This is a genomic window from Acinetobacter pittii ATCC 19004 = CIP 70.29 (genome assembly GCF_000369045.1).
In the GTDB taxonomy this organism is placed as follows: Bacteria; Pseudomonadota; Gammaproteobacteria; order Pseudomonadales; family Moraxellaceae; genus Acinetobacter; species Acinetobacter pittii.
In genome coordinates this window covers 346,027-403,697 of record NZ_KB849790.1, presented here as the reverse complement: position 1 = coordinate 403,697, position 57,671 = coordinate 346,027, and the positions used below count along the sequence as shown (strand labels likewise).

The 57,671-nt window shown below is 38.7% G+C and carries 54 protein-coding genes (2 of these 54 only partly in view); 25 read left to right on the top strand and 29 right to left on the bottom strand.

The features are described from left to right. The 5 genes from mdcR to cioA form a co-directional block, all read right to left on the bottom strand. Window positions 1-515, bottom strand: the 5' portion of a protein-coding gene (gene mdcR, locus F928_RS14505; RefSeq protein WP_005076472.1) for a LysR family transcriptional regulator. 403 nt of this gene lie to the left of the window's left edge; only the first 515 of its 918 coding nucleotides appear in the window; its start codon is at window positions 513-515; the stop codon falls past the left edge of the window. Window positions 516-615: 100 nt separating this feature from the next. Continuing rightward, the gene (locus F928_RS14500) at window positions 616-2,034 is read right to left on the bottom strand and encodes an aminotransferase-like domain-containing protein (protein ID WP_005076470.1); all 1,419 of its coding nucleotides are present in this window, start codon (window positions 2,032-2,034) and stop codon (window positions 616-618) included. A 98-nt stretch (window positions 2,035-2,132) separates the two neighbouring features. Then, the gene (locus F928_RS14495) at window positions 2,133-2,267 is read right to left on the bottom strand and encodes a hypothetical protein (protein ID WP_005076466.1); all 135 of its coding nucleotides are present in this window, start codon (window positions 2,265-2,267) and stop codon (window positions 2,133-2,135) included. A gap of 14 nt (window positions 2,268-2,281) precedes the next feature. After that, window positions 2,282-3,289: a cytochrome d ubiquinol oxidase subunit II gene (gene cydB / locus F928_RS14490; RefSeq protein WP_005076463.1), complete on the bottom strand. Its 1,008-nt coding sequence runs from the start codon at window positions 3,287-3,289 to the stop codon at window positions 2,282-2,284. After that, window positions 3,282-4,727, bottom strand: coding sequence for a cytochrome ubiquinol oxidase subunit I (cioA, locus tag F928_RS14485; protein ID WP_005076460.1), 1,446 nt, complete (start codon window positions 4,725-4,727; stop codon window positions 3,282-3,284). Before cioA ends, cydB begins: the two co-directional genes overlap by 8 nt. Window positions 4,728-5,373: 646 nt before the next feature. Between cioA and F928_RS14480 the strand changes: the two genes are divergently transcribed. The 4 genes from F928_RS14480 to yaaU all read left to right on the top strand — a co-directional run bounded on the left by F928_RS14480 (window position 5,374) and on the right by yaaU (window position 10,852). Further along, complete coding sequence (locus tag F928_RS14480) at window positions 5,374-6,192, top strand: hypothetical protein (protein ID WP_005076457.1); 819 nt, start codon at window positions 5,374-5,376, stop codon at window positions 6,190-6,192. 134 nt (window positions 6,193-6,326) lie between these two features. After that, on the top strand, window positions 6,327-7,619 hold the full coding sequence (locus F928_RS14475) for an acyl-CoA dehydrogenase family protein (RefSeq protein ID WP_005076456.1): 1,293 nt from the start codon (window positions 6,327-6,329) through the stop codon (window positions 7,617-7,619). 180 nt (window positions 7,620-7,799) lie between these two features. Then, complete coding sequence (locus F928_RS14470; RefSeq protein WP_004642499.1) at window positions 7,800-9,191, top strand: LLM class flavin-dependent oxidoreductase; 1,392 nt, start codon at window positions 7,800-7,802, stop codon at window positions 9,189-9,191. Between the two features lie 194 nt (window positions 9,192-9,385). Further along, on the top strand, window positions 9,386-10,852 hold the full coding sequence (gene yaaU, locus F928_RS14465) for an MFS transporter (RefSeq protein ID WP_005076454.1): 1,467 nt from the start codon (window positions 9,386-9,388) through the stop codon (window positions 10,850-10,852). Window positions 10,853-10,913: 61 nt separating this feature from the next. Here yaaU and F928_RS14460 read toward each other — a convergent pair whose 3' ends face one another. Beyond that, on the bottom strand, window positions 10,914-12,098 hold the full coding sequence (locus tag F928_RS14460; protein ID WP_005076452.1) for a hypothetical protein: 1,185 nt from the start codon (window positions 12,096-12,098) through the stop codon (window positions 10,914-10,916). Window positions 12,099-12,539: 441 nt separating this feature from the next. Here F928_RS14460 and tauA point away from each other — a divergent pair, with 441 nt between their 5' ends. Genes tauA through tauD form a run of 4 tightly spaced genes read left to right on the top strand, consistent with a single transcriptional unit; the run spans window position 12,540 to window position 16,140 of the window. Continuing rightward, window positions 12,540-13,580 carry a taurine ABC transporter substrate-binding protein gene (tauA, locus tag F928_RS14455; RefSeq protein ID WP_025469678.1) on the top strand — a complete coding sequence of 347 codons (1,041 nt, stop codon included), beginning with the start codon at window positions 12,540-12,542 and terminating at the stop codon, window positions 13,578-13,580. A gap of 9 nt (window positions 13,581-13,589) precedes the next feature. Continuing rightward, on the top strand, window positions 13,590-14,384 hold the full coding sequence (gene tauB, locus F928_RS14450; protein ID WP_000114471.1) for a taurine ABC transporter ATP-binding protein: 795 nt from the start codon (window positions 13,590-13,592) through the stop codon (window positions 14,382-14,384). Continuing rightward, window positions 14,381-15,250 carry a taurine ABC transporter permease TauC gene (tauC, locus tag F928_RS14445; RefSeq protein WP_005076448.1) on the top strand — a complete coding sequence of 290 codons (870 nt, stop codon included), beginning with the start codon at window positions 14,381-14,383 and terminating at the stop codon, window positions 15,248-15,250. Before tauB ends, tauC begins: the two co-directional genes overlap by 4 nt. A gap of 8 nt (window positions 15,251-15,258) precedes the next feature. Then, the gene (gene tauD, locus F928_RS14440) at window positions 15,259-16,140 is read left to right on the top strand and encodes a taurine dioxygenase (RefSeq protein ID WP_005076446.1); all 882 of its coding nucleotides are present in this window, start codon (window positions 15,259-15,261) and stop codon (window positions 16,138-16,140) included. A 70-nt stretch (window positions 16,141-16,210) separates the two neighbouring features. On the opposite strand, the gene hyuR is transcribed toward tauD, so the two are convergent. Then, on the bottom strand, window positions 16,211-16,945 hold the full coding sequence (hyuR, locus tag F928_RS14435) for an aspartate/glutamate racemase family protein (protein WP_025465540.1): 735 nt from the start codon (window positions 16,943-16,945) through the stop codon (window positions 16,211-16,213). Between the two features lie 2 nt (window positions 16,946-16,947). Further along, a complete protein-coding gene (gene pucI, locus F928_RS14430) occupies window positions 16,948-18,417 on the bottom strand; it encodes an NCS1 family nucleobase:cation symporter-1 (RefSeq protein WP_005076441.1) in 1,470 nt (489 codons plus the stop codon). A 399-nt stretch (window positions 18,418-18,816) separates the two neighbouring features. Between pucI and F928_RS14425 the strand changes: the two genes are divergently transcribed. After that, window positions 18,817-19,566, top strand: coding sequence for a GntR family transcriptional regulator (locus F928_RS14425; protein WP_016806129.1), 750 nt, complete (start codon window positions 18,817-18,819; stop codon window positions 19,564-19,566). A gap of 39 nt (window positions 19,567-19,605) precedes the next feature. Here F928_RS14425 and F928_RS14420 read toward each other — a convergent pair whose 3' ends face one another. Continuing rightward, the gene (locus tag F928_RS14420; protein WP_005076433.1) at window positions 19,606-20,496 is read right to left on the bottom strand and encodes a LysR family transcriptional regulator; all 891 of its coding nucleotides are present in this window, start codon (window positions 20,494-20,496) and stop codon (window positions 19,606-19,608) included. A 198-nt stretch (window positions 20,497-20,694) separates the two neighbouring features. Between F928_RS14420 and F928_RS14415 the strand changes: the two genes are divergently transcribed. The 3 genes from F928_RS14415 (at window position 20,695) to F928_RS14405 (ending at window position 23,583) form a co-directional block, all read left to right on the top strand. Further along, window positions 20,695-21,381 (top strand): hydrolase, encoded by a 687-nt coding sequence (locus F928_RS14415; protein ID WP_001043290.1) that lies wholly within the window; start codon window positions 20,695-20,697, stop codon window positions 21,379-21,381. A 109-nt stretch (window positions 21,382-21,490) separates the two neighbouring features. After that, entirely contained in the window at window positions 21,491-23,365 is a 1,875-nt protein-coding gene (gene aepA / locus F928_RS14410; RefSeq protein WP_005076430.1) for an amidohydrolase, read from the top strand. Window positions 23,366-23,421: 56 nt separating this feature from the next. Beyond that, on the top strand, window positions 23,422-23,583 hold the full coding sequence (locus tag F928_RS14405; protein WP_000784879.1) for a DUF1427 family protein: 162 nt from the start codon (window positions 23,422-23,424) through the stop codon (window positions 23,581-23,583). 69 nt (window positions 23,584-23,652) lie between these two features. Here the strand turns inward: F928_RS14405 and arsC are convergent, their stop codons facing one another. Next, on the bottom strand, window positions 23,653-24,081 hold the full coding sequence (gene arsC / locus F928_RS14400; protein ID WP_005076428.1) for an arsenate reductase (glutaredoxin): 429 nt from the start codon (window positions 24,079-24,081) through the stop codon (window positions 23,653-23,655). An 84-nt stretch (window positions 24,082-24,165) separates the two neighbouring features. On the opposite strand from arsC, the gene F928_RS14395 reads away from it, so the two are divergent. Genes F928_RS14395 through arsH form a run of 4 tightly spaced genes read left to right on the top strand, consistent with a single transcriptional unit; the run spans window position 24,166 to window position 26,730 of the window. Further along, entirely contained in the window at window positions 24,166-24,495 is a 330-nt protein-coding gene (locus F928_RS14395; protein WP_005076425.1) for a metalloregulator ArsR/SmtB family transcription factor, read from the top strand. A gap of 4 nt (window positions 24,496-24,499) precedes the next feature. Continuing rightward, a complete protein-coding gene (locus F928_RS14390) occupies window positions 24,500-24,973 on the top strand; it encodes an arsenate reductase ArsC (protein ID WP_005076422.1) in 474 nt (157 codons plus the stop codon). Window positions 24,974-24,983: 10 nt separating this feature from the next. Then, window positions 24,984-26,030, top strand: a complete 1,047-nt coding sequence (gene arsB / locus F928_RS14385) for an ACR3 family arsenite efflux transporter (protein WP_005076420.1) — start codon at window positions 24,984-24,986, stop codon at window positions 26,028-26,030. Further along, complete coding sequence (gene arsH, locus F928_RS14380) at window positions 26,017-26,730, top strand: arsenical resistance protein ArsH (RefSeq protein WP_005076418.1); 714 nt, start codon at window positions 26,017-26,019, stop codon at window positions 26,728-26,730. The genes arsB and arsH overlap by 14 nt, the downstream gene beginning before the upstream one ends. Window positions 26,731-26,770: 40 nt before the next feature. Here arsH and F928_RS14375 read toward each other — a convergent pair whose 3' ends face one another. Then, entirely contained in the window at window positions 26,771-27,688 is a 918-nt protein-coding gene (locus tag F928_RS14375; RefSeq protein WP_005069732.1) for a LysR family transcriptional regulator, read from the bottom strand. Window positions 27,689-27,789: 101 nt separating this feature from the next. Here F928_RS14375 and F928_RS14370 point away from each other — a divergent pair, with 101 nt between their 5' ends. The 3 genes from F928_RS14370 (at window position 27,790) to ahpF (ending at window position 30,612) form a co-directional block, all read left to right on the top strand. After that, a complete protein-coding gene (locus tag F928_RS14370) occupies window positions 27,790-28,350 on the top strand; it encodes a chromate transporter (protein WP_005069729.1) in 561 nt (186 codons plus the stop codon). Beyond that, window positions 28,350-28,871 carry a chromate transporter gene (locus F928_RS14365; RefSeq protein ID WP_000501457.1) on the top strand — a complete coding sequence of 174 codons (522 nt, stop codon included), beginning with the start codon at window positions 28,350-28,352 and terminating at the stop codon, window positions 28,869-28,871. Before F928_RS14370 ends, F928_RS14365 begins: the two co-directional genes overlap by 1 nt. A 175-nt stretch (window positions 28,872-29,046) precedes the next feature. Next, a complete protein-coding gene (gene ahpF, locus F928_RS14360; protein WP_005069727.1) occupies window positions 29,047-30,612 on the top strand; it encodes an alkyl hydroperoxide reductase subunit F in 1,566 nt (521 codons plus the stop codon). Between the two features lie 53 nt (window positions 30,613-30,665). Here the strand turns inward: ahpF and F928_RS14355 are convergent, their stop codons facing one another. The 8 genes from F928_RS14355 to F928_RS14320 form a co-directional block, all read right to left on the bottom strand. Beyond that, on the bottom strand, window positions 30,666-32,672 hold the full coding sequence (locus F928_RS14355; protein ID WP_005802410.1) for an esterase/lipase family protein: 2,007 nt from the start codon (window positions 32,670-32,672) through the stop codon (window positions 30,666-30,668). 115 nt (window positions 32,673-32,787) lie between these two features. Then, window positions 32,788-33,729, bottom strand: coding sequence for an ABUW_2363 family tetratricopeptide repeat lipoprotein (locus F928_RS14350; RefSeq protein WP_002114503.1), 942 nt, complete (start codon window positions 33,727-33,729; stop codon window positions 32,788-32,790). A gap of 105 nt (window positions 33,730-33,834) precedes the next feature. Then, complete coding sequence (gene cysE, locus F928_RS14345) at window positions 33,835-34,647, bottom strand: serine O-acetyltransferase (protein ID WP_002114303.1); 813 nt, start codon at window positions 34,645-34,647, stop codon at window positions 33,835-33,837. After that, entirely contained in the window at window positions 34,640-35,479 is an 840-nt protein-coding gene (gene trmJ / locus F928_RS14340; protein WP_005076414.1) for an RNA methyltransferase, read from the bottom strand. Before trmJ ends, cysE begins: the two co-directional genes overlap by 8 nt. A gap of 14 nt (window positions 35,480-35,493) precedes the next feature. After that, on the bottom strand, window positions 35,494-39,057 hold the full coding sequence (gene dnaE, locus F928_RS14335; RefSeq protein ID WP_005076412.1) for a DNA polymerase III subunit alpha: 3,564 nt from the start codon (window positions 39,055-39,057) through the stop codon (window positions 35,494-35,496). Window positions 39,058-39,254: 197 nt separating this feature from the next. Continuing rightward, window positions 39,255-40,322, bottom strand: a complete 1,068-nt coding sequence (gene aspQ, locus F928_RS14330) for a type II asparaginase (protein WP_005076410.1) — start codon at window positions 40,320-40,322, stop codon at window positions 39,255-39,257. A gap of 669 nt (window positions 40,323-40,991) precedes the next feature. After that, complete coding sequence (locus F928_RS14325; RefSeq protein ID WP_002114420.1) at window positions 40,992-42,299, bottom strand: dicarboxylate/amino acid:cation symporter; 1,308 nt, start codon at window positions 42,297-42,299, stop codon at window positions 40,992-40,994. Between the two features lie 473 nt (window positions 42,300-42,772). Then, a complete protein-coding gene (locus F928_RS14320; protein WP_002114379.1) occupies window positions 42,773-44,203 on the bottom strand; it encodes a pyridoxal phosphate-dependent aminotransferase in 1,431 nt (476 codons plus the stop codon). A gap of 239 nt (window positions 44,204-44,442) precedes the next feature. Between F928_RS14320 and msrB the strand changes: the two genes are divergently transcribed. The 4 genes from msrB to F928_RS14300 all read left to right on the top strand — a co-directional run bounded on the left by msrB (window position 44,443) and on the right by F928_RS14300 (window position 46,886). After that, the gene (msrB, locus tag F928_RS14315) at window positions 44,443-44,862 is read left to right on the top strand and encodes a peptide-methionine (R)-S-oxide reductase MsrB (RefSeq protein ID WP_002114184.1); all 420 of its coding nucleotides are present in this window, start codon (window positions 44,443-44,445) and stop codon (window positions 44,860-44,862) included. Beyond that, window positions 44,859-45,344 (top strand): glutathione peroxidase, encoded by a 486-nt coding sequence (gpo, locus tag F928_RS14310; RefSeq protein WP_002114194.1) that lies wholly within the window; start codon window positions 44,859-44,861, stop codon window positions 45,342-45,344. The genes msrB and gpo overlap by 4 nt, the downstream gene beginning before the upstream one ends. Window positions 45,345-45,352: 8 nt before the next feature. Then, window positions 45,353-46,189, top strand: coding sequence for an AraC family transcriptional regulator (locus F928_RS14305; protein ID WP_005076408.1), 837 nt, complete (start codon window positions 45,353-45,355; stop codon window positions 46,187-46,189). A 64-nt stretch (window positions 46,190-46,253) separates the two neighbouring features. Next, a complete protein-coding gene (locus F928_RS14300) occupies window positions 46,254-46,886 on the top strand; it encodes a LysE family translocator (protein ID WP_005076407.1) in 633 nt (210 codons plus the stop codon). Between the two features lie 53 nt (window positions 46,887-46,939). On the opposite strand, the gene dapC is transcribed toward F928_RS14300, so the two are convergent. The 6 genes from dapC to F928_RS14270 all read right to left on the bottom strand — a co-directional run bounded on the left by dapC (window position 46,940) and on the right by F928_RS14270 (window position 53,733). Next, window positions 46,940-48,109, bottom strand: a complete 1,170-nt coding sequence (gene dapC / locus F928_RS14295) for a succinyldiaminopimelate transaminase (protein ID WP_025469676.1) — start codon at window positions 48,107-48,109, stop codon at window positions 46,940-46,942. A 25-nt stretch (window positions 48,110-48,134) separates the two neighbouring features. Next, entirely contained in the window at window positions 48,135-50,798 is a 2,664-nt protein-coding gene (gene glnD / locus F928_RS14290; RefSeq protein ID WP_002114151.1) for a [protein-PII] uridylyltransferase, read from the bottom strand. A 27-nt stretch (window positions 50,799-50,825) separates the two neighbouring features. Next, window positions 50,826-52,043: a formate-dependent phosphoribosylglycinamide formyltransferase gene (gene purT / locus F928_RS14285; protein WP_005802399.1), complete on the bottom strand. Its 1,218-nt coding sequence runs from the start codon at window positions 52,041-52,043 to the stop codon at window positions 50,826-50,828. Window positions 52,044-52,146: 103 nt separating this feature from the next. Beyond that, a complete protein-coding gene (locus tag F928_RS14280) occupies window positions 52,147-52,536 on the bottom strand; it encodes a tautomerase family protein (protein WP_002114489.1) in 390 nt (129 codons plus the stop codon). Window positions 52,537-52,667: 131 nt separating this feature from the next. Beyond that, window positions 52,668-53,009: an L-valine transporter subunit YgaH gene (ygaH, locus tag F928_RS14275; protein ID WP_001047275.1), complete on the bottom strand. Its 342-nt coding sequence runs from the start codon at window positions 53,007-53,009 to the stop codon at window positions 52,668-52,670. A 1-nt stretch (window position 53,010) separates the two neighbouring features. After that, entirely contained in the window at window positions 53,011-53,733 is a 723-nt protein-coding gene (locus F928_RS14270) for an AzlC family ABC transporter permease (protein ID WP_016806172.1), read from the bottom strand. A 121-nt stretch (window positions 53,734-53,854) separates the two neighbouring features. On the opposite strand from F928_RS14270, the gene F928_RS14265 reads away from it, so the two are divergent. Beyond that, complete coding sequence (locus tag F928_RS14265) at window positions 53,855-54,325, top strand: hypothetical protein (protein WP_025465550.1); 471 nt, start codon at window positions 53,855-53,857, stop codon at window positions 54,323-54,325. 74 nt (window positions 54,326-54,399) lie between these two features. On the opposite strand, the gene F928_RS14260 is transcribed toward F928_RS14265, so the two are convergent. Together F928_RS14260 and ntcA are read right to left on the bottom strand one after the other, a co-directional pair. Next, complete coding sequence (locus F928_RS14260; RefSeq protein WP_005076398.1) at window positions 54,400-54,735, bottom strand: hypothetical protein; 336 nt, start codon at window positions 54,733-54,735, stop codon at window positions 54,400-54,402. 171 nt (window positions 54,736-54,906) lie between these two features. Next, entirely contained in the window at window positions 54,907-55,614 is a 708-nt protein-coding gene (ntcA, locus tag F928_RS14255; protein ID WP_005076396.1) for a Crp/Fnr family transcriptional regulator, read from the bottom strand. A 92-nt stretch (window positions 55,615-55,706) separates the two neighbouring features. Here ntcA and F928_RS14250 point away from each other — a divergent pair, with 92 nt between their 5' ends. Beyond that, complete coding sequence (locus tag F928_RS14250; RefSeq protein ID WP_005076394.1) at window positions 55,707-56,228, top strand: Mpo1 family 2-hydroxy fatty acid dioxygenase; 522 nt, start codon at window positions 55,707-55,709, stop codon at window positions 56,226-56,228. Between the two features lie 43 nt (window positions 56,229-56,271). Here the strand turns inward: F928_RS14250 and ychF are convergent, their stop codons facing one another. Continuing rightward, window positions 56,272-57,363, bottom strand: coding sequence for a redox-regulated ATPase YchF (gene ychF, locus F928_RS14245; protein WP_005076392.1), 1,092 nt, complete (start codon window positions 57,361-57,363; stop codon window positions 56,272-56,274). Window positions 57,364-57,456: 93 nt separating this feature from the next. Beyond that, window positions 57,457-57,671, bottom strand: partial view of a methionine ABC transporter permease gene (gene metI / locus F928_RS14240; protein ID WP_005069679.1) — the 3' portion only. The gene runs 445 nt beyond the window's last position; 215 of the gene's 660 nt are visible here — the last part of the coding sequence; its start codon lies beyond the right edge, outside the window; its stop codon occupies window positions 57,457-57,459.

Sequence of the window (57,671 nt, the reverse complement as noted above, 5' to 3'; positions counted from 1 at the left end):
TCATCTGAAAACATCGGCAAAATTTCAAAGTCATCATCTTGAGTGGTTTCATTTAAAGCCACGATAATGGCATCCAGCTCAGTTGCTTTAAGCTTTTTCACCAAATCCTGATTCGAGCTCAGCAACAGTTGAATATCAAGCTCACTACGTCTGATTTTAAGGCCGCTAATCACATTTGGAATCGTATTTACAGTTAAAGAATAAAGAGAACCTAAATGTAAAACCTTGGCTGCAAAGCCTGCGGCTTCTCTGGTTTTATTTACGGTAATAAAAATGTCTTGTACGATTTTTTGTGCCCGTTCTTCAAAGACATAAGCACTTTTTAAAGGAATGAGGTTACGGCCTTCATTTTTAAAAAGAGGGCAACGTAAAGCACTTTCTAAAGAATGTAAGGCTTTATGAACACTGACATTACTCAACTGCATTTCTATGGCTGTTTTAGACAAATTTCCACAGCGCATAAAAGCTAAAAAAATCTGTATTTTTTTCAGGGTGAGTTCTTCATCAATTTCCATATTAATTCTTTGAACCTGTTTCCCTTAAAACTATAGATTTGAGTTATAAAGTTACCACAAAATAAAGACTATAAAATTGTGCTTAGGTCGAAGCATTTCTTTAGAGACTTGCTTCAACTCTTTGTTGAATGGTTTTGATAACCTGATCTAATGCGCTTTGAATTTTAGTGTTCCATTCAAAAGAGCAATTGATTCTCAAATAATGCTGCTGTGAGGGTAAAACACTAAATAGAGGGCTTGGCGCAACGCCAATATCTTGCTGAATCAACTCTTCATAAACTTGCATACTGTCTAGCGTACTAGGAAGTTTGACCCATAGAAAATAGCCACTTGGGTAGTAATACACTTCGCAAGAGCTAGGCAGATGTTGCTTTATATAGTGATAAAACTGCTTTTTATAACGCTCAAGCGAAAGTCTAAGTGTACGCAAGTGTTTTTCATAATGATGATGAGACAAAAACTCAACCAATGCATTTTGAATGAGTGCATTTACTGAAATGGTACTCATGAGCTGTAAGTGTTGAATATGGTCTGAAAATTTACCGGCATAGACCCAACCAACCCGAAAACCTGCACCTAATGTTTTAGAAAAAGAAGAGCAGTGCAGTACCAGATTTTGTTGGTCAAAATATTTCATCGAAAGTGGTTTTTGGCCGCCATAAAAAAGCTCTTCATAGACATCATCTTCAATCAAATAAATTTGGTGTTCATGAAGCAACTTGGCAATTTTATATTTAATGTCATCACTGACTGTAAAACCAATCGGGTTATGGGCATTCAGCATGAGCCAGCACACTTTGATTGGATAGGTTTGAATGACTTGTTCAAATGCCTCTAGGTCAAAACCATGTTGTGGATGTTCAGGAATGGTAATCACTTTAAGTCCTAAACGCTCGGCGGCTTGCCAAGCCCCATAAAACACAGTTTGCTGTAATAAAATATAATCGCCGGGTTGAGCGACAGCTTGTAGCGAAAGGTTCAGTGCATCTAAACCTCCAGATGTAATGACAATGTCATCCGGGTCTGTCTGTATGCCTTGCATACAGTAGCGTTGAGCAATTAGTTTTCTTAAGGCTAAATTACCGGGAGGCAAACTGGTTGTCTGGTCATAACTTTGTCTTTGACGGGCAAGCTGTCCCATAATTTGAATAAGTTTGGGTGCTGTTAAAAGCTGACTGTCCGGAAAAGCTGAACCAAAAGGTACGACGGACTCATGTTGAATTGACTTAAGATATTTAAAAACTAATGAATTAATTTCAATTTTAGAGTTCAGTGAAACAACTGAATATTGTTCAAGTGGCTTTAGTGCAATTTGCTCGGCAACGAAGTAGCCAGATTTTTCTTTTGAATAGATCAGACCTTGTGATTCAAGCTCCTGATAAGCATTCATGACGGTCATTAAACTAAAACCAGAACGTTGTACCTGATCTCTCAATGACGGTAATTTTTCATGTGCATTTAAAGTGCCGCTCTCAATGAGTTGGCGAATGCTATGAGCGAGTTGTTCTGATTTATACATGTATGAGCTGCACGAAATAACAAAATGAAAGAAGCACTTAATCAATAATAAATGCCGTTTGCAGAATCTACAAACGGCATTTGTTTAGAACAATAGATTTACTTTAAGTAAGGGGCTGCATAAATCAAGATAACTTTAAACAATCCCGCAATCACAGCTAAGGCTAAAAAACCACCGATCCATAGCAGAATAAACCATTGGGTTTGATTGAGTTTAACGGATGACTTTTTCATAAAACCCTCCATACTTAATGATAGCCTTCGTCACCTACACGAACTTTGTCTCTAAATACCCAATAAGACACAATGGTGTAAGCAATAATGATCGGGATTAAAATAAGTGCGCCGACCAAAGCAAACATCTGGCTTGAATGAGGCGCTGCTGCCTGCCAAATGGTGACTGATGGCGGAATAATATAGGGCCATAAACTAATCACAAAACCAGTAAATGCAAGGAAAACGAGGGCCAATGTATATGCAAATGGTTTGAGGTCATGATCCTGCTTTTTACATGCTGATAAAATCAGGCCAACAAACAATAAGACCAAAATCGGTACAGGACTAAAATAGAACAGATTTGGTAAAGAGAACCAGCGATCTGCAATTTCAGGATGCGTCAACGGCGTATATAAACTCACCCCACCAAAAATAATGAGCAGTGCAATAATCAGCTTTGGCATAAGCTCATACATACGTTGCTGCAAACCTTTTTCGGTTTTTAAAATCAGCCATCCACAGCCTAAAGTGGCATACATGGCAACTACGCCAATACCTGTAAAGATCGTAAACGGGGAAAGCCAATCAAAAGACCCACCAGCAAAAATACCATTTTCGGTTTTGATTCCTTGAATATAAGCACCCAAAATAATCCCTTGAAGGAAGCTGGTTAAAACTGAACCCCAAATAAAAGCCAAGTCCCAAAGGTGCTTGGTTCGATGAGCTTTAAAACGGAATTCAAAAGCAACTCCACGGAAAATCAAGGCAATGACCATGAAAATGATAGGCAGGTAGAGTGCTGATAAAACTGTTGAATAAACCAGCGGGAAGGCTGCATACAGACCAGCGCCACCGAGAACCATCCAAGTTTCGTTACCATCCCAAACAGGAGCGACGGTATTCATCATGACGTCACGTTCTTGGCTGTTCTTAATGAAAGGGAACATAATTCCGATTCCTAAGTCAAAACCATCCATGACCACGTAAATTAAAACACCTAAACCAATAATACCGACCCATATTAAAGAAAGATCAATCATGATGTTTCTCCCCAGATTTTTGATTATCGTCAATGTTTTCATCGACAGCACTGAGTGGACGCATTGGTGTTTTAAAGTGTCCAACGCCACCAGTTTCAATATTTGGTGTATCGATAAATACAGGGCCTTTATTAATGAGTTTTAAGGTGTAGTAAATACCGCTACCAAAAACGATGGTATAGACCACCACAAAAATAAAGAGACTAAGTCCAACCTGATCTGCCGAAACGGTATGTGAAAGCCCGTCTTTAGTGCGCATAATCCCGTATACAACCCACGGTTGACGGCCTACTTCGGTAGTAATCCAGCCAGCCAGCATTGCCACATAACCCGCAGGCCCCATCACTACAGCAAATTTATGGAACCAAGACGTTTCATAGAGTTTTCCACGCTTACGTAACCAAAGCGCAATTAAAGACAGAGTGACCATGAGCACACCAAGACCCACCATCACACGGAAGCTCCAGAAAACGATGGTTGAATTTGGACGGTCTTCAGGTGCGAAATCTTTTAAGCCTGTCACTTGGCCATCTAAGCTATGCGTTAAAATTAAACTACCCAAATAAGGAACACCCACTTCGAAGTGGTTACGTTCTTCTTTCATATCTGGAATTGCAAAAAGCAATAATGGCATTGGCTCATTGTGATTGGTTTCCCAGTGTCCTTCCATTGCCGCAAGTTTGGCTGGTTGATGTTCACGGGTGTTTAAACCATGGTTATCACCAATTACTACTTGTAAACATGAAGTCACAAGCACCATCCAGAGACCCATCGAGAACGATTTTTTCACCAATTCATCACGACGGCCTTTTACTAAATGCCATGCAGATGTTCCGACGACCAATAATGATGAAACTAAGAAGGCGGCAGCACCCATGTGGGCAAAGCGGTAAGGGAAGGATGGGTTAAAGACAATTGCAAACCAGTCTTTTGGCACAATAATGCCATTTTCGATGGCAAAGCCTTGAGGTGTCTGCATCCAGCTATTAGAAGATAGAATCCAGAACATGGAAATACATGTTCCGATGGCAACCATAAGTGTTGCGAAGAAATGGGCTCGAGGACCAACACGTCCCCAACCAAATAACATAATGCCTAAGAAACCTGCTTCTAAGAAGAAGGCACTCAAGACTTCATAGGTAAGTAAAGGACCAGTAATACTTCCGGCAACGCGTGAAAATTCACTCCAGTTTGTACCGAACTGGTAACTCATAACCACGCCCGAGACCACACCCATACCGAAGGCAACGGCAAAGATCTTAATCCAGTATTTAAAGAGATCTTTATAAATCGGGTTTTGGGTTCTTAACCATTTCCACTCTAGCACTGCTAAAAAGCAGGCAAGACCGATGGAAGTGGCCGGAAAAATAATATGGAAGGATACTGTAAAAGCAAATTGTATTCGCGCTAATTCTAGAGCGGTTAGACCGAGACTCATAAACTTTCCCCCTGTGAACTAGCTGATGATGATTGAATGAGTTAAATACTTATTTTCAGGCAACAAAGTATTTTGGCTATTAAACTTACTTCTGTGATAGATCTTCTTAGCAAGTAAAATGCCAACAGGGTTAAGCAATATAATTGCTTGATATTCCAAGAGAATAGACTGATTGATTGTTCTCAATCTGTTAACAAAGTTTATGCTTGATGTTGCATTTGTAAAAATGCATGTTGCATTGAAACATTGATGAAATATCTGGCGATATGCAATAGATCGTCTCATGAAAACTACCTACCTTAAGAAGTTTCCTTAATCATGCACTTACTAATTTTGTATATGTAGATACAGAAATTTTTTATAAAACTATAACAGTCTAGAGCAGTCATGAGGTGTGCTATAGTTTTTTTTCAATTATCTGTAGCTATGTATCCATTCTTCAAAAGTCCAAAATAAATGAACAAGATTTACGAATGGCCAAAATCACTCTCCAAAATACAGCGAATGCGACTTTGGGTAATAAGCGCAGAAGAATAGTTTCTTCTCTTTTATTCCTTTGTTGTTTTGCGTGAGGTCTGGTTGTTACGTAGGTTATTAAAGACCTGATTTAAGTGTAGCTCTTCTAAAATAGCTTGGATGTTAAAAAATGTTTATTACTTCTCAACTCAATGTCCTGCATAAAATTATTAAAAATCAGCCTATTCCTGTATCTATATTGGCTCAGTTAGAGCAGACTTACGTTAATTTTGAAGCTACCTTATTAAGAGCGAAAGTACTCAGAGACTTTTCTAAATCTGAAACTGTATATTTAATCCAATCTCATATTGAGCCACAGCAAAGTAGTGTGGCTTATCTATTTTCACCATTTATTTTTGCCAACTTAAACAAGGCTGCTATTTATACAACGCCTGCGACAACGCCTGTGCTTTCTATTCTGAATAAATATTACCAAGCTGAAAAAAAAGCACTATTCAAAGTAGATGATGTTTTAGACAGCTTAAAAATTTATATAGATTTGGAACTTACAGAGCTTAATGAAGTTGAGTTTATTTATTTAAGCCTAATCAAGGCACTGTGCCGAAGTGATCTTTCTACAGTTTTTTTAATTACGAGTTTAGCCATAGATGTCGAGCATTTGAAAGCACTAGAGCAATTTTTAAAGGTCAAAATTTATTGGATTAAAACCAGAAAAGATGATGACTTAAAAAACCTAAATAGCTTAGAAATGCGGAAATTATTATTCAAAAATAAAGATGAAACTTATGTAAAGCTATGCGCGAAATTTGCTCAAATGAATGCAGAGTTGGTAGGGCTGTGTGACACTTTCACAACGTCTCAAATGACACATTTAATTGATGATATGTTTTATTCAGAACATATTTTTGAAAAGTTATCCGTCTATTCAGAATATATACAAACCTTATTACAAAGCCAGCAAAGCATTCGGCAAAAAGAGGCGTCTTAGTCTTTGAGATACGAGCTTTTTATCTTTGTGTTTGGGTTCTTATATAAAGAATGAATACAGTTATAAAAAAATAATCGTTTTCATGTGAAATAAATATTTTATGGTAAAAGCAAAGCAATATTGGTTTTACTTACATGACAAATTTAAATTTTGAGCATCATCTCGGTTCACTAACGCATGCAGCACTTAGTCAGGCCTCAATTATTTCTCGTGTGTGGGGTGAAGGGCCAACTGAGCGTTATGATGAATTGGCAAAAAATTTCAGACCAACTTTTGCCCGCATTAAAGAAGGGGCTTTAATCCGTGAGCAACAGCATATTTTGCCCTATGAACAACTTCAATGGCTCAAAGATGTTGGTTTTACAAGGTTAAGACTTCCTAAAGCTCATGGTGGCTTTGATGCAACCATCCCTGAACTATTTGCATTGCTCATTGAACTTGCCGAGGCCGATTCAAACTTACCGCAAGCTTTGCGTGTGCATTTTGGTTTCACTGAAGATGTCTTGGTAAGTAAAGACAAAGCGTTTCAACAGCGTTGGCTTAGCCGAATTGCAAATGGTGAAACGGTTGGCAGCGCGTGGTCTGAAGGCGGGAAAGAGTCAATTGATCAGTTCGAAACTCATTTGTATCGAGACAGTGAAGGAAAAATTCGCGTTAAAGGGAAAAAATATTACACCACAGGGAGTCTATATGCAGACTGGGTGGACGTTGGTGTAACAGATTTAAAGGGTGAATCTGGCTCGGTCGTTGTTCGCCGTGAAGATGAAGGCGTTGAAATTGTAGATGACTGGAATGGCTTTGGTCAGCAACTCACCGCAAGTGGTACAGCATATTTCCATGACGTATTGGTCGACGAAACTGAAATTTTACCTGATGATGATCGTTTTAAATATTCAGCGGCTTACTATCAACTGGTTCAACTGGCAATCATTACAGGTCTAGGACGTGCTGCAACCTATGATGTTTCACAAGCTGTTGCTAAACGTACCCGAAACTACACGCATGCAAATGCTCAATTTGTAAAACAGGATCCGCAAATTTTACAAGTAGTAGGTCAAATCCGTGGTGCAGCTTACAGTGCAGGGGCGATTATTGAAAAAGTCGCACAAAGCTTACAACGTGCTTACTTGGCTGCATTTCAAAATAATGAGCAGCTTGAAGAAGAACAAAATGCACTTGCCGAGCTTGAAAGTGCACAGTCTCAAACGGTTATTACCGATCTAATTTTAAATGCTTCTACGATTTTATTTGATGCTTTAGGTGCTTCTGCAACAGACAAAGATTTAGGCCTAGATCGATACTGGCGTAATGTACGAACTTTATCTTCACACAACCCGAGAGTATTTAAAAATCGAATTGTCGGAGATTTTAGTGTAAACGGCACATTACCACCATATCAATGGCGAATAGGGAATGTTGCTAAATAATAAATTATAGTTTTAGATATTAAGCTGCTATTTTTAGTGGCTTAATATTATTTATGTTTTTTAGAAATAAATTATAAAAACCTATTAGAATAAAATCATATTTTGTTTGGGGTTTATATTATAAAGAAAACCTAAAAATTGCTTTAGTATAAAAATAAATAAAATGCTGGCGAATATTTTATGACTAAGAAAATTAGTTTTAATGCTTTTGAAATGAATTGTATTGCCCATCAATCTCCTGGATTATGGCGGCATCCTCAAGACCGATCTGTTGAATATAAAGATTTAGAATATTGGACAGATTTAGCACAAATTCTTGAGCGTGGTTTTTTTGACGGTATTTTTATTGCAGATGTGCTTGGTATTTATGATGTTTATCATCAAAGTGCTGAACATGCTTTAACAGGTGCAGTACAAGTTCCAGTCAATGATCCGCTACAGATCGTGCCTGCGATGGCAGCAGTCACCAAGCATTTGGGCTTTGGTGTCACAACTTCGATTTCCTTTGAACATCCTTATCCTTTTGCTAGACGTATTAGCACGCTAGACCATTTAACCAAAGGGCGAGTTGGTTGGAATATCGTGACGTCTTATTTGGAAAGTGGTTCGAAAAACTTGGGCCTAAAAACTCAGGTTAATCATGACAATCGTTATGATATTGCTGATGAATATTTAGAAGTTCTTTACAAACTTTGGGAAGGGTCTTGGGAAGAAGGTTCGGTACTTCGTGATCGTGAAAGCGGTATCTTTGCTGACCATAAAAAAGTGCATCCAATTCAGCACGAAGGTAAATATTTTACTGTACCGGGTATCCATATTTGTGAACCATCACCGCAAAGAACACCAGTACTTTACCAAGCAGGTGCTTCTTCACGCGGGCAGAAGTTTGCTAGTCAAAATGCCGAGTGCGTATTCATAGCGGCGCCGTCTAAAATTGCCACTAAAAAAGTGGTACAGGGCATTCGCCAGAAATTGGCTCAGGAAGGCCGTGACCCGTACTCAGTTAAAATTTATGCACTTTTGTCTATTGTCACTGATGAAACCGATGCAAAAGCACAGGCTAAGTTTAAAGAATATCAAAGCTATGGAAGCTATGATGGGGCATTAACATTATTGTCTGGCTGGTCAGGTGTGGACTTCTCACAATACCAGCCAACGGACAAAGTTGAATATATTCAAACCAATGCCATTCAATCTTTATTAGATTCTTATGTAAATGCGGACCCAGAACGTGTTTGGACTATTGAAGAAATTGCAAACTGGAACAGCTTAGGTGGGAATGGACCTGTGTTAGTGGGTTCGGCAGAAACAGTTTCGGATGCTCTACAACAATGGGTTGAAGATACCGATATTGATGGCTTTAACCTTGCCTATATTTTGGCGCATCAAACCTTTGCTGATGTAGTTGAGTTTATTGTTCCAGAGTTGCAAAAACGAGGGGTATATCAAACCTCATATGCACAAGGAACATTAAGAGAAAAATTATTTGGTGCTGGGCCATATTTGCCTGAAAATCACCGCGGTGCAAAATATCGTAATCTAAAGGAATTAAAACTTGCTGAGGCAAGTTAATATTTTGGAAAACCTTTAAATAAATAGCTGGTTAAATGCCAGCTTTTATTTTGTCTTTTTATATCCATTTTACTGCTGAGTTAATAATGAAAAGATAATTCTATAATTTAGATTAAAACATCAGATTAATTTGTTTTTGTATTATGTGAATAATCATTATTTTGTTCCTGTTATTAAAATTCAGGAATTATTAAGTGAGCACACAAGAACTCGATCATAACCATCGTTATGAAATTAAATCTCCCGATGATGTTTCACAATTAATTTCCAAATTTGCAGGGAAGGGTAAATCGAATAAAGTTATTTGGTTGGCACTGATTGGGGTGTTTATTGATGCCTACGATTTAACAACGCTGTCCTTTGGTATTGAGCAAGTTATCTCAGAGTTTTCTTTAAGCCCTGTGATGACTGGTGTGGTGGCTTCAGCAATTGTCTGCGGAACCATTGTTGGTAACCTGATTGGTGGTTGGCTGACAGATAAAATTGGCCGTTATCGGGTCTTTATGGCGGACATGGTGCTCTTTGTCATTGCGGCAATTGTCGCAGGCTTTGCACCGAATGTATGGGTTTTGATTTTAGCCAGATTTATTATGGGAATTAGTGTTGGTATTGATTTGCCTGTGGCAATGTCATACTTATCTGAGTTTTCCAAGTTTAATGGAAGTAGCAACAAGGCAGCGCGTTTAGCTGCATGGTGCCCAATGTGGTATGCCGCTTCTTCGGTCTGTTTTGGTCTAGTTCTGGCGCTTTATTTTCTTTTACCCCCTGAGCATAGCAATTGGTTATGGCGAGCATCTTTAATTTTCGGAGCAGTGCCAGCGTTACTCATTATTTTTATTCGCGGTAAATATTTAACTGAATCACCAATCTGGCTTGCAAACCAAGGCGATTTAAAAGGAGCCGCTCAAGTTCTACAAGAATCCTATGCAATTCATGCAGTCGCTACAGTTGAAAAAGTAAAAAGAACTGCTGAAAAGAAAAAGCGCGAGGGTTTTGCAGTTCTATTTAATAAAACCTATTTGCCAAGAACTATTGTGGCCATTGTGATTCATATTTCGGTGGCATTTCAGTACACGACCATTGCCTTCTTTTTACCTTCTATTTTAACGCGTTTCTTTCATACCGATGTCTTGACGACCATTACCACCACACTTGGGCTTAATTTATTGTTTGCATTTACGGGCGGGCTGTTAGGTGTATTTGTTGCCAGCAGATTTAAATCTCGTCATGTGTTGCTTACAGGCTTTTTACTCCAGTTTATAGCCCTCATTGCCTTGGCATTAATTGGTGAACCCGGTAATAGCTTTTTACTCTACACCGCAATTGGTATGCTCGGTTTGTGGCTTTTTGCCGAAGGCTTTGGGCCAGGGGCACAAATGATGGTTTATCCAACTATGGCTTATCCAGCTTCGATTCGTGGTGTTGGGGTTGGCTTTAACCGTGCGGTAACAGGTGTTGCTCAAGCCATTGCTTTGTTTGTTTTACCGATCTGGATGGCGGGATATAAAACCGATGTTTATCTGATTATTTCTATCTTTGCGTTTATTCCTTTAATTGTGATTGGACTACTAATTAAGTTTGAGCCTACCGCCCAAGATGTCGATGTTATCGATGAGGATAAAACAGAACTTCCTCTCAATAATTCACCAGTAATCGACTAGAGTAAAAATAAATATCTAGATAAAAATAAAGGCCAACATCTGTTGGCCTTTATTTTTAGAATTAGAAGTAATAAGCAAAAATCACAAATGCTTTTTTGTTCCATTTATCATTACTTCCACCAGCTGCAAGGCCTTCACTGTCTCCTAGATATGGGTCATGTTTACCCACCAGCAACTCGGCTTGTACTGTCAATTTTTGATAGTTAAAGGCAATGCCGGGAATAAAACGGGTAGAGTCTTTGAAACCATCTTGCTCTTTTCGATAAGAACTATAGTTTAGGTAAGGACGAACAGAGGTAATGGGGCCAAACTGCTGAGGAAATAAATAGCTCAGTTCGGCTGAATAAATCTGACCTTTGGTTGCCGAATTAAATGAATAATCGAAACCGCCCAAAGTCAGATGATCTTTATATTCAGTATCGGCATTATCAATATCTTGATAACCAGCCAAAAGCTGTAAATTCCATTGATTATAATTGGTATTGCTAAAAACCGAATAGACTTGGCGATCTCCATCTTGCCCTGAACGCTTGTTTTCAATAGTGGAATACCATGCAGAAGCACCCAGTTGGGTAGAGAAATTCTCTTGTCCTAATACGTTCTTAAAGGTATGAGCACCGCGAACAACAATGGAGTTCTTTTCTTTAGTATTGGTACCTTGTGGTACAGAGTCATCCGCATTGACAGGATTGATACTAAATCGACTCGAGTCTTTGCTTTTACCTCTATAGGTGCCACCATCGGTAGGATAAAAGGCGAGTTGTGCTTCATTGGTTCCATCATTGAAATCATATTTCACCCCAAGGTTGTGTACATCTTCCCAACCAGCACTATTGGCAATGCCTAAATAATAAGTATTTCCCCAAAAGCGACCCAAGCCAAAAGGAACTGGGTTTAAGCCTGCAATAATTTTACTGTTGTCATTAATTTTATAACCCATCCATGCATCGGTGAGCCAATTGGCATCGCCTAAATGCCCGTAATATTCATAAACCCGATAATCTAAGTGGCCAATCCATTTCGGGGAGTTGTAATCTAGCCATAATACGGCGTCATTAAAGGAAAATTTACTGGTTGTGGGTTCAGAATCAAAGTCATAAACATATTTAGCCCGAACAGTACCACTTACTTTAAGTTCACCTTCTTCAGCATTGCCAAAGGTAAGCGCTGCATGACTTGAGAGGCTAAATGTAATTAAAGACGTTGTAATTAATGTTTTTTTCAAAATTTGAGAATGTTTAAACAAAAGAATTTTTCTCCTCTTAAAAATAAAAATTAAATTTGCGTCATGTATAAACCAGAAAAAGATTTGCCCAAATCTCAATATTTGCAGAAGATTTAAGATAAAAAGATAATAAAATCTGAACTTTATATAAAAGAATGAAAATTAATTAGATGCAAAACTCTGGATGCAATAAGCAAAAATAAAAATGATCAAATATGAGAGGATAAAATACTTAGAGGGCATCTGTCAGGTTTTCCTAATCATATGATTTGTGAATATCATTTTTAGTTATTGATATATAAGTATTTTAATTTTATGGCTAATCTGTAAGTTTACTTGGAATTTGCTTTTTACCAAAAGATAAAAACTTATAAGGAAAAGTTATTTATAAAAATTAGATAAGCAACTCATATTTTTTTATTTTTCATTATAAAGCCGGATGCATACCATGGGCTTATATTATTGAAAGATCATGAAATTATGAGCACAAAGACCAAACCGTTGATTATCACGGCAATTGTGGTTGTAGCAATTGTTGCATTTATCGTATGGCAAAATAAGAAAGATAATAATACGGGTGCTTCAGTTCGTGACAACAAACCAGTCGTGATTGCTTATCAAACTGGGGTTGACCCAAGCAAAGTTGCACAGGCTAACGGAGATTATGAAAAACATAGTCAACGTACTATTCAATGGAAAAAATTTGATGCGGGTTCAGATGTTGTCAATGCGCTTGCTTCAGGTGATGTGGTACTTGGTAATATTGGTTCAAGCCCACTTGCTGCCGCGGCAAGCCGTAATTTACCGATTGAGGTATTCTTAATTACTTCAAAACTTGGTGCATCTGAAGCACTCGTAGTGAGTAATAAATCAGGCATTAAAACTCCTCAAGATTTAATTGGCAAAACCATTGCTGTACCGTTTGTTTCGACAACCCATTACAGCCTTTTGTCTGCACTTAAACATTGGAACATTCCAGAAGACAAAGTAAAAATTATTAACTTGCGTCCACCTGAAATTTCAGCTGCTTGGGAACGTGGTGATATTGATGCTGCCTATGTGTGGGAACCTGCTTTAAGTAAAGCCAAAGCATCTGGTACGGTTTTAACCGACTCAAAACAAGTCGGTGAATGGGGTGCTCCAACTTATGACTTATGGGTTGTACGTAAAGACTTTGCAGAGAAAAATCCTGACTTTTTGAAAGCTTTTGTCCAAACCACACTTGAGCAGCTTGAAAAATATAATCAAGATCCAGCCGCTTACGTTAAAGATGCCGATAACGTGCAAAAAATTGCGCAGCTCACAGGTTCTGATGCAAAAGATATCCCGCTTTTATTAAGTGGAAATATTTATCTTGACCACGCTCAGCAAAAACAAACATTAGATGGTGAATTTGCGCAAAATATTTTTGATACAGCGAAATTCTTAAAAGGTCAGGGCAAAGTCGATCAACTTAAAGCCGATTATAAAGGCAATGTGAATTCTTCATTTTTGCAGCCTTAAGGAGTTGTCATGAGTGTACTTGAAGCCAAACATATTCATCTGACTTTTCCTAAACAGCAAAAGCCAGTTTTACAAGATATTAACCTAACCATTGAAGAAGGTTCTTTAACCGTGATTTTAGGTGAGTCGGGTTGTGGCAAAACAACTTTGCTTAATATCTTGGCAGGGTTTCAAAAGCCGAGTTCTGGTGATGTGCTTGTAAATCATGAAGTCGTAACTGGACCAGATGTAACTCGTGCTGTTGTATTTCAAGATCACGCCTTACTTCCTTGGTTGAATGTTGCAGATAATGTTGGCTTCGCTTTGCAGTTAAAAGGTTTAAAGCGTGCAGAGATTGAGAAACAAGTGAGTGCAATTTTAAAAATTGTGGGTTTAAGTCACGTTGAAAAAGCCAATATCTGGGAACTTTCCGGTGGTATGAAACAACGTGTTGGTATTGCCAGAGCTTTGATCAGTCACGCGCCGTTTATTTTATTAGATGAACCTTTTGCCGCATTAGATGCTTTTACGCGTGAAAACATGCAGCAGTTAGTGCTCGATTTATGGATTCAACAAAATAAAAGCTTCTTTTTGATTACTCATGACATTGAAGAAGCATTATTACTCAGCAATCAGCTGGTACTAATGACAGCGCATCCAGGCAAGATTGTAGAAACTCTACACCTCGATTTTGCCCAACGGTACCGTCAGGGTGAGTCTATTCGCTCAATTAAATCGGATTCTCAATTTATTCAGCTCAGAGAACAGCTATTTGAAAGTTTAAGGGCACAAAAACAAAGCGGTAAGGAGGCGTTACCTACATGAACACTAAAGATAACGTCTATGAATATGACAAAGTAGAACTTAAACCTGAGTTAAATGTGCAAGCAGAAAATGCTTCATTTCTATCGTCATTCCTTGAGAAGCATCGCACTTTGGTGGTCAGCATAATCAGTGTGGGAAGTGTAGTTGCACTCTGGTTTCTTATTACTGCTTTGCATGTTGTACCTGAACTGTTTTTACCTAGCCCGCAGGCAGTCTGGCAAAAATTTATATCGGTCAGCCAAGAAGGCTTTATGAAGGCTACTTTGTGGCAACACTTGGCAGCCAGTATCTCGCGTGTGTTTTTGGCTTTGATTGCTGCCGTGGTGATTGGCGTACCATTGGGCTTATGGATGGGCCTGAACAAATGGGTTCGCGCTGTTCTAGATCCTTTAGTTGAATTATTACGTCCAATTCCGCCGTTAGCGTATTTGCCGTTACTTGTAATTTGGTTCGGTATTGGCGAAACCACAAAAGTACTTTTGATTTTCTTCTCGATTTTGGCGCCTGTCATCATTAGTAGTGCACATGGCGTGTTAAGCCATCAGCTAAATCGTGAACGTGCGGCATTGTCATTAGGGGCAAGTCAGTCACAAGTCTTTTGGCATGTCATTTTACCAACGGCTTTGCCTCATATTATTACCGGTATTCGTATTGGTCTTGGGGTGGGCTGGTCAACATTAGTTGCAGCTGAGTTGGTTGCAGCGGACCGTGGTATTGGTTTTATGGTGCAATCGGCAGCACAGTTCTTAATTACCGATACGGTGATTCTGGGCATTATTGTGATTGCGATTGTCGCAGTTAGTTTTGAGCTGTTTTTACGTTGGTTACAAAAACAGTTTTCTCCTTGGTATGGTCAGCAGTTGTAGTAAAGAAGATGAATACAGTAGTAGCAAACTTAAAGATAGAAGTGATCAAGCCTACCATTGGCGCAATTATTCACGATATTGATTTGAATGCGTTAAATGAACAGACAACGCAACAAATCCAGCAGGCTTTGCTTGACCATCAGGTCATTTTTTTTCGAAAGCAACAATTAGCACCGCAAGCACAAGCAGACTTGGCACGCAGTTTTGGTAGCTTACATGTGCACCCGATTTATCCTTCAATTGAAGATGTACCTGAAGTGATGGTACTCGATAGCTGGAAACAAGATTTGCGTGACAATGAACTTTGGCACACAGATGTGACTTTTAGTAAAACCCCGCCTTTAGGTTGTGTGTTGCAAGCCATTAAAATTCCACCTGTAGGCGGAGATACATTATGGTCGAGCAACACAGCAGCTTTTAAAGGGCTCCCATTTGAGTTACAGCAAAAACTACGTGGCTTAACTGCAACACACGATATTCGTAAGTCTTTTCCGCTTGAACGTTTTGCTCATAACGAAGAAGAACGTGAAAAGCTTTTGCAAACATTTAAGCGTAACCCACCAGTGGTTCACCCAGTGGTGCGTACCCATCCTGTTACAGGTGAGCCTTTGTTATTTGTAAGTGAGGGCTTTACCACTCGCATTAATGAGTTACCTGAACAAGAAAGTGAGCAATTACTTAATTTCTTGTTTGAACATGCGACCCAAGAGCAATTTCATTTGCGTTGGAAGTGGCAAGATGGTGATATCGCGATTTGGGATAACCGTTGCACACAACATAAAGCATTATTTGATTATGGCGATGCCCATCGAATTATGCACCGCGCAACTATTAATGGCGATGTGCCATTTTATAAAGAAGAACAACAGCCAGAGTTAGCAGAGGCTTAATTCCTTTAATTATTCTTTGTTTCAATTCCAACGTAGCGTTTTGAGTTGGAATTGAAACAGTAAGTTATCTCTATTGTGCTCCAAAACCCGACAATATACCTGTGTAGTTCTTTACAGGAGGTGAGGCCCAATCACCAACTTTGCTGGTTTTTAAATTTAACTGAACTAACATTTCAGCTTGTTTAACGGCTGCTGTAACGCCGTCAATAACGATTACACCCAACTCGTTTTGTAGCTTTAGACATAAATCACTCATACCTGCACAGCCCAAAACAATCGCATCGCTTTTATCTTCTACTAGTGCTTTCTTGCATTCATCTCGTACGGTCCGATAGGCATTTGAGTCAGGAAGCTCCAACTCTTCAACTGCAATATCACAAGCTCGAACATTTTTGCAAAATGGCGTAGCCCCATAGCGATGAGCCAAATGCCAACTCATATTCACTGTGCGTTGTAAGGTTGTGACTACACTAAAACCAGTACTGACATAACTTGCAGTTCGCATAGCTGCTTCGGCAATCCCAATCACAGGAGCTGAAGTCATTTCACGTGCAGCATAAAGCCCAGGGTCACCAAAACAGGCAATAATATAGGCATCTACACCTACAAATTCACCTTGGCGTATTTCTTCTAAGACACCTACGGCACTTAGGGCCTCATCATAATAACTTTCAATTGTTGCAGGTCCCATTTGAGGACTCACTGCAATAATTTGAGTACCAGAACTTGCAACTATCTTTGCTGATGCAGCAATTTTGTCTGTCATACTTTGAGTAGTATTGGGATTAATAATTTTAATTTTAATTTTCATTGTGCCTTTGCCTTAGTCATTGCCGATTTAGCGTGGGCAAGTGGTTGGTTAAGAAATCGGTAAATGACAAAACCGAATCCCATACCAATAAACCATGTGAAATTAGCTAGCCCCGATAGTTGTGGTAAAAGTACGCAGAGAATAGGAATTAATGAAGCTGGAATTAAGGCATAAAAGGCAGAGTGGTTATAACCATTTTTGTACCAATACAAGCCTTGAGTATCTAAAGTATATAAATCATCTACCACGATTTTTTGTTTTTTAACGAGGTAAAAATCGGCGAGCAATACACCAAAAAGTGGACCGATAAATGCACCTAAAATATCAATGGTGTAATGGATCACCTGAGGGTTATTAAACAAATTCCATGGGGTAATGAAAATTGAACCTACTGCTGCAATCATTCCACCCATGCGCCAGCTAATTTTGCTTGGTGAAACGTTGGAAAAATCAAAGGCAGGTGAAACAAAATTAGCGACAATATTAATCCCGATGGTGGCAATCATTAAGGTCAAACTACCTAAAATGACTACAAAGGTATTATCTAGTTTTCCAACCATCTCGACAGGGTCGGTAATGAGCTTGCCGTAGACTGGAAGCGTTGCTGCAATACACACCACAGTAAGTAAAGAAAAGCCTAAGAAGTTAATCGGTAAGCCAAGAAAGTTCCCCATTTTAATCGCGTTAAAGCTTTTACCATAACGAGAGAAGTCGCCAAAATTCAGCATAGGCCCTGAAAAATATGAGACAACAAGCGCAATAGCACCAATCATGACTGGTACAACCGCAAAACCGTCGTATTGAACCCCACTCAAGTTTAAATCAATATTCTGCCATCCAGCTTTCCAGATCAGCCATACTGCCATCACAAACATTACGATGTAGACAGCCGGACCTGCCCAGTCAATAAATTTACGAATGCTGTCCATGCCAGACCAAAAAACAATCGCTTGTAGTAGCCAAAGCAGCATGAAGCCAACCCATCCTAAATAGGAAAGCCCAAGAAAGCCATAAGTTGAAACATCGGCATACACCGACCATTCTGGAAAGAACTTTAAAATGACTAATAAGAATGCACTTGAGGCCAAATAGGTTTGAATGCCATACCATGCGACTGCAATAAGCCCACGAATAACTGCAGGAATATTTGCACCAAGCACACCGAAGGTTGCGCGGCAAATAACAGGATAAGGCGTGCCAGTTTGTTGGCTAGACTTGGCAATGAGGTTTGTAAAAAACTGAACTATGGCAATGCCGATCAGTAAAGATAAAAGTACCTGCCAGCTATTGAGTCCAAGTGCAAAAAGGCTCCCAGCCATGACATAACCGCCTACACTATGAACATCAGACATCCAGAAAGCAAAAATATTATAAGCGCCCCATGTTTGCTTTTTTAAAGGAGCCAAGTCTTGATTTGTCAGTTTTGCATCATAAGAAGATTTAATTATTGCTTCGGTATTATTCATCTTGAACACTCACTTCCCTTATGTTGGGCTGGCACGTTCTTCAGCAGCTTGAAATTCTGGCTAAAAGAATGAAATGAAAGTTGTGCACAATGTGGTATTTATATTGTGCACAATTTTAATTGAGCAAAAGTTATGCCAAATTTAAGAAGTAGCGCTTATGAGTTATTTAAACTGGTATGAATTTTGGATATGAAGAGACAAGTTTATAAAATGAGAAGTGCTTAATTTTTTATAAAAAGTAAGTAAAGTTAGGTGTATAAGCGGATATTTAGAAGTCTAATATTGAATTGTTTAGCTCAACATTAGTGTTTTGGAAATGAGAGCAATATTCCAAAACGCTTAAGTTAAACTTACACTACAGTTATTAGATAAAGTTTTAAAAAGGAGGCGTTAATAAAAATGGAGAAATCAATGCCATCAAATGCACCAAAAAAAGCCGTAGAAATGAGCAATGATGAAATTGATGACCATATATATAACGCAATTGTAGATGCTATTTTAAATCGACAACTTGTCCCTGGCGCACGTTTAGTAGAAGCACCTTTGTGTGAAGCATTCGGTGTAACGCGAGGAGTGTTAAGACGTGTTTTCGTCAAACTTGCACATGATAAGGTCATCGAAATTCAGCCCAATCGTGGAGCACTCATCGCAAAACATAGTGCTCATGAAACAAAAGAGGTCTTTGAAGCACGCAGCATGCTTGAAATCGCCACTGTAAAAAAGCTCGCTCAAAAGTCACATAACCTAGATTTTAGTGAGCTTCGACGCTTAGTAGATCAAGAGTCTCATGAGCGTTTAGCTGGCAATTGGGCCGAGTGGATTAAGCTATCGGGGCAATTTCATTTAAAGCTGATTGAAGCAAATCAAAATACGATTATGACCAGTTTTTTGCAGACGCTTATTGCAAGGACTTCGTTATTAATTGGCTTATATGAAATTCCCAAACATAATAATTGTTCGGCAGATGAACATCGTGCAATTTTAGATGCGATTGAACAAGGCGATGAAAAACGAGCAACTCAATTGATGGAAGAGCATTTAGAACACTACGCGACGACATTTGTTGAACAAGACAGTACAGCAACAGCAGAACAAAATTTATTAAATTTATTTAAAAATAAGAAGATTGAAACCAGTCAAACTAACTGAAAATCATGGGCCAATTCCGATGGAAAAGGCCCATATTGGTTATTGTATAGGAACGATTTGACGTGTTAAAAAATCAATAAATAGTTTTACTTTCTTCGATAAAATCTTACGGTTTGGCCATGTGACATATAAGTGAAGCGGCTGACTGGTGTAGTCCTCCAAACATTTCTGTAATTTACCTTCTTTATAGTAAGGCTCTGCAATAAACTCTGGAAGAAAAACGATACCGTGATCTTTCAAGCACATATCTAATAATAATTCACCATTATTACAGGTCATCACAGGGAAGCAATTAAAGGACACTTCTTTTTGATCTTTTTGAAAGATCAACTTCTTATGTCGGCTATCCTGATAGTAAATTAGAAACTTATGTTCTTTAAGTTCTTCTAATGAATCTGGCAATCCATGCTGATTAAAATACTCAGGTGTTGCATACAAATATCGTTGATAGGTATTTAATATTTTACTATTTGCCAAATTAGGAGGAGAGCCATCTACACGAATGGTTAAATCAAATTTATTATTATTCATGTCTAATAGCTGATCAGTCATGAATAAATCAATTTTGATGCTGGGATATTTCTCTATAAAGTCCGAAATGATATGTTGAAGAAAAATGTTGCTAAAAGACATTGGTGTATTGAGCTTGAGTTCGCCTTCAGGGTACTGCTGATTATAGCTAATTTCATATGCAGCCCATTCGAACTCACTTAAAATGACTTTGCTATGTTGATAAAACTTTTCCCCACAAGAGGTGAGGTTCATCTGTCTTGTTGTTCGAGTTAAAAGTGTGGTTCTGAGGTCATTTTCGAGGTAGCAAACACGTTTGGCAACTAAGTCGCGAGAAATATCGAGTGCTCTGGCTGCGCTACTAAAATTCCCATGTTCTACAACACTTACAAAAGTGGAAATACAGTCTAATCGATCCATGGATAAGCGAAAGGTAAAAAAAATATATATCAATGATTAAACTATAAAAATTAAAAAGCAATCATTGTTTTGATTGTATTCGTACAGAATACAGATTCGTGCTGATTTGCTGTCTATGCTTTTACATTTTTATCTGTTTTCATAATAACCAGTAAGCAATTTTAATGCATTATACATAAGGAATAATGGAGTTTACCCATGAATAAATCACTTTTAGAACAACTATCACCAACCAATTGTCAGGTTATTTTTATTGATCATCAGCCACAAATGGCTTTTGGGGTACAGTCAATAGATCGCCAAGTATTAAAGAATAATACTGTAGGATTAGCAAAAGCAGCTAAAACATTCAATATTCCTGTCACCATTACCACTGTTGAAACTGAAAGCTTCTCTGGTCATACCTATCCAGAACTTTTAGATGTATTTCCAGATGCTCCATTACTAGAACGTACTTCAATGAATTCGTGGGATGACCAAAAAGTACGTGATTCGCTTGCAAAAAATAATCGTAAAAAAGTGATTGTTTCAGGTTTGTGGACTGAAGTGTGTAATAACACCTTCGCTTTTGGTGCGATGCTTGAAGGGGATTATGAGATTTATATGGTCGCGGATGCTTCAGGTGGTACCTCGAAAGAGGCACATGACTATGCCATGCAACGTATGATTCAAGCTGGTGTTGTTCCGGTAACTTGGCAACAAGTATTACTTGAATGGCAGCGTGATTGGGCACACCGTGATACGTATGATGCAGTTATGGCGATTGTCCGTGAACACTCTGGTGCTTACGGTATGGGTGTGGATTATGCTTATACGATGGTACATAAGGCACCTGAGCGTACAACATCAAAACATGAAGTACTTGCACCAGTTCCTGCAAAATAAAACAGTACTGATTTAGGTAAAGGCATGTCTAGTATTCAATATTTAAGTGATATTAATACAGATATGCCTTTATTTTTTAGAACGATAATTCACAAGAATGGAGTTCAGAATGACCGAAATAAACCTCATACTCATAAACGGTAAAATCACAACACTAGATCCTCAGAACCCCGAAGTACAAGCAATTGCGATTGCAGACGGTAAAGTATTACGCACGGGTACAAATCATGAGGTAATGAAACTCGCAACTCCAACAAGTAAAGTTGTAGATTTAAATGGCCGTCGCGTTATACCAGGTCTAAACGACAGTCATTTGCATATTATTCGTGGTGGCCTAAATTACAATATGGAGCTGCGCTGGGAAGGTGTGCCATCTGTTGCCGATGCGTTACGCTTACTTAAAGAACAAGCAGACAATACTCCAGCTCCACAATGGGTTCGTGTCGTAGGCGGATGGACTGAATTCCAGTTTGCCGAAAAGCGTTTACCGACTTTAGAAGAAATTAATAAAGCTGCACCAGATACTCCTGTCTTTGTTTTACATCTATATGCCAGTGCTTTGTTGAACCGAGCTGCACTTGATGTATTGGGCTTTAACAAAGACACACCGGACCCACCTGGCGGCAAGATTGTACGAAATGAAAAAGGTGAGCCAACAGGTCTCTTGCTTGCTACGCCATCGGCTATGATTTTGTATTCGACCTTAGGGAAAGCACCGAAATTGCCAGTTGAAGATCAAGTCAATTCAACTCGACATTTCATGCGTGAATTGAACCGGTTGGGTATTACTTCAGCAATTGATGCGGGCGGTGGCGGTCAAAACTATCCTGAAGATTATGATGTGATTAAGCAATTATACGATCAAAATCAAATGACCGTACGTATTGCTTATAACCTATTTGCTCAGAAGGCAGGCCAAGAACTTGATGATTATCGTCGCTGGACAGAAATGACATTTCCGGGCGATGGTGATGAGCTATTTAGAATGAATGGAGCAGGTGAGAACCTGACTTGGTCAGCGGGGGACTTTGAGGACTTCTATGAACCACGTCCAGATTTACCAGAAAAAATGGAAGGTGAACTCGAAGCTATTGTAGAGCACTTGGCTGAAAAGAAATGGCCATTCCGTATTCATGCAACTTATGATGAAAGTATTAATCGCTTACTGAATGTATTTGAAAAAGTAAATTCAAAACAGCCATTTGCGACACGATTTATTATTGACCATGCCGAAACTGTATCTGAGCGTAATATTGAACGTATTGGCGCGTTGGGTGGTGGTATTGCCATTCAACACCGTATGGCATATCAAGGTGAGATTTTCGTAAAACGCTATGGTGCCGAAGCCGCTCAGGCAACGCCACCAGTCAAGAAAATGTTAGAACTTGGTGTTCCTGTGGGTGCGGGGACAGATGCGACTCGTGTTGCTTCTTATAACCCTTGGGTGTGTTTGTATTGGCTAAGTACTGGTAAAACAGTCGGCGGTTTACCTCTCTATGATGAAAAAAATCTATTAGACCGTCAAACAGCACTCAAACTCTGGACTAAAGGTTCAGCTTGGTTCTCAGGTGAAAAAGATGTCAAAGGTTCACTAACAGCAGGGGAACTCGCTGACTTGGTCGTGTTGTCTGATGACTACTTTAAAGTTGAAGCAGAAGATATCCAGTGGGTTGAATCTGTACTCACTGTTTTAGGTGGCAAAGTGGTGTACGCAGCGGCAGAGTTTAAGCACGACGATCCGCCGTTACCGCCAGCATCTCCAACATGGTCGCCGGTAAAACGCTTCGGTGGTCAGTGGCGTTTATCTGAAAACCGTAATGCTCCTTCCAATCAATCATTACAGTCACAAAGTGCATTGTGTGCATGTGCTAGCAGCTGTGGCATGCATGGACACAGCCACGCTTGGATGCTTGATGTTCCTGTAAATGATAAGGACAAAAAATCTTTCTGGGGCGCACTTGGGTGCTCGTGTTTTGCATTTTAAATAAAACAGTATGGGAACCTGCTGATTAAATGGCTTGATTCTCTAAGGTATGTACGATGAAAATGTACTTGTTATCTTTGGCTGTAGGGTTGCTTGTTGGTGTCTTATATTATGTTTTAAATGTTAAGTCACCAGCTCCACCTCTTGTTGCATTAGTAGGTTTATTAGGCATGGTAATAGGAGAGCAACTGCTTCCTTTTATTAAATCCTATTTTTAATCCGTTTCATTCAGAAAAAGCTAAATGGTGCCATGCCATTTAGCTTTTTATATTAATAAATATCTTCAATTACTTTATACGGCGGCCTTGTTCATCAATGATTACTTCGCCATCTTCTTTTGCAAAATAGCTTAAGTTTTGTGTATCTAAAATATCCAATACAATCTCAGAAGGGCGGCAAAGTCGCGTGCCTTTTGGTGTAACCACAAATGGGCGATTAATTAAAATTGGGTACTGAACCATAAAATCAATTAACTGTTCATCGGTCCAATGGCCTTGTTCCAACTCTAACTCTTTATATGGATCAACATTTTTACGGATTGCTTCACGTACAGTTAAGTTTGAATTCTTAATGAGTTGGATTAGCTCATCTTTACTTGGTCGTGTTTGCAAATATTCAATAACGATAGGTTCAATTCCTGCATGACGAATAAGCGCCAATGTATTGCGCGAGGTTCCGCAAGCAGGGTTATGGTAAATCTTCACTAGCTCAGTCATGACAAATTTATCGATGCATTAAGATATTGCATTTATATATGGATATCCGTATATTTGCAATAACGAATATATTCTGTTGAAGATATGATCAATCAAGTCGATTTCTTTAAATGTCTATCTGACCAAACTCGGTTAAACATTCTTAAATTAGTTCTAAACAAACAAAATATTTGTGTTTGTGAGCTAACAGAACAGCTTGAGTTGAGCCAACCGAAAATCTCCAGACACTTAGCTTTGTTACGAACTCATGGCATTTTACTTGATGCACGACAGGGGCAATGGGTGTATTACAGCGTCAATCCAGATTTACCCAATTGGGCTGTTGAAGTTTTGAAAACTATAGCAAACCAAGATGAAAATTTAGTGAATCAATCATCTTCACAGTTTTCTTCTATTTCTACCTATTGTGAGTAACACCATGAAATTCTTATTTTTATGCACTGGAAACAGTTGCCGTAGCATTTTGTCAGAAGTTTTATTTAATAGTCGTGCACCAGAAAATTGGAAAGCCTATAGCGCTGGGAGTAAACCATCAGGACAAGTACATCCATTAACGATTGAAACACTTGAAAACTTAGGTCTTTCCACAGATGGACTATGGAGTAAAACGATTGATGATTGTGAACAATATCAACCAGATGTTGTTATTACAGTCTGTGACTCCGCTGCGCAAGAAGCATGCCCACTATATTTAGGTGGTGCAATCAAAGCACATTGGGGTTTAAGTGACCCATCTCATTTAGACTTGCCGAAAGAAGAAAAGCTTAAAGCATTCCAAGAGACTGTAGCTCATATTAATCGTCGTTTAGATGCTTTGTTTGCACTTGATGTTGCGAACTTAAAACGTTCACATTTGATTGCTGAGATTAATAAAATCTCTCATATTGAGTAAGAGAGCCGAGATGACTAAGCAAAAGCTTTCTTTTTTAGACCGTAACCTGACGCTATGGATTTTTATTGCCATGGCTTTAGGCTTAGCGATTGGAGTTTTCTTTCCTCAGACATCTGTGTCTTTAAATGAATTAAGTGTAGATAACGTTAATATTCCGATCGCAATCGGCTTAATTTTGATGATGTATCCACCTTTAGCAAAGGTTGATTATGCTACGTTACCAGAAGTATTTAAAGATAAGAAAACCCTAACTTTATCGTTGGTACAGAACTGGATTATTGCTCCAGTTTTAATGTTCGTACTTGCGATAGTTTTCTTGCATAGTTATCCGGAATACATGACAGGCCTGATTTTGATTGGTTTGGCACGTTGTATTGCAATGGTTTTGGTGTGGAATGGTCTGGCTTGTGGTGATAACCAATACGTTGCAGCTTTGGTTGCCTTTAACAGTATTTTCCAAATTTTGTTCTTTAGTACCTACGCCTGGCTTTTCTTAACCTTCTTACCTCCGTATTTTGGTGTGGCAGGGCAAGTCATTGATGTGAATTTCTGGACGATTACACATGCGGTTTTGGTGTACTTAGGTATTCCATTCTTAATGGGGTTCTTGACGCGTTTGATTTTAGTCAAGTCGAAAGGGTTGGAATGGTATCAGACTAAATTTTTACCAAAAATCAGCCCGATTAGTTTAGTTGCTTTACTTTTTACCATCGTGGCGATGTTTAGCCTAAAAGGTGGTGATGTAGTGAGCTTACCTTTAGATGTATTGCGTATTGCAATTCCACTCACGATTTACTTTGTGGTGATGTTCTTCATTAGCTTCTTTATGAGTAAACGTATGGAAAATAATTATCCACGCACCACTGCTATTTCGTTTACTGCGGCTGGTAACAATTTTGAGTTAGCTTTAGCGGTTGCCATTGCAACATTTGGTTTGGCATCACCTGTAGCATTTACCACAGTGATTGGACCATTAGTTGAAGTTCCCGTTTTAATTTCACTCGTTACCGTTTCTCTTTGGTTAAAGAAAAAGTATTTCTCAGATGAACAGTCTTGATAATGATTTATCAAATGTAGCATTAGATCTTTTAGATAAACCTACATTTGAGCAAGTGCAAGCGCAGCAGCTTGAGCATCCACCGCGCATTTTATTGCTATATGGTTCTAATCGCGAACGTTCTTATAGTCGTTTTACTGTGCTGACTGCTGGGCAAATTCTTGAATACTTAGGTGCTGAAGTCAGAATCTTTCATCCTAAAGGTTTACCTTTACCTGAGGATGCAGAAACAGATCATCCGAAAGTTCAAGAATTACACGCGCTTTTGGCTTGGGCAGAAGGTATGGTGTGGTGCTCACCTGAACGTCATGGCGCGATGAGTTCAATTTTAAAAGCCCAAATTGACTGGATTCCTTTGGCAGCTGGAGCAATCCGTGCAACTCAAGGTAAAACCTTAGCAGTCATGCAAGTTAGTGGTGGTTCGCAGTCGTTTAATGCGGTCAATCAAATGCGTATTTTAGGGCGTTGGATGCGCATGATTACTATCCCAAATCAGTCTTCAGTTGCTAAAGCTTTTTTAGAGTTTGAAGAAGATGGCAGTATGAAACCATCCTCTTACTATGACCGAATCGTTGATGTAATGGAGGAGTTGTATAAGTTCACTTTATTAACACGTGGGCAAAAACAATACCTGACAGATCGCTATTCTGAGCGCAAAGAATCGGCAGAAGAGCTGTCAAAACGAGTAAATCAAAAATAAACAGTTTCATAAAAAAGTGCTCCATTCGGGGCACTTTTTATTACTTTGCTTTTACACTCAGGCCATTGGGTAAAAGTTTTTGCAATAGTTCAATAAAGTTTGAAACTTTGGCAGAACTCTCATTTTCCCGAGTAATCAGGTAAAGAGGCGCATTTAGTTTCATTGAATCATCAAACTCCCGATATACAATTTCATGTTCCCAAAAATTATGCATTGAGGCCGGCACAATCGTTATACCAATTCCAGCAGCGACTAAATTTAATGTAGCGGTAGGTCTAGGCGCTTCTTGAATAATGCGTGGACTAAAACCTGCTTGGTAGCAACTATATAAAATATTGTCATATAAACCTTGTCCTGAAGAACGACGGTATAAAACAAAATTTTCATTTGATAAGTCATTTGAACTAATTTTTTCTTTTTGTGTAAGTGGATGGCCTATAGGCAATGCCACCATCATTGGCTCATCTAATATATGGTGATGTTTTAACCCAATATCACGGCTGATCGGTGCTCTTAAAAAAGCAATATCAAGTTTCTCGGAGATTAATCGATCTAATTGTTTTTGGCTGCCTGCTTCTTCAAGTTTGGTTTGTACGTTTGGATATATTTCTCGATATGAGCGCAATACTAGTGAAATAAGCGGATGCAAACCTGCGGAACTTGTAAAACCAATATTGAGTTGTCCAGTTTTACCTTGGCTAACATCTTGGACTAATTTTGGAATATGTCTGGCATGTTCTAATAAAAGTTGTGCTTCTTTAAATAAAGCTAAACCAGCCTCAGTTGGTTCAATTCCTCGAGGCTGGCGAATAAGTAATTGTGTACCAAGTTCTTCTTCGAGTTTTTTAAGTAAACGCGTTAGAGGCGGCTGTTGAATAAACAATCGGTTTGCGGCATGCGTAATATTCCTTTCTTCAACTACTACAACAAAGGCATGGAGCTTATGTAAATCGAGCATAGAAATACCTTTATGGTATGGTTAATGAAAATAAAAGCATTTGTAGATATATCACAAAAGTATCATTCTATCTTGGTCAGATAAAGTGAAAAGTAACGAAAATGAACCATGTTGAGATTGCCGTGCAGAAGGAGAGTGTCCCGACCTGCACAGAGTTATTTTTAGGTTTTTTAACATTAGGTTTAATTGGATTCGGTGGCGTGCTGCCTTTAGCCCGTAAAGTTATTGTAGAGCAAAGGCATTGGTTAAGCCCTGAAAAATTCACTGAGTTACTTGGTCTGTGTCAATTTTTACCGGGTGGCAATATTATTAATTTATCGGTTGCGATTGGCATGGAGTTTCGTGGTGTTCGTGGGGCAGTGAGCTCACTCATTGGTCTGATCCTTGCACCTACGATAATTGTTGTACTTTTACATTATGTCTATGAGCAGTTCCAAGATAATTTAATGGTTAAGCATCTTTTCGAAGGTTTAGCGGCGGCGGCGGCTGGACTTCTGGTTGCAACAGGTTTGAAAATGCTTAAGCCATTATTACGTAATCCATTAGCGATTTGCGTAGTTGTTGCTGCAATTATCAGTATTGCTTTTCTAAAAATCTCTTTACTAGTGACGATGCTGATTTTGTTGGCATTTTATTCAGCTATCATTTGGAGACGTGTGTAATGGGTGCAGTTCTACTTACTTTAGCGATTATTTTTACTCAATTGTCTCTTATTGCATTTGGTGGCGGCAATACAATTTTGCCTGAAATGCAACGCCAAGTAGTTGATATTCACCACTGGATGACGGCACAAGAATTCAGTGCATTGTTCGCCATGGCTCAAGCTGCACCTGGTCCGAACATGATGATCGTGCCGTTGGTGGGATGGCATGTAGCAGGGTTGTCAGGTCTACTTGTAACGTCTACTGCTAAATTTTTACCTTCGTCTCTTATTACTGTATTTGTGATGAGAGGCTGGTCAAAATTTAAAGATAAGAAATGGCGCCGTGTTTTACAGCTTGCTTTACAACCTGTCACTGTGGGAACTGTACTTGCCAGTGCGTGGATTATTTCTGAGGCAGCTGCCATAAATACTTTACTCATTATTATGGTAGTCATTGCAACTTTATTATCTTTAATTAAAAAGGTCCATCCTTTACATGTCTTGATTGCTGGGGCTGTATTTGGTGTGGTCTTACTCTAGTTTAACCAGTTTGCCGACCTGCGCTGGATGAGTTCAGGTTGGTTTTTTTTAATGAAGTAAATAATAAAATCTAAAAAACCGATCAAATATATAAAAACATACTGTTTCACCTATTCTGTGTTTTCACGTACTATGCATCTATTGAAAGAATTTGGATGCATTGGAGTAAAAACAGATGTTAGATCAAAACATTAAAACTCAATTAAAAGCTTACTTAGAACGTCTAGAAAGTCCAATCGAATTAGTTGCTGCCTTAGATGAATCAGATAAAGCTGCTCAAATTAAAGAATTAGTGACAGAAATTGCTGAGCTTTCTGACAAGGTGACTGCCCGTTTTGACGGTAATAATACACGTCGTCCAAGCTTTGGTGTGGCTAAAGCAGGTGAACAACCTCGTGTATTCTTCGCAGGCTTACCAATGGGTCATGAGTTTACGTCTTTGATCTTGGCTCTGTTACAAGTGTCTGGCTATGCACCTAAAGTGTCGGATGAAGTTTTAAATCAAATTAAAGGCTTAAACCTCAAAGCTAACTTTGATGTGTTTGTATCATTAAGCTGTCATAACTGTCCGGATGTGGTACAGGCGCTTAACCTGATTGCCATTTATAACCCGAACACTACAGCAACCATGATTGACGGTTCATTCTTCCAAGATGAAGTGGAACAACGCAAAATCATGGCTGTGCCAATGGTGTTCCAAGACAATGAACACATTGGCCAAGGTCGTATGACCCTTGAAGAGATTGTAGCGAAACTCGACACTAACTCAGCTGAAAAAGATGCAGCAGCACTCAATGCTAAAGATGCATTTGATGTGTTGGTGATTGGTGGTGGTCCTGCGGGTGCAACGGCTGCGATCTATGCTGCACGTAAAGGCATTAACACTGGTATCGTGGCTGAACGCTTCGGTGGTCAAGTGATGGACACCATGGACATTGAAAACTTCACTTCTGTGCAAAAGACGCAAGGTCCTAAGTTTGCTGCCGAGATGGAAGCCCATGTTCGTGAATATGATGTCGATATCATGAACCTGCAACGTGTCAGCAAAATCACGGGTGCCAACCAGACTGCAAATGGCTTGGTTGAAGTTGAACTTGAAAACGGTGCAAAACTTGAATCGAAAACTGTAATCCTTTCTACAGGTGCACGTTGGAGAGAAATGAATGTACCGGGTGAGCAAGAATACCGTACCCGTGGTGTTGCCTACTGCCCACACTGTGATGGTCCGTTGTTCAAAGGTAAACGTGTTGCTGTGATTGGTGGTGGTAACTCAGGTGTTGAGGCAGCAATTGACCTTGCAGGGATTGTTGAGCATGTCACTCTGGTTGAGTTTGACACCAAGCTTCGTGCTGACCAAGTGTTGCAAAACAAATTGCATAGCTTGCCAAACACAACGGTGATTATGAATGCCTTAAGTACAGAAGTGTTAGGTGATGGTTCACAAGTGACTGGTCTTAAATATAAAGACCGTGCGACTGATGAAGAGCATGTGGTCGAGCTTGCAGGGATCTTTGTACAGATTGGTTTACTGCCAAACACTGACTTCTTGAAAGACAGTGAAGTTGAATTAACCAACCGTGGCGAGATCATTGTGAATGACCGCAACGAAACCAATGTGCAAGGTGTATTTGCTGCGGGTGACTGTACGACTGTACCTTACAAGCAAATCATTATTGCTACAGGTGAAGGCGCTAAAGCATCACTCTCAGCGTTTGATTACATCATCCGTTCTGGGCAGTAAAATTTAAGTTCAAAACGAAAGAGCCAAAGGATAACCTTTGGCTCTTTTTCTTTTTATGGTTTATATAAACCGTGTTCGACTAAATGCTCTCGTAAAATACGGCGTAACTCTAATACAGCTTGTGGTGTCAGTTGAATTGAATGGCCACCTGGAAGAACTTTCTCAGATTTTGCACCTTCTAAGTGAGCACTTTTGTACGGAACGATGCCATCGGTAATCACATTTGGATCATCACTCTTGGTAATATTTCCCATTATTGAATGGAAAACTAATCCTTGGTGTGGATTAATATTTTTAGTCAGCTCCATAAATTTAGATTGATGACTTAGATCACTTGGTCCATTTTGAATCAAACCATTATCAATATTACTCAAGAAATCCTTAACATCTAAATTCTCGGTTGTCAGTGAAGTCGCTACAGCCGACAAAAATGCACCCGGTAAACGAATAATTTTACGTGCTGCCAAGGTAAACCAACGATCCGCATAATCTGTACCGCGATGAGGGGAAGCCAAGAAAATTGCACGATCAAAATTATTGATTGAATGCATTTGCAATCGTTCAGTAACCATTGGATGTTTTTTAAAGCGGTTTTGCTGACGGATCGTCATTAACTCTAAGGCAGGTTTAGTAATATCTCCATCACTGACCAGTAAACGGCTGATAATACCTCCCATACTATGTCCAACAAGGACCGCATCATGCGCGGCAGGGTCACTTGGGTTTAATGAACCAAAAGCTTGTTTCAAGAGTGCATAAATCTGAAAACGACTTTCCAAAATTGGCATGTTGGTCGAATAGAAAACTTGCCAAACTTGGTAATTGTCTCTTAAAACCGTATCGCCCATAACATCATTGGTCAGCGCAATCCATGCCTCGGGACTACTGGCTAAGCCATGTACTAACACAATAATTTTCTTATTGGGATTGTATGGTTCAAGCATGTAGAGATGCGGCATAGTTAAATGCTGATCGCGGTCAATCAGAGTTAAATAAGCTGCGACCCCTAAATTATTTTCGGCCAACCATAGACCGTAAGGCGCAGAAAAGTTAGCTGCTAGCGGATATTGCTTGCCTGCTACATTAATATTATCTGTCCGATATGGGTCATAAACTCGAATCACGAATTCTGGATTATTAATAATTTCTTCGACAGTGGTCGCGTGTTTGGGTTCAGCTACAATAGTTGCAGCTAAGTAGCGTGCATTATGAATATTTGGATTAACACCATTTTTATAATTATATTTAAGTGGGTCTAGGATATATTCATTAATATCTTCATTTCCTGAACTCGGAAAAACAGCCACAAATTCGGAGCCAAAACCATCGCGGCGGTTAATGGTTCTTAAGCCAGAAAAATTCAGGTTATAACTTGAAATTAATTTCTCTAACTTTTGGCCTGATAGTTGTTTATGAAATTCAAAGTCTATTGAATAAACACTCTTACCAATATGGATTTGTGGCTCTACCACATTTTTTTTCGGGTATCTTAAATCATAAACACTGACCATTTTGGCAATGGCTTGATTATAAAAGTCGCGTATTTGAACTTGTCTGTTATCAAAAATACGGTCGTTAGGCTTACGCTTTGTGGAAAATAGATAGGCATAGCTATAGCGAATACTTTTATCTAATAGACTCAATTGCTGGTCTAAGCAATCATCATATCTATTCAGAATATTCTTTTGTTCTTCTTCAGATTTATGTTTAGTAAATCTACTTACTTTACAGTCAGACGTATCTGATAAAGCCATTGCTTTTGCGAGATACATCTCGCTTGCTGTTGATAAGAACTGTTCATCTAAAATTTGAGGAAGGTTTTTGAGTTGATTTACACAGGTTTCAGGTGTATCTGTACAAACTTTAGCTTCCTGACCAGACATTGATAAAACATTCAGACTCGCTTCGCTAAGTTTATCTTGGGTAAGAATACTATTACGTTCATTTGCAATCGTTACATTCAAAGCTTGCTGTTTAACATTTACGACCTGACAACCACTCAGAATTGAACCGAGTAGTATGACCGTCAACAGTGTTTTGCTTCTTTTTATTGAAAACATTTGGTCAAAATATAGTGGCTCAATGGTAGGTAGATCATACAAATTTTAAAATATTTTTCAAATGATCAAATATAAAAAAGGGCTGTCAAAACAGCCCTTTTTTATAGAATTAAGCTTATTTTTTAGGTGCAGCAGCAGGAGTAGTTGCTGACATTGCTGGGTTAGTTAAAACTTGCCATACGTTCCAACGACCTTGTTTTTCAATTTCTTGAATTAAACGGTCAGCAATTTCCGCTTCGTCTGGATATTTAACTTTATAGTTCTTTAGAGTCTGGATCGCGTTTTTCTTTTGCTCCATTGCAATATAGTTATTTGCAGCAGCTAAATATGCTTCTTGAACATTACCTTTAATGGCTTTGTCTAAGTATGGAATCGCTTCACGTTGACCGCCACCTTCAGATAAACCAAAACCGAACCAGAAATTTGTTTCCGCATCATCTGGATTAATCTTTAAAAGTCTTTGAGCATATTCTAAAGATTTAGTGGTATGAACAGTACCTAAATCAAGATTACGTGCAAGAACACTTGCTTTAAAAGCACGAATTAAAATATCAAATGATGCATTTGGATTTGCAGCAAGTGTATCAAGTTGTTGTGTTACTTCTTTAAGTTTACTTTCAAAGCCTTTACGTTCTTGACGGTCAGTAAAGCGAGGTGGGTAATGACGTGCTTTACCTTCTACTAACTGTAAAAAGTCATCAATAGTAGTCACGTCAATTTCATTTTCACCGGCTAAAACAGCGTATTTCATTGAACGTTGTGAATTATTGACAGTCGGAACGATCAGTTTATTGACGTCGAGAGTAAGCTGTTTGGTTGGATCATCTTGACGATTAACGACCATTTTGGTTACAGGCTGTGCAGCAGCGTCTTTTAATGCAACTTCAAATGCAGGTGGCTGATCATAGTTAAAAGGGTTTAGCGCATAAAAAGGAGGAGTAAGCTCTGGTTCCTTGAAAACAAAAGGCTCAATTTTTTGTTCTTTTACGGGTGCCATTGTACAAGCGGTTAAACTTGAGGTCGCAAGGATTATATATGCCAAAGGCTTAAAATTCATAGGATCTTCCGTTCATTTTAGTAAAGTCAGATTTGGTACAGGTAAGTCTAGGAAAAGCTAAACAGACATGCAAGGGTAAGCGTGTTACATTATGAATCAAGAATATTACGTTTTTGATGTCTTATCTTGCGCACCGCATTCACGACGAACTTCTTCAATAATTTTCAGTTCTTCATCACTAAAAGGCTGTTCATCCTGACTTTCTTTTTTGAAGCTCGGATCTAGCTCTGATAAACGCTGGCATAAATTATTCATACGCGTTTCATTATGCTGAATACGATCAAGTAAAACGCGCATACCTTCTAAAATAGGGTCTGACTGATCAGCAGTTGTCGCATATGGGGCAAAGCCAATACTTTGCGCATAATCACGGCGACGTTCTTCATCTTTATTCTTGTCGGATGCATCTTTATAAATATAGCGAGCAGGGTTTCCTACAGCGGTCACACCAGCAGGGACTGCTTTGGTCACTACAGCATTTGAACCGACTTTAGCGCCTTTACCAACCGTAAATGGACCTAAAATTTTTGCACCAGCGCCAACAACCACACCATCTTCTAAAGTTGGGTGACGTTTGCCAGTCTTCCATGTTGTACCACCTAAGGTCACACCATGATAAAGCGTAACATCATCACCAATTTCAGCAGTTTCACCAATCACAACACCCATGCCATGATCAATAAAAAAACGTTTACCGATTTTGGCACCTGGGTGAATTTCAATGCCTGTTGCAAAACGACTAAATGAAGAAAGAAGGCGAGCAGCACCTTTACAATCTTTTTGCCATAATTCATGAGCAACACGATGCATCATAATCGCATGAATGCCAGGATAGGTCGTGAGAACTTCGAGTGTATTGCGGGCAGCAGGATCTCGCGCAAATACAGCCTTTATATCTTCTTTCAGCTGTTTAAGCATTGGGTTGATCCTCCTTGTCAGATAATGCTTTTTTCCATTTACCACTGGTTAGGGCTTGTACACGACTAAAAATACCGCGAAGTAAATGATATTCCATACGATCTAATTGTATACGACCAAATAAACGACGCAAGCGTAAAGGTAACAAACGTGGATTATCTGGATCTAAAAATTCAATTTCGGTTAGCATTTTCTCTAGATGAGGATAAAACTCTTCCATTTGTTGTTGAGTCACCAATGGCTCATCCCATTGCATGCTTTGACCTTGCACTAATGGCATTTCTTCTGCATCTTGATCCAAGTTTTGTTGCTCTAGAGCAGACATGCGAAGCTCGTAACATACAACTTGAATCGCTTGCGCAACATTTAATACCCCATAGTCTGGATTGACAGGAATTGTTAAATGATAATTTGCCAGTGCTAATTCTTCGTTAGTTAAACCACGATCTTCACGGCCAAAAACAATCGCAATTTGTTGCCCTTGAGTAGTGGCCTTAATAGCTTCTTTGGCAGCTGGTCTTACGTCAAGTAAAGGCCAAGGAATAGTACGGCTGCGTGCACTTGTTCCAAACACTAAATGGCAATCTTTAATAGCATCTTCTAAGGTATCGACAATCTCAAGATGTTCAAATAAATCCTGGGCGCCAGCAGCAAGCGCTTGTATGTCTGGGTGAGGATATGTTTTAGGTGCAACAAGAACTAATTTAATTAGCCCCATTGTTTTCATGGCACGTAAAGCACTGCCAATATTGGCAGGCAAAGTAGTGTTTACCATGACAATACGCACTTGTGCTAATTGTTTTGACACAGTGTTGTGATCAAACGAACTCATAAGATTTCCAGAAATTACGAATATTGAGAAACTTCGCTTTGGTATAAATCCAATGCATCGTCCATAGTCATGTCCGCAGGAGGGGAAGCAACGGTTTGCGGACGAGCAGGTTCTGCTGCTTTAGCTGCTTTCGACTTTACTTGATATTCAATATAAATATTATCTTTACCAAAATAATCTCTGAGTTTAGCAAGTAATTCATCGAGAGGAGCAACTTTCCATTGCGGACCAAGTTGAAGCTCGGCTTGAGCATAAGGTTGATCAATCTGTAGCTGTAGAGTGATATGTTGATGCATATCTACATTGCAAAATGGCAAGATGATATTTTGTAAATCTTTTGCCAAAGTGGCTTGCATAAACTCTTCTGTTAATTTGATCTGAATACTGTTAGCACGTTTTTGTCGTATTTCATTTAAAGTAAAAGCCTTAGTTAAACGGCCCATCGGACGTTCAAAGCCTTCTCTTTCATAAATTTCGCCTTCAAAGACGACAACACGCTCAACTTGGATAATATCTTTAAAACGTTGGAAACGTTCATGGTTGCAACTTACTTCAATACGAGCTGTACCATCATCTAGTACAATAACTACGCGATTTGGGAAGTTTGCGACGTCAATGACTAAACCTGCATAGACTGTTGTAACACCACGACGTGTAGCCGTAATTTCATTAAGTTTTACAGGAATAAAAGCTTTAAGCTCTTGGCGGTAAACATCAATTGGGTGACCAGTGAGATATAGACCAAGCGTGTCTTTTTCGCCTTTTAGACGAACTTCATCACTCCACGGTTTAACGGGTTTAGCAGGCTTACGCTGAACTTCTTCAACCTCACCAAATAAATCCATAATACCGCTTTCACGATTGCTGCGCGCTTGTTCGGCAGCTTGAACCGCCTCAGGCAATTGTGCCATTAGGCTTGCACGTTCAATTCCCAAGCAATCGAGTGCGCCTGCACGAATCAACGCTTCAAGAGTACGCTTATTGATTTTCTTCAAATCAATACGATGGCAAAAATCGAATAGATCTGTATAAGGACCAAATTGTCGACGAGAGTCAATAACTGACTGCATCGCTTGTTCGCCAACGCCTTTAATTGCACCTAAACCATACACAATAGTTTTATCATCGCTCGCATGGAAATGATAAGTCGACATATTGACTGATGGTGGTAAAACTTCTAGGCCATTATTTCGGCAGTCATCAATTAAAAATACGACACTGTCAGTGTTCTGCATTTCCGAAGACATTACCGCTGCCATAAACTCAGCAGGATAATGTGCTTTTAACCATGCAGTATGGTAGGCAACGAGGGCATAAGCTGCGGCGTGAGATTTGTTGAAACCATAGCCTGCGAACTTTTCCATATAGTCAAAGATATGGTTGGCTGTACTTTCATCAATTCCTTTTTCAGCAGCACCTGCCAAGAAGATTTGGCGTTGCTTAACCATTTCTTCAGGTTTCTTTTTACCCATTGCACGGCGTAGTAAGTCCGCGCCCCCTAATGTGTAACCTGCACAGATCTGTGCAGTCTGCATCACCTGTTCTTGGTAAACCATAATCCCGTAAGTTGGCTCTAATACACCTTCAAGAAGTGGGTGAAGATATTCAAAATCTCCACCATGCATACGGTGAATAAAGTCAGGAATAAGATCCATTGGACCAGGACGGTACAATGATACGAACGCAATAATCTCTTCAAATTTACTTGGACGTGCTTCTTTAAGCATTCGTTTCATGCCGACGGATTCAAACTGGAATACCGCTGTTGTATTTGCATCGGCAAAGACAGAATATGCTTTAGCATCATCAAGTGGAACATGCGAAATTATGAGTGGATCATTACTATCGCGATTTTTATTAATATTTTGAATTGCGTCTTCAATAACGGTTAAGTTACGTAAACCCAAGAAGTCGAATTTGACGAGACCTGCTGCTTCTACATCGTCTTTATCATATTGAGCAACACGGCTAGTTCCATCTTCCTCACAAAGTACAGCCGAGAAATCGGTAATCTTGCCGGGTGCAATAACAACACCGCCGGCATGTTTACCAGTATTTCGGGTGATACCTTCTAATTTTAATGCCATTTCCCAGATTTCACTCGCATCATCATTATCTGGGTTAGATGGATTGGTAACGATATCTTTAAGCTGGGGTTCCATCTCGATAGCAGTGGCTAAGTCCACACCGAGCGGTTTTGTAGGCACCATTTTTGAGATACGGTCAGCTAAACCGTAAGATTTACCTAAAACACGCGCAACGTCACGAATTGCACCTTTTGCTGCCATCGTACCGAAAGTTGCAATTTGTGATACGGCTTCACGTCCATAGGTACGGGAAACATAATCAATGACGCGGTCACGTCCAGCAATACAGAAGTCGACATCAAAGTCGGGCATCGAAACACGTTCTGGGTTTAAGAAACGTTCGAAAAGTAGATCGTAACGAAGAGGATCAAGGTCAGTAATTTTTAAGCTATAGGCAACGAGTGAACCCGCACCTGAACCACGACCAGGTCCGACAGGAACGCCATTATTTTTTGCCCACTGGATGAAGTCCATGACGATAAGGAAGTAACCCGGGAATCCCATTTTGAGGATAATGCCGACTTCATAATCAATTCGTTCATCGTAAGGTTTACGAATCTCAGGCCAGTCTTCACCACGTTTTTCGACAGGGTAGAGATAATCTAAACGTTCTTCTAAACCTACTTTTGACAAATGCTCAAAGTAAGTGTCGATGGTAAAGCCATCTGGAATTGGATAGTCAGGTAAAAAGTAGGTGCCTAGTTGTAAGCTAACATTACAGCGTTTTGCAATATTGTAGGTGTTTTCGATAGCACTTGGGATATCTGAAAACAACTCGATCATTTCGTCCGAGGTTTTAAAGTGTTGCTCAGGACTATATAAGCGTGGACGACGATCATCTGCTAATACATAGCCATCAGCAATACAAACACGGGCTTCGTGGGCTTCAAAATCTTCTTTTTCTACAAAGTGCACATCATTATGTGCAACTACACCGACATTATATTGGGCAGCAAGTTTAGCGGCTTCTTGAATAAAGTCTTCTTCACCAGGACGATCGGTACGTGTTAAAGCCAGATAAACACGGTTACCAAATTTTTCGATCCATGCTTCTAAAAGCGGAGCTGCTTTTTGAGGGTTAGATGAGCAAAGCATCTGACCCACATCACTATGTTGACCAAGTAAAACAATAATATCTTGATGCTGTTCAAGTACCCATTCTTTTTGTACACATGGGATACTAAGTTGTTGCCCTTCAATAAAACCGCGTGAAACGATTTCGGTGAGACTTTTCCAGCCTACATTACTCATTGCAAGTAAAGTTGCACGATGTTGAGCATCGTCAAGGCGAATTGTGCTACCTAAAAGCGGTTTAATTCCTTTTTTTAAACAAGAATTATAAAATTTTACAGCTGCATGGAGGTTTGATAGATCGGTTAATGCCAGCGCAGGCATTTGGTCTTTAACCGCAGCGTTGACCAAGTCAGGTATGCGAACTATCGACTCTGTAATCGAAAATTCTGTATAAATACCGAGATGAACAAACTGCATAAACCAATCCTTAATACGACTGCAGCATAGTTTAGCACGCAAAGTTAAAACGAAATGCTTAATATTTTGGCAAACTGTTAAGGATTTTATTATTTAAGAAGAATGATTTGAATATCTATTGTACAGATTTAATATAAAAGAGCTTATTTTAAGAAATAGGACCAACCCAAACTTTATGTTTGGGCTGGTTGAAAAACTTAGTACTGCCAGAACATGCGCTGAATTTCTTTCGTGTCATTAGTCTTAGTAAGAGCTAAAGCTGCAAGAAGACGCGCTTTTTGAGGGTTTAAATCATGTGCTGCTACCCAACCATATTTAGAGTCAGGTTGTTCTGCATCACGTAATACGAAACCTTGTGCGACACGTGATGAACGGATAATTTGAATACCGTTTTTGTCGTGAAGATTTTGTAAGGTTGGTACGATATATTTTGGTACAGAACCGTTACCAGTACCTGCATTAATGATCGCTTTAGCACCAGCTTTTGCATACGCTTCATATGCATCTGGAAGCATAGAGTCCGAACCATAAACGATCTGTACAGTTGGAAGTGCATCGCCTTTAATATTTTCAATATTAAATTCTGAAGCATTTGTATGGCGTTTTGCAGATTGTCTGAACCAGTATGGCTTGCCTTCAACCAATGTACCTAAAGCGCCCCATTGGCTAACAAAAGCATTTGTATGAATGTTAATGCCTTTAGTTACATCACGTGCAGCAAAAATAGAGTCGTTCATGAGAACCATAACGCCTTTATTTTTTGCATCATCTGAAGCTGCTAAAGCAACTGCACTATAAAGGTTAAGTGGACCATCAGCTGAAAGAGCAGTTGAAGGACGCATTGAGCCAACAAGTACAATCGGTTTATCAGTATGAACAACCAAATTTAAGAAAAATGCTGTTTCTTCTAAAGTATCTGTACCGTGTGTAATTACGACACCATTAACAGATGGCTTTTTAACAAGCTCATTCACTTGACGAGCAATTTCTAATAATTCCTTGTCAGTAATACTCTCAGAAGCGATTTGTAATGCTTGAATACCAGTTACATTTGCCAAATCTTTGATTTGTGGAACTGCGTTAATTAGCGTATCAACAGGAACTTTTGCAGCAGTATAAGTTGCACTATTTGCCGAGCTTGCGCCAGCACCAGCGATAGTACCGCCAGTCGCAACTACAACAACATTATTTTTTGCATAAAGTGGGAGAGAGCAGGCTAATAAGCCCATCGCTAAACCTAAAGATTTAACAGTTTTAGTCAACATCGAAAATATCCTTATGAAGTGACGAAGTAAAAGTTTGTTGAATATGACTGCTTTTCCTAAGCAAAATACATACCATGTAAAACATATTCATAACTTGTTTGAATAAGAAGCATCCTTGAATAGCATTTTGTTTTATCAACAATTGCTTAGTCATTGCTTTTATTTAGCGCTAATAAATAACATGAATAAAATAAAAAATCTATTAAGTTTTTCTAATTTATCTTGATTTGTTTACTTTTTAATATAAATAAAACAAATGATTTTTTTATCAGTATAAAATTAAAAAATAATAGACATTTTTAACTAGTTTTTGCCATTTTATATTTTTATATTATTGATTTTTATTGTTATAATTTAATATTAATATATTTTTAAATTTTTCAGTGTAAGTTAAAAAATAATTCTATTAATTTAATATAATTTAATTGTTGTAAATTGAATTAAAATTTAATCACTTGGTATTTATTTTCAAAAATATAAAATTTGTTTGAGTGATTTTTATTCTATTTTTAAGGTTTGATTTAAGAAAATTTAATAGCAGTTTAAAGTCATTATTTAATATAAAAATATAGGTGACTTTCTGCCATCAATTTTAAAATAAAAAAAGAGCAATTTTATAAGGTCATATAAAATTGCTCTTAAGTTGGGAGAGTGGGAGAAAAGAGAAACTTACGCGGTCGTTTGTTCTTGAGTTGATTTAATTAATACTGGCTCTGGTAGTTCTTCAGTATCTGCCACTTTATCGCCTTCAAGCTTGGCAACAACTGCGGTTGCAATACTGTTACCTACTACGTTTGTTGCAGTACGGCCCATATCAAGGAACTGATCGATACCGAGTAATAAAAGGATGCCAGCTTCAGGCAAATGGAACATGGTGAGTGTTGCTGAAATAACGACAATTGAAGCTCGTGAAACACCTGCAATACCTTTACTTGTTACCATGAGAGTTAACAAAATTAAGATTTGTTGAGTGAAACTAAGATCAATATTGTAGGCCTGAGCAATAAAGAGCACTGCAAACGTGGTGTACATCATTGAACCATCAAGGTTGAATGAATAACCTAAAGGTAATACAAAGCTCGTTACTTTTTTAGGCACACCAAATTTATTTAGTGCATCCATAACTTTAGGATAGGCTGATTCACTTGAAGCTGTAGCAAAAGCAAGTGTTACAGGTTCACGAATTAATTTACCTAAGCGGAAAATATCTTTTTTAAGTACGATTGCACCTACAGAGAATAAGATGATCCACAGTAATAAAAGACCGAAGTAGAACTCTGCGATTAAAATGCCATAGTCAACAATCAAGCCTAAACCTTGTACTGTAATTGCTGAAGCGATTGCTGCAAATACTGCAACAGGTGCAAACATCATGACGTAATCAGTAATACGGAACATGATTTTGCTGAGTTCATCAGTTAAACGAATGATAACTGAATCTTTTTCTTTGCCTTGATTTACAAAAGCAAGGGCCGAGCCAAAGAAAATAGAGAAAACAAGTACTTGCAAAATATCATTGTTTGCCATTGCTTCAGCAATACTGCGTGGGAAAACATGGCTTAAAAATGATTGTAGAGTGAAGCCTGTAGTCGCTGGAGCAGAAGAGCTACTCAATTGTTGCGCAGTTGGTAATACTAAATCTAAAGCTGCACCTGGTTGGAAAAAGTTTGCCAGACCCATACCGATAGCAAGCGATACGAACGAAGCAGTAATAAACCAAGTCATTGATTTAAGGGTGATACTGCCGATTGATGTCGATTTCCCCATTGATACAATGCCTGAAACAATAGTGGCAAATACCAATGGAGCAATAATCATTTTGATAAGGCGTAAAAAGATATCTGTAGGTATGTTGAGATAAGAAGCGATTTGCTTCAATTGTTCACCCTCATTAAAGAAGTGGTGACAAATCCAACCTGTCAGTATGCCAAGTAAAATAGCAACAACAATATACTTGAGCAATTTCTTTTGCTTCATATGAACCTCTATCCATTTGATTCAATCATCCTTTGATGGGATTTGAATGATTGAAAGCTTTCCTTGTTAGTTTAGTTCGGTTGTTCTAACGATGTTATCTTCCTAGATCTGTATCTGTTTTAACCGAATAGAATATGGTGATGTTGTTATGGAGATGGATTGTTGCTCGATTTTGAAGCAGTGTGAAATGCAAAAAAATATTGATCCATGCATTTTTTGCATAATAAAGGTTAAGTAGATTGAAGGAAATCAAGTAATTTAAAACGTATGGTAAAAAATATATAAATCAAAAAATTAACTAATTCTTAAAGTCGAAAGAATCATAAATTTTATAAAAATTATTTAAATACAATAATTTATTTTATGTTGATAAAATTGTTATGTGGTTAGGAGATTCTTCTTTTATAAAAATGAAAAAAATAGAATTATAAAAAAGGCACCTATTTAGAGATGCCTTTTTGTTATGCATTTTTTTAACGGCGATTGGCTAAGAAACGACCTAGACGGGTAATTGCTTCACGTAATTCATTTTCAGCAGGTAAGAAAACCACGCGGAAATGATCAGGTCTTGGCCAGTTAAAGCCTGTACCTTGCACCAATAAAACTTTTTCTGCACGTAGCAAATCAAGCATTAACTTTTCATCATCTTCAATTGGGTAGATGTTCGGGTCAAGGCGCGGGAAACAGTACATTGCTCCATCTGGTTTTACACAACTTACGCCTGGAATTTCATTAAGCATTTCCCAAGCAATATTACGCTGTTCATATAAACGGCCACCAGGACGGATCAAGTCATTAATTGATTGATAACCGCCTAGGGCAGTTTGAATCGCATATTGAGCTTGAACGTTTGCACATAGGCGCATTGACGCCAACATGTCTAATCCTTCGATATAGTCGGCAGCCCGGCTTTTATCACCCGTAATTGCCATCCAACCTGAACGGAAGCCTGCAATACGATAAGCTTTTGATAAACCATTAAAAGATACACAAAGCTGGTCGCCGGCTAATGACGCTACTGAAACATGTTCAATCCCGTCATAAATAATTTTGTCATAAATTTCATCAGCAAATAAAATTAGATCATATTTTTTTGCAATCGCTACAATCTGTTCAAGAATGTGGCGTGGATATACCGAACCCGTAGGGTTGTTCGGGTTAATGATGACAATACCGCGAGTATTCGGAGTAATCTTACTTTCAATATCAGCAATATCTGGGTACCAGCTATTTTCTTCATCACATTTATAATGAATTGCTGTGCCGCCTGAAAGATTAACTGCTGCTGTCCAAAGCGGATAATCCGGCATTGGAATCAGCATTTCGTCTCCATCATCTAATAGGCCTTGCATAGCCATTACGATGAGTTCAGATACGCCATTACCAATATACACGTCATTGACATGCATATTGAGAATGCCTTTTTGCTGGTAATACTGACAAATTGCTTTGCGAGCAGGGAAGATACCTTTTGAGTCAACATAACCAATTGCGTTTGGTAAGTTTAAAGCAACATCATTAATAATTTCTTGTGGTGCTTCAAATCCAAAAGGAGCAGGATTGCCGATATTCAGCTTAATGATTTTATGTCCTTGCTCTTCCATTTCATTGGCGGCTCGTAAAACTGGCCCACGGATGTCATAACAAACATGCTCAAGCTTCGATGATTTTTTGATTTCTCGAGTAGATGGCATGGAATGGATGGTAGCAGTATTTTTAGACATAACGGAATTCACTTTTGCATATCGGTATAAATAACTTTTAAATGTTTTAACTGTTACCAAATTTAGATCATGTTGATCTTTCAATAGTTCAACAATTTTTTCATGGGTAAAACCCGATTGTTGATATTGTTTAATAATTGGTAGTAGTTGTTGGAAAACCACACTTTTTTTCTGAGACATGTTTTGTCCTATACAACCGTGCGCACTTAGAATAGCACTATGTTTGCTTGCTTTAAAGTAGGTTAATAATAAATTTGCTTACTTTTGATTTTGTATTTTGCTTACTTTTTGCTTTTTGTTCTTTATATATTTAAATTCCAACAAATTTTACGTTCAGAGACTAGTGTTTTTGTGATGAATGGCGTAAATATAAAACTCGATCATCAGAAATGTTTACTTCAGAATAAAAGGTGTATGTCATGGGAAAAGTCAATAAAACAGACCGGGAATGGCAAAGAGAGTTATCACCAGAAGAGTATCGGATTACACGACAAAAAGGCACTGAACCTGCATTTACGGGGCAATACTGGAATACTAAGCAACATGGTACCTATGTTTGCCGTTGCTGCGGCGCAGAGTTGTTCTCATCAGATACCAAATATGATAGCGGTTGCGGTTGGCCAAGTTTCTTCCGTCCGATCAATGGTGCTGTCATTGATGAACATGAAGATTTAACGCATGGTATGGTCAGAACGGAAATAGTTTGTCATGATTGCGAAGCTCATTTAGGGCATGTATTTGAAGATGGACCACAGCCGACAGGTTTGCGCTACTGTGTAAACTCGGCATCATTACAACTGAAAACAGAAGAAAAAAATGATGAGGAAACCTATCCATGAGTAATATTTATCAGTTTGAAGCTGAGCTGTTAGAGGGTGAAGTTAAGCAATTGGCTGATTACAAAGGTAAAGTTTTACTAATTGTAAACACTGCCAGTAAATGTGGTTTTACACCACAATTTGCTGGCCTCGAAAAACTTTATGAAAAATATAAAGATCAAGGATTAGAAGTTTTAGGTTTTCCCTGCAACCAGTTTGGTGGGCAAGATCCAGGAAGCAATAAAGAAATTGGTAGCTTCTGTCAGCGTAACTATGGGGTAAAATTTCCCATGTTTGCTAAAGTTGATGTAAAAGGTCCGGAAGCCCATGTGATTTTTAGATATTTAACACGTGAAGCTAAAGGTATTTTAGGTAGTAGTAGCATTAAATGGAACTTTACCAAATTTTTGGTAGGTAAAGATGGTGCTGTTTTAAATCGCTATGCACCTACGACTAAGCCAGAAGCTTTAGAAGCTGATATTGAAAAAGCATTAGCGAGTTAATCGTTTAAATGAACGCTATTCCTCAAGCTTTTGAGTTTTGGCAAGATGGGCGAATGCCGTATGTTGAAACCAGAAGATCCTGTTTTAGCCGAACGTGTTATAAGTCTCATAGTCATCCAACGTTTTCTATCGGGGCTATAGACGAGGGGAATAGCGTTTTTCATAGTTCATTTGGTACGCCCCAAAAGATTGATGCTGGTACTTTGGTGATTGTACCAGCACATATTAAGCATTCATGTAACCCTTTGCCGGATCAGGCTTGGAGTTACCAAATGCTACATTTGGACATAAGGTGGTTAAATCAGCTGTATTCAGAATTTCGAGAACATGGTCTGGATTTGCATCTGCCTCAGCATAAGCCGCTCATAATAAAAGAAGAAACTTTATATCAGGCTTTTTCTGATATGAATGAAACTTTATTTGATCCTGAAAAATTAATTATTGAAAAAGAACAGTCGCTGATCTATTGCCTTACCCAGCTGTTACTCCCTCATTTCGTATTACAAGAAATACAAAAAACTGAATATTTGTATGAAGATTTTTTGGACTTAATTCATATTATTAAATCGTCAGAACGATTTATTTCTCTTGAAGAGCTTGCAGAGCAGGTTGGTCTTAGTCGATATGCAATCATTCGTTTATTCAAGGCCAATGTTGGTTTAACTCCACATGCATTTCAAATTAATTTAAAGATTAATCAAGCCAGAGCTCAATTAAAGCAAGGGATTTCACTCGCAGAGCTAGCTGTCAATTTAGGCTTTAGTGATCAAAGCCATTTTCATAAAGCTTTTAAAGCACATACGGGAATTACTCCTCGACAGTTTCAACTTGCAGCCGCGCAATAATTTACAAGAAATTATTTTTCTCTATTTTTAAGCTACTCCATACAATTTTAAAGATGAAATCGTTATGGAAGTTTTTTTGGTTATCGCCTTTACTCACTTTTTAGCACTACTATCTCCAGGTCCAGATTTTTTTCTTATTTTGACCAGTCTTTTGCAAAAAGGAGCGCGTTATACCTATGGCGTTATTCTGGGAATTACTTTGGGTAATGCTGTTATCTTAATGGTGTGTATATTTGGATTTATGGTGCTTGGCAATTTAAGCACAACGATTCTTTTAGTACTTAAATGGCTGGGGGCTGGATATTTAGTTTATTTGAGTTTTCTTTGTTTTAGAGCCACTCAAGGAACAAACTTAAATATTACTGTTGCTGAAAATAGTTTGGTTGAACAAGAGTCTAGTTATAAGAGTAAAGTTAAAAGCTTGGCTCTGGGTTTGCAATCTAGTCTTCTTAATCCTAAAAATATTATGTTTTATAGTAGTTTAATGCTACTTATTCAACAGGAATTTAGCTTATTTCAAAAATTACTAATGAGTATATGGATGACAGGAGTGGTTTTCGGGTGGAATTTATTATTAGTTCGTTTATTGCGTCAAGAGCGTGTATTAGCACAGATTAAACGCTCTGCTAGAGGAATATATTATTGCTCCAGTCTGGCTTTCATTTTTTTCGCAGTGTTATTGGTTGCCTATAGTTAAAGCAGATCGCATAGCCTTCTAAACAAAATGAAGGCTATGCAATTTTGCTGGGTTTAAAGAATCGCTTTTAAACGTTTAACAACTTCTTCACATTGTGCCAAATCTGCTACTAAAGCCATACGCACATGATTGGCACCAGGGTTACCTTGTTCGGTATCACGAGATAGATAACGACCCGGTAAAACTTTAATGTGTGCTTTTTCCATCAGCATCTTGGCAAAAGTTTCATCATTATCGACTTTTAACCAGTAATAAAAACCGGCATCAGGTTTTTGTAATGGGAGGAGATGACCTAGCTCAGATTGGAATAAATCAAACTTTGCACGATATTGCTTACGGTTTTCTTCAACATGGTTTTCATCGTTCCACGCTGCGATTGAAGCAAGCTGGTGTTGTACTGGCATTGCAGCGCCGTGATAGGTGCGGTATTGCAAATATGGCTTTAACAGATCGGCATCACCCGCTACAAAACCTGAGCGCAAACCCGGTAAGTTTGAACGCTTTGAAAGTGAATGAAATACGATACAGTTTTTGTAGTCATCACGTCCAAGCTCAGCACAAACTTCTAATAGACCAGTAGGTGCTTGGTCAAACCAAAGCTCTGAATAGCATTCATCAGAAGCAATAACGAAATTATATTGATCAGATAAGGCAATTAGCTTTTTAAATTGTTCTTTAGAAAGCACAGTACCTGTTGGGTTACCCGGTGTACATACAAAAAGAAGGGCTGTCTTTTCCCAAACTTCGGCTGGTACAGCATCAAAGTCGCCTAAATAGCCATTTTCTTCTGTGCAATTAATGAAGTATGGCTTTGCACCTGCAAGTAAAGCCGCACCTTCATAAATTTGATAAAATGGGTTCGGCATCACCACATAAGGTGCATCTTCACGATTAATTAATGCCTGTACAAAAGAGAAAATCCCTTCACGTGTACCAGAGACGGGCAAAATGTGGTTTTCAGCGCTAATGCTGTTAAGTTTAAAGCGCTTAGTTAACCAATCTGCAATGCTTTGGCGAAGCTCAGGTAAGCCTTTGCTGTTTGGATAAGTTGATAAATGGTTAAAGTTATCAATAATAGCCTGTTTAACAAACTCTGGTGCTGGATGCTTAGGTTCGCCAATTGATAGAGGAATCAAGGGAAGGTTAGCAGGAGTAGTATCCTTAAAAAGTTGGTTTAACTTTTCAAATGGGTACGGGTGTAATAACGACAAGCTAGAGTTCATTAAACAGTTACCAAGTAGTTGAGTTTCAGTGCTGACAAATTTGATTAGATGCTTCATCTAATGCAGCTTTCAGTTTTTCCGAGAAGAGTTTGACCTCTTCGTTATTCAGCGGTTTCCCATCTTTTTTGGTGACAAAGAAAATATCTTCGGCACGTTCACCTAAAGTTGCGATTCGGGCTGAATGGATGTCTAAACCTTGCATCATAAATAAACCACCCACGCGTGCAAGTAGGCCGGGGTGATCGAGTGTTGAAATTTCGACCATATTTTGCTGTAAGGCTTCATTTAATGTTACGTCGACTGTATTTTCAATATCGAAGTGACGTAATTGACGTGGAATGCGACGTTGCATGAGTCCCGGATATTGGTCTGGTTGACTAAGGGCTTTCACTAATGCATTTTTAACGGTTTCTTCACGTTCTGGGTCGGTAAGCAATGTCCCGAAACGATCAAGTACAACATAAGTGTCTAAGCTAAATGCTGTACTTGCCGTGATAATTTTTGCATCCTGAACGTCTAAGTTCATTCGGTCTAAAACGGCAACAGTGGTGGCAAACAGATTAGGTTGATCGCGTGTATAAATAAAGATTTGCACTGCATCTTGAGCTGCTTTACGGTGAGCACGCAAGAGCACTAATGGCTCCGGATTATCGCCGTGTTTTAAAATCGCTTGTGTGTGCCATGCAATTTCATCTGCCGATTCTTTAATGAAGTATTCATCACCAAGTTCTTGCCAAACTTTTTCGACATCTGCCAATGCGAAGTTATTTACCAGCAATTCACTTGCTGCAAACTTGGTGTCTTCAATCAGCATTTGGTAGTCAACAGGACGGCCTAAACCTGTACGGATTACATCACGAGCGTGCGTATAAAGTTGACGCATGAGAGAAGCGCGCCATGTGTTCCATAGTTTTGGATTTGTCGCGTTAATATCGGCAACCGTTAAGGTATATAGATAATCAAGATGCTCCATATCGCCCAGTTTTTCTGCAAAATCTTTCACGACATCAGGATCAGAAATATCTTTTTTCTGAGCGGTCAAGGACATGAGCAAATGGTTTTGAATAAGCCATGCAATTAATTTACATTCACGCTCTGTAAAGCCATGTGCACGGCCAAACTCAATTGCGTCTTCTGCGCCAAGTTCGCTATGATCACCACCGCGTCCTTTTGCGATGTCATGGAATAAAGCAGCAATAAAGACAATATCTTGACGGGCAAGACGTTGGAAAACTGAACTTACTACAGGGAATTCTTTGGCAAATTCTGGTTCTCTAAAACGATTTAAATTACGCAGTAATAATAATGTATGAGCATCGACCGTATAGATATGGAATAGGTCATATTGCATAAGGCCCATAATTTGGCCAAAAGCAGGAATATAGTTTCCTAAAACACCATATCGTTTCATCGCAACCAAGGTATCGTATAAACGATATGGTGAGCGAATAATCGACATAAACAGTGCTTGATGTTCTGGATTATCACGATAACTTCGGTTGATTCGTTTCGCAGCAAGAATAAGTAAGCGTAAAGTCCGAGCGCGAATTCCTTCAATATCTGGTCGATTGGCTAAAATATAGAACAACTCTAAAATCGCGCTTGGATGCTCTGCGAATATTTTATGATGTTGTACGGCAAGTTTATTATCGACAATTTTAAAGTGATCGTTAACAACTTCAATTTTGCGTTCATAGTTGGGGAGTCGAGGAGTAATCACTGACTCGCTAAAATATGCCAGCAACATTTCATTGAGTGTTGAAACCTGTTGCGCCGTACGGTAGTAGCGTTTCATGAACTGCTCAACACCATAATTTACAGGTTGGCCTTCTTGACGCACATATCCAAATTTGGCGGCAATTTCCCTTTGGTGGTCAAAGAGTAAACGGTTTTCATCCCGTTTAGCTAAACGGTGTAAATGATGTCGAATTTCCCAAAGAAAACTTTCAGCTTCTTCTAAAACTGCCAATTCAAACTCTGAAATGAAACCTAAATGCACTAAGTCATAAATACGGTTTACGCGAAAGTGACGTTTAGCAATCCAGCCAATTTGGTTAATGTCACGAATACCGCCCGGTGCGTTTTTAATGTCGGGTTCTAAATTACTTTCAGTATTGTTGTGTTGATGGTAACGCTTGGCTTGTTCGGCCATTTTTGCGTCATAGAATGTTTTGTCAGTCCATGTCTGTGAAACAATACGGCGAGGCCACTTCGCAAGCTGACTATTGCCAGTAATTAACCGCGCCTCAATTAAAGTTGTCGCAACGGTTAAATCGGTAGCGGCCTGTTCAACACAGCTTTGAATAGTGCGAACACTAATGCCGGGTTTGAAATTGCCAACGTCCCATAAAGAAGAAATAAATGTAGAGATACGTTTTTCGTTTTCTTCGTTAATTTCATGCTCCGATAGGATCATGATATCGACGTCGGAATAGGGCAACATTTCACGGCGCCCATAACCACCTACAGCAAAAAGGCCCAGTTCTGTCTGATTGAGTTCAGCATGTTTCCATAAAAAGATCAGTGCTTCATCTACTAAATCTGAACGGGCTTTAATGATTTCACGAATAGATTGTCCATTTTCATATGAATCTTGCAACTGCTTTTCTACATCCGTTCGCCATTGATTAATGGCTTTAATATCATGATGACTTGAGACATAGTTCAACAATGGCGATATATTGATCATGAAAATGGGTCTACCAATAAGTAAAAATTATGAGTTTGTTTGAACGCTTACTTGATCAGCGGTTTCTTTCGCTAAAGTACGAGCAAGATCAGTATTTTCAGCACGAGCGGTTGCTACACCCATACGACGACGTTTGAAACCTTCTGGTTTGCCAAACAGGCGTAAATCGGTGTCTGGGTGTGTTAAAGCTACATTGAGATTGCTATAACTTAAATTGCTGGCATCAACTCCAGCATAAATTACTGCACTTGCTGCAACACTGTGGCGTGCTGTGTTTACAGGTAAACCTAAAATTGCACGTGCATGCAGTTCAAATTCACTTTGAAACTGAGATGCTAAAGTTACGAGTCCTGTATCGTGTGGGCGAGGTGAGACTTCACTAAACCAAACCTTGTCACCTTTAATAAACAGTTCTACACCAAAAATACCACAGCCACCAAGTGCAGTTGTCACTTTATTTGCAATACGTTTTGCTTCTTCGAGTGCCGCCGCCGTCATTGGTTGAGGTTGCCAGCTTTCTACATAATCACCGGCATCTTGGCGGTGACCAATTGGGTCACAGTAATGAGTTTCAATTTCACCAGTTTCAGGGTTTTTAGCGCGAACGGTAAGTAATGTAATTTCAAAATCAAAATCAATTTGAGATTCAATAATGACCGTACCTTGGTTAACACGGCCACCTTGCATTGCATATTCCCATGCAGCATCGACTTCATCGAAACTTTTTACACGAGACTGACCTTTACCTGAAGAAGACATGACCGGTTTTACAAAGTTTGGATAACCGATGTCATCGCAAGCGGCGCGAAAGCTTTCGAGCGTATCAGCAAAACGATAAGCAGAAGTAGGTAGGCCAAGTTCTTCAGCCGCAAGACGGCGGATGCCTTCACGGTTCATTGTGAGGTTTACAGCTTTAGCAGAAGGGATGACAGTTGCTACTTTGCTCGCTTCAATTTCAAATAAAACCTCTGTCGCAATTGCTTCAATTTCTGGAACAATTAAATTTGGCTTAATTTTCTCGATGAGTTGTTTTAATTGGGCAGGATCTGCCATGTTTAACACATAAGAAAAATGTGCAACTTGCATTGCTGGTGCATGATCATAACGGTCGGCTGCATGTACTTCTACACCAAGGCGTTGTAAGGAAATTACAACTTCTTTGCCAAGCTCTCCTGAACCTAACAATAAAACTTTAAATGCAGAAGATTGAAGTGGGGTACCGAGTGTCACGCTCATGCGAATCATCCTGACAAAATTATTTTTTTAAGCATAGCAGAACTTATGGTGGAGTTAAGCCTTATCATGCATAAAAAAAGTAATTTTGTCGGACAATTAAAAAAAGTGGTTTTTAGATATTAACCTGATAGTTTAAAAGCAATTCATCCGCATTTTTACCACGGATGCCCCAATTTTCTTTAGGTGTTTCAAAAATAGTAATTTCAATGTCTTGTGGAGAAATTCTACATTGTTCTTGAATATTACGAAATAAGGTTTGGATAAGCTGCTTTTTAGTGGCTGCACTGCGGCCTGCAAACATTGAAAGTTCAATAATAATGTAATGCTGGCTTCTGTCAGAAGGGTAAATGAAATTTTCTGGTTTAAGGCTAATAAAACGTTGAAATCTTTTCTCAACAGGATATTTCAATTCTTCAATAAGCGCCTGATGGATTGCATGAGAAAGTAATTCTCGGTACTGCATAATGGTTTGTTCATTTGCATAAATTTTAACTTGTGACATTTTTATCTCTATTAAGTAGCTAAGGTTATCTTTTTAATCAATTCAAAAATTAAATTTTCCAAGCCAGAAGTTTCAATCTTAAACGCCTCTGGCCAGATTTTATTTTATATAAGGAAGATAAGTTTATCTATTTATAAAGGTAAATAAGTATAGATCAGACCATAAACAATTGCGGCAGTTAAAGTTGCTGGTACGATTTTCTTAAATTTAAAATAAAGACCTGCTAAAACTAAAAAACCGATAAGCATTGCGAAACTCTTATTGGGAGTTTCAAGGAGAGGTGGAAGGGTAGCAACTACAAGCATGGCACTAATTGCAGATATTCCAATACTTCCCAAAGCAATTTTGATCCAGATTGAGCCGCGTCTTTGTTGGTTGCCCTGTAGTTTTTGTATTACGAAAAAAGGTCCAAAGCGTGAAGCAAAATTGGCTATGCCTACAATAATGCCGACCAAAATAATTTCTAGGTTCATATTAAGCCTCAACCTCATCATGTTGTTTCAGCACATAATGTTTAAATAGACCAGCTAAAATGCCTGAAAAAATACCAATAAAAATAGCAGCTGATAAGTTAATCCAATAACAAGCCAAGGCTGAAACCAATAATGATACAGCAACAACAAGGCTATGCTTTCGCTCAAAGGCCGCTAATAAAAAACTTAAAAATAAAGCAGGTAATAAGAAGTCTAAAGCTGCTTGTAAAAACTTTGGCAAATGAGCAACTTGATCGGCAAATAATCCACCTAACAAAGAGCCACTTGCCCAAGCCATCCAACTAAATAGGCTTAAGCCAAGCATCCAAGACTCGGACCATTGTTGTCTGCGCTGTGAAAGTTGGATCATTCCACTGGCAAAAACTTCATCGGTTAAGCCCCAAGCCCATACTGCAGTTTTCTTAAGATTTAATTTGTTTGGAATCAGGTTGTATAGAGCAGGTCCATAAAGGACATGGCGAATATCTAGTGCAATAACTGTTAATGCTGTTAGCCAGATGGATGAACCGCTAGCCAAAAGCGCGACAACCAAAAATTGGCTAGCGCCGGCATACATTGAACAAGATAGAAAAAAAGCTTCCCATGGTGTAAAACCAAACTGAGATGCAGAAACGCCAAAGGCAAAAGAAACGGGTAAATAAGTGAGTACGATAGCTTGGCTATCTTTGGCGCCTTGCCAAAAAGTTGCTGTTTGGGCAGGCATCAATTGTTGTTCGGACACAATACACCTTGGCAATAAACCAAATGATAAAAATACTTGAAAGATTGAGTATTGTAGCCGAATTTAATAGCATAGTGCCGAAATGTTTAATCGGCAGTTTGATATGTTCAAGGCAAAGATTCGTTTAGTTTATATCGCCATGATGAGTGCAGGTATTTTTACATTGCAGGGCTGTGATAATGGTAATCAAGGTGCAGAAAAAAAAGTAGAAATTAAGCCAGCACCGAAACTAACCAATGATGCAACTGTTTATGCTCAAAAAGCATGGACATTAATTAACACGGTTGAGCATTTAGTTTATGAAAAACAACTCAGCCAAATTGATGATAAAGTTCGTAAACCTTTACGCCAATTGAGTACAGACTGGCGTATCAATGTGAAAATGACAGATTCGGTCACTGAAGGTAAATATGCGCTTTGCCGTAAAGCTTTAACGAGTCTAGATGTATGGGCGCGCGAAACGCTTGAAAATAATAGTTCGGTTGCTCAGAAACAGGCAGATTATGAGCGTGATAAACAACAGTGTAAGGAAGCGATTGAAAACCCGAATTTAGGAAACACATCTCCTAAATAAAGCCTATACATATAAAAAAGCGAGATGATCAATCTCGCTTTTTTTGCTTTTAAACGATAATGAGTGAATGTGAATTACGGTTTTGTGGCAGCTTTAGCGGTGTTTGCAGTCTTCACAGCATCTTGTTTCATTTGATGAGTCATTTGCTGTGATTCATGTTGAGCATGAGTCGCGCTGGTCATTGCATCATGTTTTTGAGTGCTTAAGTCTTTTTTAACATCCTGTTTAGTTTTAGTTACCTCTTTCTTGGCTTTTTGAGCGGTAGCTTTTCCATGTACCGCTACACATTTTCCACCTTTGTGATTCGGTCCTGTACCGCCTTGTAGTTGAGTTCCTTTTGGACATGCAAATGCCGAAACACTTAACATAGCCAATACGCCTGCTGTAAGAATTGTTGATAATTTTTTCATGTTAATCAGCGCCTTGTTGAGTATTATTGCTCAGCTTGAGTGTAGGGTGAAAATATCTGCTTTAACACATTTATTTTGTGGAAATAGAGTTTGAACAATGTTTTGATTTGCAGTGTTATCTATTTTTTTAATTTAATTTTAAGTTTTTATTATTTAGCCGCTTTTACAAAATTAGGATTGCGCTTGAGCAACTACTTTCAATTTCTCAATATCTAGAATCTCAATTTTTCTAAAAGCAATTCTGATGATTTTCTGTTTTTCGAGCAGGCTCAGCTCATGATTGATTGTCTGTCTAGATGTAGTCAGCATATTTGCCAACTGTTCTTGAGAAATATGTATGTGATGATCTTGAATAAGAATATGATTCCCATATCCTTCTAAAATGAATAGAAGGCGCTGAGCCAGCCTTTGAGAAATACTACATGTTTGGATAGCAATCTGTTCTAAGAAAACGTACCTGAGTTTTTGACTGGTTAAACGTGCAAAATAGTACCAATAATATGGATTGTCCTTGAGTAGCTCATTTAAAGGCTTCGCTGGAATATGTAGTACTGTGCTTTTTTTCAAGGCAATCGCATCATGTGAGCGCGGTTCATGATCAATTAAAGATATTTCACCAAACCACATAATCGGCTCAGCAATTGCAGAAAGTGCTTCATTACCATTTACGTCGACATAACCCAAACTAATTGAGCCTTCAAGTACAGTATAAATGCCATCAAATAGATCTTGAGCATGGAAAACATAGCTATTTTTCTCAAAGGTGATTTGTTTGCCATGTTCTAAAATAAAGTTTTGGAATGCTTCTGGAAGCACACTAAACCATGTGTTTTCTTTTAGTCGATTAATATAAATTAGGTCCAATATTCGGTCATCCATGAAAAAATTCATTACTTTGTCAAATAGCTGACAACTTTACGTTTTCCTTATATGTACAGTATGACTATATGTAAGTGAATAGGGAATAACTCATGTCAAATCTGGAGCAAGAGCTTAGCAAATATGCGGCTTATCATTTAAATCATAAAAATATATTGACGCATTATATTGGTATTCCGCTGATCGTGTTTTCAATTTTATGTTTAACCGTAAGAGCTGGAGTCGATATTGGTAGTTTTAAACTGACTTTAGCCATAGTCCTGATTGCAGCTAGTACTATCTATTATTTTATTTTAGATAAAGTATTTGGCTTACTCATGCTCGTTCTTTTAGCTGCTGTGTATCCACTGGCGAGCCAAATTGCTCAATTGTCTTTAGGAGAATGGTTAGCAGCAAGTATTGGCTTCTTTGTTGTCGGTTGGGTCTTTCAGTTTGTGGGACATTATTTTGAAAAGAAAAAACCGGCTTTTGTTGATGATGTGATTGGACTTGCGATAGGGCCGTTATTTGTATTGGCAGAATTTATATTTATGCTAGGTTTTAGAAAGCCTTTGCATGCACGTATTTTACAAGAGGCGCGCAGTAAACGAGAGGCGATGGATGTTAATCATTAAATGTAAAAAAGCCCCAACATATTGGGGCTTTTTTAGCTTTAACTTATACGTTAAAACGGAAGTGCATTACATCGCCATCTTGAACAACGTAAGTTTTACCTTCTAAACGCCATTTACCAGCTTCTTTAGCGCCGTTTTCACCGTTGTATTGTACAAAGTCATCGTATGCAACAACTTCAGCACGGATAAAGCCTTTTTCGAAGTCAGTATGAATCACACCAGCTGCTTGAGGAGCGGTTGCGCCAACTTTTACTGTCCATGCACGAACTTCTTGTACACCAGCAGTGAAATAAGTCTGTAAACCTAAAAGCGCATAACCTGCACGAATAACCACATTTAAGCCTGGTTCTTCCATGCCCATTGCTTCTAAAAACTCAGCACGATCTTCATCTTCTAATAATGAAATTTCAGCTTCGATTTGGTTGCAAAGAGGAACAACAATTGCGTTTTCTTCAGACGCAAGTTTTTTAACTGCGTCTAAGTGTGGGTTGTTTTCAAAACCGTCTTCTGCAACGTTTGCAATATACATCGTTGGTTTTAAAGTCATTAAACCAAAGCCACGCACTAATTTGCGTTCGTCATCAGATAAATCAGCTGCACGCGCTGGTTTACCTTCGTCAAGTAATGGTTGGATTTTTTCTAAAACTGCTTTAGTTGCTACAGCTTCTTTGTCACCACCTTTAGCAACTTTAGTTAAGCGTAAAATTGCTTTAGCAACAGTTTCAAGATCGGCAAGCGCAAGTTCAGTATTGATGGTTGCGATATCGTCTAACGGATCAATTTTACCATTTACGTGAATCACGTTTTCGTCTTCGAAACAACGTACAACGTGTGCAATTGCATCAGTTTCACGAATGTTAGCAAGGAATTGGTTACCTAAGCCTTCACCTTTTGATGCACCAGCAACAAGACCTGCAATGTCCACAAATTCCATTGTAGTTGGCAAAATACGCTGTGGTTTAACAATCGCAGCAAGTTTGTCTAAACGTGGATCTGGTACAGGAACAATACCTGTGTTTGGTTCAATGGTACAGAAAGGGAAGTTTTCCGCTGCAATCGCTGCTTTCGTTAATGCATTGAAAAGGGTAGATTTCCCTACGTTTGGCAGACCAACAATACCGCAATTAAAACCCATGAAAACCACTCACAAATGTGTAAATTAAAAATTGTCGCTGATTTTACATGAAAGCCATGACAAAGTCATGGCTAGAGCAGGGTTGTATTGCTTTTAAACTTTACGTTTATCAAGTTGCTGGGCTAATGCATCACCAGTCGCTTGTACTAACATGACTAAAACAATAAGCACTAAAATTACAGCCAACATAATTTGCATATCAAAACGTTGATAGCCATAACGATAAGCAATGTCTCCTAGACCACCTGCACCAATAGCACCAGCAATCGCAGAGGAGTTAATCATAGTCACAATAGTCACGGTAAAGC

Excerpts from the sequence above, each read along its gene's own strand:
- cioA (WP_005076460.1), bottom strand. The coding sequence starts at position 4,727 with ATGAGTCTCGGTCTAACCGCTCTAGAATTAGCGCGAATACAATTTGCT.
- aspQ (WP_005076410.1), bottom strand. The coding sequence starts at position 40,322 with ATGTTGACTAAAACTGTTAAATCTTTAGGTTTAGCGATGGGCTTATTA.
- F928_RS14325 (WP_002114420.1), bottom strand. The coding sequence starts at position 42,299 with ATGAAGCAAAAGAAATTGCTCAAGTATATTGTTGTTGCTATTTTACTT.
- purT (WP_005802399.1), bottom strand. The coding sequence starts at position 52,043 with ATGATTCGCATGAGCGTGACACTCGGTACCCCACTTCAATCTTCTGCA.
- F928_RS14355 (WP_005802410.1), bottom strand. The coding sequence starts at position 32,672 with ATGTTTTCAATAAAAAGAAGCAAAACACTGTTGACGGTCATACTACTC.
- F928_RS14405 (WP_000784879.1), top strand. The coding sequence starts at position 23,422 with ATGAAAATGTACTTGTTATCTTTGGCTGTAGGGTTGCTTGTTGGTGTC.
- F928_RS14270 (WP_016806172.1), bottom strand. The coding sequence starts at position 53,733 with ATGCCTGCCCAAACAGCAACTTTTTGGCAAGGCGCCAAAGATAGCCAA.
- F928_RS14365 (WP_000501457.1), top strand. The coding sequence starts at position 28,350 with ATGGGTGCAGTTCTACTTACTTTAGCGATTATTTTTACTCAATTGTCT.
- F928_RS14300 (WP_005076407.1), top strand. The coding sequence starts at position 46,254 with ATGGAAGTTTTTTTGGTTATCGCCTTTACTCACTTTTTAGCACTACTA.
- F928_RS14500 (WP_005076470.1), bottom strand. The coding sequence starts at position 2,034 with ATGTATAAATCAGAACAACTCGCTCATAGCATTCGCCAACTCATTGAG.
- F928_RS14250 (WP_005076394.1), top strand. The coding sequence starts at position 55,707 with ATGTCAAATCTGGAGCAAGAGCTTAGCAAATATGCGGCTTATCATTTA.
- F928_RS14350 (WP_002114503.1), bottom strand. The coding sequence starts at position 33,729 with ATGAATTTTAAGCCTTTGGCATATATAATCCTTGCGACCTCAAGTTTA.
- F928_RS14395 (WP_005076425.1), top strand. The coding sequence starts at position 24,166 with ATGATCAATCAAGTCGATTTCTTTAAATGTCTATCTGACCAAACTCGG.
- F928_RS14265 (WP_025465550.1), top strand. The coding sequence starts at position 53,855 with ATGTTCAAGGCAAAGATTCGTTTAGTTTATATCGCCATGATGAGTGCA.
- msrB (WP_002114184.1), top strand. The coding sequence starts at position 44,443 with ATGGGAAAAGTCAATAAAACAGACCGGGAATGGCAAAGAGAGTTATCA.
- F928_RS14320 (WP_002114379.1), bottom strand. The coding sequence starts at position 44,203 with ATGTCTCAGAAAAAAAGTGTGGTTTTCCAACAACTACTACCAATTATT.
- F928_RS14425 (WP_016806129.1), top strand. The coding sequence starts at position 18,817 with ATGGAGAAATCAATGCCATCAAATGCACCAAAAAAAGCCGTAGAAATG.
- F928_RS14475 (WP_005076456.1), top strand. The coding sequence starts at position 6,327 with ATGACAAATTTAAATTTTGAGCATCATCTCGGTTCACTAACGCATGCA.
- pucI (WP_005076441.1), bottom strand. The coding sequence starts at position 18,417 with ATGAATAATACCGAAGCAATAATTAAATCTTCTTATGATGCAAAACTG.
- F928_RS14260 (WP_005076398.1), bottom strand. The coding sequence starts at position 54,735 with ATGAAAAAATTATCAACAATTCTTACAGCAGGCGTATTGGCTATGTTA.
- cydB (WP_005076463.1), bottom strand. The coding sequence starts at position 3,289 with ATGATTGATCTTTCTTTAATATGGGTCGGTATTATTGGTTTAGGTGTT.
- arsC (WP_005076428.1), bottom strand. The coding sequence starts at position 24,081 with ATGACTGAGCTAGTGAAGATTTACCATAACCCTGCTTGCGGAACCTCG.
- F928_RS14390 (WP_005076422.1), top strand. The coding sequence starts at position 24,500 with ATGAAATTCTTATTTTTATGCACTGGAAACAGTTGCCGTAGCATTTTG.
- ntcA (WP_005076396.1), bottom strand. The coding sequence starts at position 55,614 with ATGGATGACCGAATATTGGACCTAATTTATATTAATCGACTAAAAGAA.
- aepA (WP_005076430.1), top strand. The coding sequence starts at position 21,491 with ATGACCGAAATAAACCTCATACTCATAAACGGTAAAATCACAACACTA.
- trmJ (WP_005076414.1), bottom strand. The coding sequence starts at position 35,479 with ATGAGTTCGTTTGATCACAACACTGTGTCAAAACAATTAGCACAAGTG.
- arsB (WP_005076420.1), top strand. The coding sequence starts at position 24,984 with ATGACTAAGCAAAAGCTTTCTTTTTTAGACCGTAACCTGACGCTATGG.
- F928_RS14470 (WP_004642499.1), top strand. The coding sequence starts at position 7,800 with ATGACTAAGAAAATTAGTTTTAATGCTTTTGAAATGAATTGTATTGCC.
- F928_RS14370 (WP_005069729.1), top strand. The coding sequence starts at position 27,790 with ATGAACCATGTTGAGATTGCCGTGCAGAAGGAGAGTGTCCCGACCTGC.
- F928_RS14495 (WP_005076466.1), bottom strand. The coding sequence starts at position 2,267 with ATGAAAAAGTCATCCGTTAAACTCAATCAAACCCAATGGTTTATTCTG.
- tauD (WP_005076446.1), top strand. The coding sequence starts at position 15,259 with ATGAATACAGTAGTAGCAAACTTAAAGATAGAAGTGATCAAGCCTACC.
- gpo (WP_002114194.1), top strand. The coding sequence starts at position 44,859 with ATGAGTAATATTTATCAGTTTGAAGCTGAGCTGTTAGAGGGTGAAGTT.
- tauB (WP_000114471.1), top strand. The coding sequence starts at position 13,590 with ATGAGTGTACTTGAAGCCAAACATATTCATCTGACTTTTCCTAAACAG.
- glnD (WP_002114151.1), bottom strand. The coding sequence starts at position 50,798 with ATGATCAATATATCGCCATTGTTGAACTATGTCTCAAGTCATCATGAT.
- F928_RS14375 (WP_005069732.1), bottom strand. The coding sequence starts at position 27,688 with ATGCTCGATTTACATAAGCTCCATGCCTTTGTTGTAGTAGTTGAAGAA.
- ygaH (WP_001047275.1), bottom strand. The coding sequence starts at position 53,009 with ATGAACCTAGAAATTATTTTGGTCGGCATTATTGTAGGCATAGCCAAT.
- F928_RS14305 (WP_005076408.1), top strand. The coding sequence starts at position 45,353 with ATGAACGCTATTCCTCAAGCTTTTGAGTTTTGGCAAGATGGGCGAATG.
- tauC (WP_005076448.1), top strand. The coding sequence starts at position 14,381 with ATGAACACTAAAGATAACGTCTATGAATATGACAAAGTAGAACTTAAA.
- dnaE (WP_005076412.1), bottom strand. The coding sequence starts at position 39,057 with ATGCAGTTTGTTCATCTCGGTATTTATACAGAATTTTCGATTACAGAG.
- F928_RS14420 (WP_005076433.1), bottom strand. The coding sequence starts at position 20,496 with ATGGATCGATTAGACTGTATTTCCACTTTTGTAAGTGTTGTAGAACAT.
- cysE (WP_002114303.1), bottom strand. The coding sequence starts at position 34,647 with ATGCTTAAACAGCTGAAAGAAGATATAAAGGCTGTATTTGCGCGAGAT.
- ychF (WP_005076392.1), bottom strand. The coding sequence starts at position 57,363 with ATGGGTTTTAATTGCGGTATTGTTGGTCTGCCAAACGTAGGGAAATCT.
- F928_RS14480 (WP_005076457.1), top strand. The coding sequence starts at position 5,374 with ATGTTTATTACTTCTCAACTCAATGTCCTGCATAAAATTATTAAAAAT.
- F928_RS14415 (WP_001043290.1), top strand. The coding sequence starts at position 20,695 with ATGAATAAATCACTTTTAGAACAACTATCACCAACCAATTGTCAGGTT.
- dapC (WP_025469676.1), bottom strand. The coding sequence starts at position 48,109 with ATGAACTCTAGCTTGTCGTTATTACACCCGTACCCATTTGAAAAGTTA.
- arsH (WP_005076418.1), top strand. The coding sequence starts at position 26,017 with ATGAACAGTCTTGATAATGATTTATCAAATGTAGCATTAGATCTTTTA.
- ahpF (WP_005069727.1), top strand. The coding sequence starts at position 29,047 with ATGTTAGATCAAAACATTAAAACTCAATTAAAAGCTTACTTAGAACGT.
- F928_RS14280 (WP_002114489.1), bottom strand. The coding sequence starts at position 52,536 with ATGTCACAAGTTAAAATTTATGCAAATGAACAAACCATTATGCAGTAC.